Genomic DNA, 56,881 nt, shown 5'->3' on the forward strand with positions numbered 1-56,881 from the left:
GACCATGCTCACCTCTGACCTGGCCCTGCGTTTCGACCCGGCCTACGAGAAAATTTCGCGGCGTTTCCTGGCCAATCCCGATCAACTGGCCGACGCCTTCGCCCGGGCCTGGTACAAACTGATTCACCGCGACATGGGCCCGCTCTCGCGTTATCTCGGCCCGGAATTGCCCCAGGAAGAACTGCTGTGGCAAGACCCGATTCCCGAAGCCAAACATCCACTGGTGGATGACAGCGATATCAGGGCGCTGAAAGGCAAAGTACTGGCGTCGGGGCTGTCCGTTTCGGAACTGGTTTCCACTGCCTGGGCGGCCGCATCGACCTTCCGGGGCTCGGACAAACGCGGCGGCGCCAATGGCGGGCGTCTGCGTCTGGCACCGCAGAAATTCTGGCAGGCCAACCAGCCGGAGCAACTGGACAAGGTGCTGAAAGTCCTCGAGGGCATTCAAAACGAGTTCAACACTGGAGCGACAGGCAAGCAAGTCTCGCTGGCGGACCTGATCGTGCTGGCCGGTAACGCCGGTGTCGAGCAAGCGGCGCAAAACGCCGGGCATACCGTGACCGTGCCGTTCAATCCGGGGCGCACCGATGCAACTCAGGAGCAAACCGATGTCGAGTCATTCGGCTTCCTCGAGCCGCATACCGACGGCTTCCGCAACTACGCCGCCAACACCTACCGCGTGCCGGCCGAAGCGTTGCTGATCGACAAGGCACAACTGCTGACCCTTTCCGCCCCGGAAATGACCGTGCTGATCGGCGGTCTGCGCGTGCTGGACACCAACGTCGGCAAGACGAAACACGGGGTGTTCACCGACAAACCCGGCTCCCTCACAAACGACTTCTTCCGCAACCTGCTGGACATGGGCGTGGAATGGAAACCGACGTCGAAAACCGAGTTCGAAGGCCGCGACCGTAAAACCGGCAGCGTGAAATGGACGGCGACCCGGGTCGATCTGGTGTTCGGTTCCAACGCCGTACTGCGGGCGCTGGCCGAGGTGTATGCCAGCTCCGATGCGAAGGAAAAGTTCGTCAACGACTTCGTTGCTGCGTGGGCGAAGGTGATGGATCTGGATCGGTTTGATTTGCGCCAATAAACCTTTTTCATCCACCCACAAAAACGCCGCTCATTGAGCGGCGTTTTTTTATTGCCCTGAAACAGCTTCAGGCAAGGCTTTTGCTGACCACTTCATACACATCACTGGACAGCTGCCCCGAAGCCAGAATCCGCTCCAGCTCCCCCCTCATCAGCGCCTGACGAGCGCCGTCATACTTGCGCCAGCGTGTCAGCGGCGCCAGTTGACGCGAAGCGATCTGCGGGTTGAAGCCGTTCAGTTCGATCACCAGATCCGCGAGGAAGCGATAGCCCGAACCGTCCGCCGCATGGAAGTTGATCAGGTTCTGCCCGGCAAAAGCACCGACCAGCGCGCGCACCTTGTTCGGGTTCTTGATGTTGAACGCCGGGTGCTGCATCAGCGCTTTCACGCGCTCCAGACCGCCCGGCAAGGTGCTGCCGGCCTGCACGCTGAACCACTGATCCATGACCAGCGGATTGTCCTTGAAGTGCTCGGCGAAACTGGCCAGGGCTTTGGCTTTCTGCTCGTCGAACGGCGAGTTGACCAGTACCGCCAGCGCGGTCAGGCGTTCGGTCATGTTGTCGCAGCTGTCGAACTGTTCCAGCGTTGCCGCCAGCACTTCCGGCTTGCCGCTGAGCATCAGGTACGACAGCGCGATGTTCTGCAATGCGCGACGGGCGAAATGCTCGGCCTCTGCCACGTACGGGGTTTGCTTCGACAGGTCGCGGTTGGCCTGATAACGCAGCCACAAGGCTTCAAACAGGTTGTCCGCCAGTTGCTGACGGGCGAACTCGCGGGCGGTGTGGATCGCGTCCACGTCGGCGATTTCGCTGATTTCGGTCAGGTAGGCTTCGCTTGGCAGCGAGAGCATTTCCGCGACCATCGCCTGATCCAGCGACTCGTCCGACAGCACGGTGCGCAGCGCGGAAACCAGACGTGGGTCGAGCACCAGGCTTTCGCCCTTCTGCTGCTGGCCGATCAACTCTTGCAGCACCTGCACCGACAGTTGCTGGCCGGCATCCCAGCGGTTGAAACCGTCGCTGTCGTGTTGCATCAGGAACATCAACTGATCGCGGTTGTACGGGAAGCTCAGTTTCACCGGCGCCGAGAAGCCGCGCAGCAACGAAGGCAGCGGCTGTTCGGCAATGTCGACGAAGGTGAAGGTCTGTTCGGCTTCGGTCACCGAGATCACTCGGCTAGTGCCTTGGGCCGAGGCTTCGCCGGACAGACGCAGGGCAATCTCGTTGCCCTGACTGTCGAGCAGGCCCAGCTCCACCGGGATCACGAACGGCAGCTTTTCAACCTTGTCCGGGGTTTCCGGGCAGCTCTGGCGGAAGGTCAGTCTGTAGGTTTTCGCAGCACCGTCGTAAGACTCGCTCACCGCCAGACGCGGTGTGCCGGCCTGGCTGTACCAGCGCTTGAACTGGGTCAGGTCCACGCCATTGGCATCTTCCATGGCCTTGATGAAGTCATCGCAGGTCACGGCCTGGCCGTCATGGCGTTCGAAGTACAGGTCGCTGCCCTTGCGGAAGCCTTCGGCGCCCAGCAGGGTGTGGATCATGCCGACCACTTCCGAGCCCTTTTCGTACACGGTCAGGGTGTAGAAGTTGGAAATCTCGATGAAGCTGTCCGGGCGCACGGCGTGGGCCATCGGGCCGGCATCTTCGGCGAACTGGTGGGTACGCAGGTACGCCACGTCCTGAATGCGCTTGACCGTGGCCGAGTTCATGTCGGCGGAGAAGCCGGAATCGCGGAATACGGTGAAACCTTCCTTCAGCGACAGCTGGAACCAGTCGCGGCAGGTCACGCGGTTGCCCGACCAGTTGTGGAAGTATTCGTGGGCGACGATCGCTTCAACGCGCTGGTGCGCGGCGTCGGTGGCGGTTTCGGCACGGGCCAGCACGGCGCTGGAGTTGAAGATGTTGAGGCCCTTGTTCTCCATCGCGCCCATGTTGAAGTCGTTCACGGCGACGATCATGAAGATGTCCAGATCGTACTCGCGACCGTAGACCTCTTCGTCCCAGCGCATCGACTTCTTCAGGCTGTTCATGGCGTGCTGGCACTTGTCGATGTTTTCCGGCTCGACATAAATGCGCAGCGCCACGTTGCGGTTGGTCATGGTGGTGAAAGAGTCTTCAACGCACCACAAGTCACCGGCCACCAGCGCGAACAGGTACGCCGGTTTCATGAACGGGTCTTCCCAGGTCGCCCAGTGCCGGCCGTCTTCGCCGGGACCGCTGGCGATCGGGTTGCCGTTGGACAGCAGCACCGGATAGCTGTGCTGCTCGGCGACCACGGTGGTGGTGAACTTGCTCATCACGTCCGGGCGGTCGAGGTAATAGGTGATCTTGCGGAAACCTTCGGCCTCGCACTGGGTGCAGAACATCGTGCCGGACTTGTACAGGCCTTCCAGTGCGGTGTTGGTTTCCGGGTGGATCTTGACACTGGTGTCGACCGTGAAGGTTTCGCTGGCCGGTTGCAGGGTCAGGTGGTTCTCGGTCAGTTGGTAATCGTCGGCGCTCAGTTCCTGGTCTGCCAGGGTCACCGAGAGCAATTCCAGTTGCTGGCCATCGAGCACCAGCGGCGGCAGGCCCGGGCCTCGGGCCGGGTTGCGGCGCATCACCAGTTGCGCGTGGACCAGGCTGTGGTCCTCGAACAACTCGAAGGTCAGGTGTGTTTCATCGATCAGGTACTCGGGCGCCTGATAGTCCTTCAGGTAAATCATCTTCGGTTGTTCGGTGCGCATGCTGAAGTCCTTATTGATGCACGGCGAGCTGATAGGCCGTGTACTTGCGAATGTTGATCACGCCGGTGTCGAAGATCAGGTACTGGCCCTTGATCCCCAACAGCGTGCCTTCGGCAATCGGGTTCTTGTCCAGGTTGAAGCTGACGATCTTGGCCGGGTACTGCTCGACCGGGTAACGGATTTCCAGCGGCTCGACATCGGTGACCGGCTGAATCGCCTGCAGACCGAAACGCTCCTGCAAGCCTTGCAGGCCTTCGGCGCAGCTGGCGAACAACTGATCGCGCACCTGCGCCAGATCCACCGCCGCCGCATCACCCTTTAGCAAGGCGCGCCAGTTGGTCTTGTCCGCCACCTGGCTGCGGAACAGGTCTTCGACGAACCCCGACTGCTGCCGCGTGGAAACGCGCATGATCGGCAACGCCTGACTGGCGCCCTGATCGAGCCAACGAGTCGGCAGTTGAGTTGCGCGAGTGATGCCGACCTTGATCCCCGACGAATTGGCCAGGTAGACGACGTGGTCGGTCATGCAGAACTTCTCGCCCCACTCAGGCTCCCGGCAGGTGCCGGCCTCGAAGTGGCAGCGTTCCGGGCTCATGATGCAGATGTCGCACTGGGCCAGTTTGGTCATGCACGGGTAGCAGTAACCCTGACTGAAACTGGTCTTGGTCTTGCGCCCGCAATGGGTGCAGTGGATCGCCCCCAGGTATTCCAGACGCACCGTGCTGCCGATCAACGGGTTGACCGGCACCTCGACGTCATCCAGACGAAACGCGTATTGCACGTTCGGCCCGTCCAGGCGCGCCGACATTTTACTGATTGCACCGCGGCCGATCTCGATCAATGGATGGCGTCCGACTTGAACAGGATGTTCGGCACTTCGATCGACTTCGACGCACATTCCTGCGGGCCCATGTAACCGGTGCGCTCTTCTTCGGGCAGGTTCTGCATTTCCCAGGCGATCATCGCCTGCAACGACAGTTCACGCTGTTCGGCGGTGAGTTTGCCACCGTCCGACCACTTACCGATCTCCACGGCCAGTTTCAGGCTCTGGTAGATATCCGGGGTGATGTTCTTGATCAAATCGTTAAAAGAGGACATCAGGGTCTCCGTGCTCTTTATTCAAAAAAATTCAGGCGGCCAGTTTACGGCGGTTGTACAAACCGCCCAACAAACCGGTGAAGCATCCGATGAGTAACCCGCCGACGTGGGCGGCGTTGGCGATTTCGCCGAAACCGATCATCGAGATCAGCCCGGACATGCACACCAGCAACCACACCAGCATCATCACCAGCACGCCGCGCGGCAGGCGATAGGCCGGGTTCGGCGCCAGCAACTGGAAGATCCAGCAGTGACCGAGCAATCCGTAAAGTACGCCGGACAGGCCGCCGAACAGGCTCGGGCCGCCCCACGCGAACTGCGCATAGTTGGAAACGAGGCCGAACAGCAGCGTCAGGCCGATCAGGTTGACGCTGCCCTGGCGCGACTCGATGCGCCGCCCCAGCTCCCAGTACCACATGCCGTTCATGGCCAGGTGCAGGATGCCGAAGTGAATCAGCATCGGCGTGAACAGGCGCCACCACTGCCCCGCCGCCAGGCTGTCGGCCAGCGGTGTGAAGTGGATGTAGTCGCCGACCACGCGGAAATCGAGGAAGGTCAGCCAGCGCATCGTCTCGAGGTTGTCGCCGAGAAAGGTCAACCCGCCGACGATCAGGCTCAGCAGCAGAATGAACCCGGTGGCTTTGGCATGTTTCAGTTGCTCGGCAAAGCTCGGGCGCTTGAACGTCGGCGCCACCGGAATTTCCAGTTGCTGATCCGGGTCACCCGCCGGGAAACGCTCGTACAGCGAACGTACGTCGTCGCTGATTTCCGAGGGCACCCACAACACCTGCTCGCCCGCCTCTTCACTGACGCGATGGGGCACTTGCATGCGTTGCAGCAGTTTGACGAACCCACTCAGGTCCGCCGCCAACGGCACACGCAAGACGGCTATGGCACTCATCGCAGCACCTCCGGCCGCTCGACGTCGACCCAGACAAATTTATGCGGATCGAGGCGGGTTTCCTGATCCAGACGATAGGCCACCAGTTTGCCGTACAGCACCGCGCTGTAATCCAGGCACGCGAGGTTCGGGCGGATCGGCGCCGGTTTGCCGCTGCGCCAGTAGTGGCCGACGAACAGCAATGGCTCATCGACGCCGTAGCGCAGCAGGGAATTCTTTTCGCTGGAGGTCAGCGGCTTTTGCGCCACCGGTTCCGGCAGTGCATCTGGCTGGAACACGATGTCGCCGTAGGTCTGCGGGTCGTCTTCCCAGAACTTGGTGCGGAAGAACGAACGCACCAGGCCGTCGCCGCTGGTCATGGTCAGGCCATCCGGCAGGCGCATGTCGGTGCCGCGCAGCAGGCGATCGAACACGGTGCAGGCGAAACTGCCCGGTACGGCCGAGGCCTGGAGGAAGTGTTCATCAATGCAGCCGTCGGGGAACAGCGCGCGCAGCGGCTCGATCAGGCCGGCATCCCAGCAGGCATGCACCACGCGGAAACGCCCGGCGTCGACGAACAGCGGCAATTTGTAGAACCACTGCTGGAAGTCGTGCCAGTCGCCCGGATGGTCTTCGAACTGGGTCAGGGTTTCATGCAGCAGACGGGCATGGCGCGGGGTGTGTTCACGGACGAACTGCTTGCCGCTGCCCGGAGGCGCCGGGGTGCTCCAGCCGAGCGCGTTGAATTCGTGGTTGCCCATGATGCACAACGCCTGACCGGCCTCGACCATGTCATGAACGATGTGCAGCGCCTCGCGAATCCGCGGGCCACGGTCGATGATGTCGCCGACAAACACGGCCATGCGCGATGGATGCCGCCAGACCCCGCCCTGCTTGTGGTAACCGAGTCGGTCCAGCAGGTGTTCCAGGGTCAGGGCGCATCCGTGCACGTCACCAATCAGGTCATAACTGCGCGCGGGATCGAGCATCAGTCGCCTCCACCACCCAACTTGCTGCCCCAGCCGAGCTTGGTGCGGCAGACTTCGTAGTAGTTGTGGTCGAGCGGATGGATCAGCCGCAGCTTCTGCGCTTTCTTGCTGACGGTGATGGTGTCGCCCGGCGCGCAGGTGAAGTGGTTCTGCCCGTCGCAGGAGACCTGCGGGTAGATCTGCATATCTTTGGACACGACGATTTTCAGCTCACTGTTGCCATCGACCACGATCGGTCTGCCCGACAAGGTATGGGGGTACATCGGCACAATCACAATAGCGTCAAGCTTGGGATGCATGATCGGGCCGCCGGCGGACAGTGCGTACGCGGTGGAACCGGTCGGAGTCGACACGATCAGGCCGTCAGCCTTCTGGCTGCAGACAAACTGGCCGTCGATGTACAGCTCGAACTCGATCATCCGCGTCGATTTGCCCGGGTGCAGCACCACGTCGTTCAGCGCATCGCCCTGACCGATGGCCTCGGCGTGGCGACGGACTTCGGCCTGCAGCAGGAAACGGTTTTCAACCAGATAATGGCCGTCGAGCACTTCGGCGACCTTGATTTCCAGCTCGTCGGGGCGGATGTCGGTGAGAAAGCCGAGGCTGCCACGGTTGATCCCGAGCACCGGAATATTGTGCTTGGCCAGTGCCCGCGCAGCGCCGAGCAGGCTGCCGTCACCGCCGACCACGATGACCATGTCGCAGACTTCGCCGAGCATCTTGCGCGACGAGGTTTGCAGGCCATGGCCCGGCAGGACTTCGGCGATGGTGTCTTCGAGAATCACATGCAGGTGACGATCGAGCAGGAAGCGTTTCAGTCGGCGGACGGTATCCAGCACCTGGGAGCTGCCCAGGCGACCGATGATGCCGATATTACGAAATTGCTCCATGGGACTCCTGCGGGGGACTGAGACGGCGAAAAGCACGATTATGGGCGAAAGCGCCGGATAGACAAAATCCTTTCAGCCCCGAGGATGCACCGGTGTTTGAGGCTATGCTCGCAAGATGATCCTATTTCCCGATTTGCTGCAGTTGCCCCACCAGTTACGCCACCCCGAGGTGCGTGATCTGGCGTGGGTGATCCTCGCCCCGCCGATGCTCGCCGCTACCCCGTGGCCGCAGCGCCATCCGCTGGCGGGCAGCGACTGGGTCAGCGACCCCGAGCGTCTGGAACACTGGCTGCGCCAGCTCGACCGCGACAGTTACGGCCTGCTGCACTGGCTGTCCCAGGCCCGCACCCGGCGCCTGGGCCTGTATTACGAGCGGTTGTGGCAATTTGCGGTGGAACACGCGCCGGGCATCGAACTGATCGCCGCCAACCTGCCGATCCGCCGCGAAGGCCACACCCTCGGCGAGCTGGACATGCTGCTGCGCGACCGCGACGGCGTGCATCACCTGGAACTGGCGATCAAGCTCTACCTCGGCCCGCAGAACGGCGACGGTCATGATCCGGCGTCATGGCTGGGACCGGGCTGTCATGATCGGCTGGATCGCAAACTGGCGCATTTGAGCGAGCATCAGCTGCCGATCTCCGCGCGCCCGGAAAGCCGCGAAGTGCTGGCGGCGCTGGATGTCGGGTCGTTCAGTGCGCAATTGTGGCTTGGCGGGTACTTGCTGTATCCGTGGCCCGGCCAGTCCGTGCCGCCCAGCGGCGCCCACCCGCAGCATTTGCGCGGCAGCTGGCTGCATCAGAAAGACTGGCCAGCGTTTGTCGCCCAGCGCCCGGACGGACGCTGGCAACCCCTGCCCCGCCACGCCTGGCTCGCGCCGGCGCACTACCCGGCGGACCAGACCTGGAGCAACGGCCATTTGCAGGCCTGGCTCGATGAACTCGAACCGCTGGCCCCGGCGCAACTGATGGTGCGCCTGACCGAAAATGCCCGGGGCGAGTGGGAAGAAGCCGAGCGGCTGTTTCTGGTGTCGGATCTGTGGCCGAACGTGCCGGGGCAGAATTAAACCGACAACCGCACAGCCAGTGCGGCCAGCGTCACCAGCAACACCGGCACCGTCAGCACAATCCCGACCTTGAAGTAATAACCCCAGCCGATCCGGATGTTCTTGCGCTCCAGCACATGCAGCCAGAGCAAGGTCGCGAGACTGCCGATCGGGGTGATTTTCGGCCCCAGGTCGCTGCCGATCACGTTGGCGTAGATCATCGCTTCTTTCACCACACCCGTGGCCTGGCTGGCATCGATCGACAGTAACCCGACCAGCACCGTCGGCAGGTTGTTCATGATCGATGACAACAAGGCCGTCAGCACCCCGGTGCCCATCGCCGCGCCCCACACACCGTGACCGGCAAACACATCGAGCCACCCGGCCAGATAATCGGTGAGCCCGGCGTTGCGCAGACCGTAGACCACCAGGTACATGCCCAGCGAGAAAATCACGATCTGCCACGGCGCCTCTTTCATCACCTTGCGCGTCGAGATCTTGTGCCCGCGCGCGGCAATCGCCAGTAACAGCGCAGCGCACACCGCCGAGATCGCGCTGATCGGAATCCCCAGCGGTTCCAGCGCGAAACAGCCGATCAACAGAATCAGCAACACCGCCCAACCGGCGTAGAACGTGGCCTTGTCGTGAATGGCGGTTTCCGGGTGCTCAAGCTGTTCCGGGTCGTAACTCTTGGGAATGTCACGGCGGAAGAACCACAGCAGCATGCCCAGCGTGGCCGCGACGCTGACGAAGTTGACCGGCACCATCACCGCCGCATAGCGGTTGAATCCGATGTGGAAGAAGTCGGCCGAGACGATGTTCACCAGGTTCGACACTACCAGCGGCAGGCTCGCGGTGTCGGCAATGAAGCCCGCGCCCATGACGAACGCCAAAGTCGCCGCCGGGGAAAAGCGCAGGGCCAGCAGCATGGAAATCACGATCGGCGTGAGGATCAGCGCCGCGCCGTCATTGGCGAACAGCGCCGACACCAGCGCGCCGAGCAGCACCATGAAAGCAAACAGCTTGCGCCCGCTGCCCCGCCCCCACCGCGCTACGTGCAACGCGGCCCAAGCGAAGAACCCGGCTTCGTCGAGCAACAGGCTGATGATGATCAGCGCCACGAACGTGCCGGTGGCGTTCCAGATGATTTGCCACACCAGCGGGATGTCGCTCAGGTGCACCACACCGAAAATCAGCGCAATGATGGCGCCGAACGTTGCACTCCAGCCGACCCCGAGGCCTTTGGGTTGCCAGATCACCAGGGTAATGGTCAGCAGGAAAATCAGTGACGCAGCGAGCATTCGCGACAGCCTTAAATAAAAGGGAAAGAATCAGACCACACAAAAAAACCTGTGGAAGCCAGCTCCCACAGGTTCGTTATCGTGTCAGAAATATTGCCAGATCACTTCTTGTGCTGCGCCACCCACTCACCAAAAGCATTGATGAAACTTTGCAGGAACGGCTTCACCGACTCGTTCAGCTTGCCCGCCTCGTCGAACGCCGTGCCCGCGCCGCCCAGGTAGGCTTCCGGCTGCTGCATGCATGGCACGTTGAGGAATACAAAGGACTGACGCAGGTGCTGGTTGGCGCCGAAACCGCCGATGGCACCCGGCGAAACGCTGATCACCGCACCCGGTTTGCCGCTCCAGACAGCCTTGCCATAAGGCCGCGAACCGACGTCGATGGCGTTCTTCAAAGGCGCCGGCACCGAGCGGTTGTACTCCGGGGTGACAAACAGCAGAGCGTCGGATGAACCCACTTTTTGCCGGAAAGTGCTGTAGGCTGCCGGCGGTGAATCGCCGTCGATGTCTTCGTTGTAGAGTGGCAGATCGCCAATTTCGACAATGTTCAGCTTGAGATTGGCCGGTGCCAGTTCCGCCAGCGCCAGGGCGACCTTGCGGTTGATGGACGCCTTGCGCAGGCTGCCGACCACTACTGCGACGTTATAGACATTGCTCATTGGAAGACTCTCGACTGTCCGTGGGAGGAGCCAGTAGTTATAGATGATCCGGCGACGATTCCACCAGACGCCGAAGGTTATTTCCTGCGTCTGGAATATTTTTTTCCTGTAGGAAAACTTACCAAGCTTGATGAAGGTCTACCAAGCCGCAAATCAAGCGTTTTATCTCCAGAGGTTCTAAGCAGATGGCAGCAGTACTCGTCGGTCAGTTCCATGCAAGAGATGCGGAAGGCCGCGTTTATTCCGTGCATGAGTTCCAGGAATCCAACCCGTCGGCAGACGGTTTCACCGGCACGGAGCCCGTTACCACCTACAAACTGGCGATTGGCGACCGCGTCAACAAGATCGACGACAACGAGTTTTTGCTGGTTCAGTCGGGCATCACCCTGATCCGCGAACCCGAGCCATCGGTCGCTTCATAACCGATCGTTATGAGCAGAAGTCATCCGCGCCGAGTTGGGGTAGGATTCAGCCACTGACCCCAACGGCCGGACATGGACTTCACGCATGCGTTTACGTCATATCGAAGTGATTCAGGCGCTTTTGCAGACCGGTCACGTGGGCACCGCCGCCGAATGGCTGCAACTAGCGGCGCCCGAGGTCGAAGAGCGTTTGCGCGAAGCCGAGAGTCAGCTTGGTTTCATGCTGTTCGCCAGCGTACGCGGACGACTTCAGCCAACCCCGGAGGCCCGGGCGCTGCAAGTCGAGATCGGCCACATCTATGAAGCGCTGGAGCCGGTGCAACGGCTGGCCAGCAGCCTCAAGCAATACCTCGCCCCGCCCCTGCGGATCATCGGCACCCCGCCGCTGGCCCAGCAACTGCTGCCGCAAAGTCTCGCCGCCCTGCGCCGTCGCTTGCCAGACGTGCCCTGCACCCTGCTCAGCGAACCGACCCGCGACATCGTCCGCCACCTGCTGCTGCGCGACAGCGATCTGGGCCTGAGCCTGCACGACCCACAACACCCCGACATTGATTGCCAGCCACTGGCCCAGGGCAAGTTGCAATTGCTTGCGCCGCACGGCTGGCTGCAGCCGAAGCAGAAATACATTTCCCTGCAGGATCTGGCCGGCCAGGCGATGGTCGGCCTCGAAGGCCAGGACCCGCTGAGCCCGGCCCTGGAAAACAAGCTCCAGGCCCTGCGCCCGGCGCCGACCATCCAGACCCGGGTGCAGACCCACCAGATGATGCGCAGCATGGTCGAGGCCGGCGAAGGCCTGGCGATCGTCGACCCGTTCACCGCCCTCGGCGCACGGGCGGGCGGTCTCGACGTCTGCCCGCTGTCGCCGGCGGTGCCGATCAGCCTCTATGCCCTGACCTTCAAACACGCCACGCCGTCAGCGGCGATTCAGACGCTGCTCGGGATCGTCACGGAACAAGCCGAGGCGATGCTGGCGAACTGATCGGATTTTCCAGCGGGTTATCGAACAATCGATACCAGAACAGCGCCACTTCGGCGGTGTTTGGATCGATGCCGCGATAACGCAGGTGGTCGATGCCGCCGATCACATACCCGCAACGCTCATACAGGCGGCAGGCGCCGAGGTTGTTGTTCTGGGTTTCCAGCATGATCCCCGGCAGCTTTTTCTTGCGGCTCCAGAACTGCGCCACGTCGAGCAAGGCCTTGGCCACACCATGGCGCCGCGCCGGGGCGTGCACCGCCAGTTCATCGATATGGGCGAAGCAGTTCCAGTTGGTGCTGATCACCAGATGACCGACCGGCTCGTCCTCCAGATACGCCATGAAAATCGCGCTGTCGGCGGCGTCGCGAAAGCTGCTGAACTCCTCCGGATCGATGCCGTAGCACTTGCGATACGGCACGATGGACGTCACGGCCCATTGCGCCACGGGCTTGCCGATTTCAGCCGCGCCGTAGGCAGCCACCTCGAAGCTGAAATCGCTGCCCCAGATATATTCGGCAAAACCCTCGTCGGCGACCCGCACCGACAGCCCCGGGTATTTCGGATTCATGACCGGTTGCATACTCGGAAAAGCCCTCATTCCTTGACGCAATCGACGGTGTATTGCCGCCCATTGCCCTCATCTTCGTGTTGCAGACCGTGCACATCGACCACGAACCCCGGAAACGTTGCGTCGAACGTGCGGGCAAACCTGAGGTATTCGATGATCGAGCGCGTGGATTCGGTAAAACGTTCGCCGGGCATGATCAGCGGAATCCCCGGCGGATAAGGCACCAGCATCACCGCCGCCACTCGGCCTTCCAGCTCGTCGATCGGCACTGCCTCGACTTCGCCGCGCACCAGTTGATCGTAAGCGTGGGCCGGTTTCATGGCGATTTCCGGCAGCACGGTGTACATGCGTTTGAGATGTTTGGCGGTGGCGTTGCTGCGATAGCAGGCGTGGAGCTGATCGCACAGATCGCGCAGGCCCATGCCGCGATAGCGCACAGGATCTTCCTGCGCGACACACTTGAGGCAGGTATCGAGGCTGACGTTGGCGTCGTAGCTGCGCTTGAACTCCAGCAGTTCGGTCAGCAGCGTGCTCCACTTGCCCTTGGTGATGCCCATGGAGAACAACACCAGAAACGAATACAGGCCGGTTTTCTCGACCACCAGTCCGCGCTCCCAAAGGAAGCGGCTGACCACGGCCGCCGGGATGCCCTTGTCGCTCAAAGCGCCGCCGGCGGTCAGGCCCGGCATGACCAGAGTGACCTTGATCGGGTCGAGCAGTACGTAGTCGTCGCTGACCTCGCCGAAACCGTGCCAGTCCGCGTCGGGTTGCAGCAGCCAGTCCTCGGTCTGCACCCGGTCGATGCCCTCGACGCCCGGCGGCTGCCAGATCGAGAACCACCAATCGTCAGCGGCGATGTGCTGGCGCAGGTTGGCCAGCGCCCGGCGAAAGCTCAGGGCTTCGTCGAAGGTTTCCTGTAGCAGCGAGCGCCCGGCCGGTCCTTCCATCATCGCCGACGCCACGTCCAGCGAGGCGATGATGCTGTACTGCGGCGACGTCGAGATGTGCATCATGAACGCTTCGTTGAACCGGTCGCGATCCAGTTGCCGCGCGCCGCCATCCTGCACATGAATCATCGAAGCCTGGCTGAACGCCGCCAGCAGTTTGTGGGTGGAATGGGTGGTGAACACCAGCGGACTGTCCTCGCTGCGCGAGGTGGCCATGCCGTAACGGCCGGCAAAGAATTCGTGAAACGCCGCATAGGCGTACCAGGCCTCGTCGAAGTGCAGGACTTCGACGCTGTTGCCCAGACTCTGCTTGATCAGCTCGGCGTTGTAGCAGAGGCCGTCGTAGGTGGAGTTGGTGATCACCGCCAGTTTGACTTTCGGCTCGCGGCCCTTGGTCAGCGGGCTCGCATCGATCTTGGCCTGGATCGATTCGCGGCTGAATTCACTCAACGGGATCGGGCCGATGATCCCCAGCTCATTGCGTTCCGGACAGAGGTACAGCGGAATCGCACCGGTCATGATGATCGCGTGCAGCACCGACTTGTGACAGTTGCGATCCACCAGCACCAGATCATCGCGCCCGACCATCGAGTGCCAGACGATCTTGTTGGCGGTCGAGGTGCCATTGATCACGAAAAAGGTGTGATCGGCGCCGAAATTGCGCGCGGCTCGCGCTTCCGCCTCGGCCAGCGGCCCGGTGTGGTCGAGCAGCGAGCCCAACTCCGGCACCGAGACCGACAGATCCGAGCGCAGGGTGTTTTCCCCGAAGAACTGGTGAAACGCCTGCCCCACCGGACTCTTGTGATAAGCCACGCCACCGCCATGCCCTGGGGTGTGCCAGGAATAATTGGAATCGGCCGTGTGCTGCACCAGCGCCTTGAAGAATGGCGGCAACAGCCCGTCCAGATATTTACGCGCAGCCCGCGCCACTTGCCGGGCGAGAAACGGCACCGTGTCCTCGAACAAGTAGAGAATGCCGCGCAACTGATTTAGCTCGGCCATGGCATCGGCCGGGGCATTCTCCAGGGTGACTTGCTCGCCAAGGGCAAATATCGGCAGATCCGGCGCCCGCACCCGGGCCAGACCGATCAGTTCGGCCATGTTCTGCAACAGGTGGGAATTGGTGCTGGCGTCTTCGGCGGCGATCAGCATGCACGCCAGACCATGGTGGGTCGACGCCACCAGCCGGCCTTCGGTGTAGTCCGTGGCCGAAACGATACTGAAACCTTCCAGCTCCAGCTCTCGGGCGATTCCGCGGATGCGGTCACCGGCAACCGTGTCGGCCTTGATGTCGCGGTGGACGATCAATACCGGGAACTTCAGATCTTTGTACATGGGGCTCAGTGTCCTGAGGCGGCGGAGAGTGATCTGCCAATGTCCTCAGGGTAGAGGGTCGGAGCGGATGTGGCGAGGGTGGCCAGTTGTCAGTACTGCCAAAAACAAAGGATCGTCCAGACACGGCTTGAGTGTCCGGACGATCCTTTTTTGCCTTACGCCTGAGCTTCGGCTTCCAGCAGCTGAGTCCACAGCGCCGGGGCGCCGGCCGACTTGGCGATGATTTCCAGACGTACCTGATGTTCGGCCAGCTCGGCTTCGGTGGCGCGAATGACTCGCCCCGGCTGACGATCTGCCGGCAGACGACGGATTTCGGTGGCGGAGTTGTCCGCGCCATTGCCCGTGCCATTGCCGTCGGAGGCGTTGCCGGCCAGCGACAGGCTGGTCTGGCCGCCGGTCATGGTCAGGTAGACGTCGGCGAGAATCTCCGAGTCGAGCAATGCGCCGTGCAGCTCACGGCCGGAGTTGTCGACGCCGTAGCGTTTGCACAAGGCATCGAGGCTGTTGCGCTGACCCGGGTGACGCTCCCGGGCCATCATCAGGGTGTCGAGGATCGTGCAGTGCTGCGTGATGTCCGCGCGATCCTGCTGGCCCATCAGGGCGAATTCGTTGTTGATGAAGCCAACGTCGAACGCCGCGTTATGGATGATCAACTGCGCGCCGTTGATGAACTCGAAGAACTCGTCGGCCACTTCGGCGAAACGCGGCTTGCCGACCAGGAATTCGTTGGTGATGCCGTGAACGCCGATCGCGCCCTCGTCACTCTCGCGATCCGGTTGCAGATAAACGTGAAAGTGCCGGCCCGTCAGGCGTCGACCGATCAGCTCGACACAACCGATTTCGATAATCCGGTGGCCGTCGGTCACCGGCATGCCGGTGGTTTCGGTATCGAGTACAACGGATCTGGTGGCCATCAGTGTTCAGCTCTCAACGGGGGTCAATCGTGCAAAAGCGGCGATGTTAACACGCTCGCCGGAAGGGTTTCAGTGGTAAGGACTCAGCTCTGCTTGTAACCGCGAACCTCATCCACTCCACGGTTGGCCAACTGGTCGGCGCGTTCGTTGCCGTGGTGGCCGATGTGGCCGCGGACCCATTTCCAGGTGACCTTGTGGCGGCTGACCTGCTCGTCGAGCTCTTTCCACAGGTCGGCGTTTTTGACTGGCTCCTTGGCGGCGGTTTTCCAGCCGCGTTTCTTCCAGTTGGCCATCCACTCGTTGATGCCTTTCATCACGTATTGCGAGTCGGTCACCAGCAGCACTTCGCACGGACGCTTGAGGGCTTCCAGGCCGCGAATCGCGCCGAGCAGCTCCATGCGGTTGTTGGTGGTGTTGGCTTCGCCGCCCCACAGTTCCTTTTCGACGCCCTTGCACACCAGCAAGGCGCCCCAGCCGCCCGGGCCGGGGTTGCCCTTGCAGGCGCCGTCAGTGAACAGTTCTACGCTATCGACGCTTTCGCTCATGCCAGTCTATCCAGAAAAATACGTGGCCTCGCCGATCACGGATCGACAATGGCCGAGGCCGGGGATTGACCCGGCCATCAATAAAAGAAGGTTTACGGTTCGATGCGCCGGCGGTTGACCTTGGCCATCGGCAGCGGAATCAGCTTGCCCATCGGCTCGCGGCGTTCCTGGCGCACCGGACGCAGGCCGACCACGATCTTGCGCGCGACCAGCAGATAGAAGCCGCCGCCCGACAGTTGCCAGTCGCCGGCCTTGCGTTCCCAGCCGGCCAGACGGGCCTGCCACTTGGGTGACGCGAGCGGCGGACGATAGCACCCGAAGCGGCGTTTCTCCAGCGCGAAGCCCAGCAGGTTGAGCCAGTCCGCCACCCGTGACGGCGAGATGCAGCGCGCCTGACGCAACGCATCATGGGCGAACACATGGCGCAGCCCCCAGGTGCTCCAGGGGTTGATGCCGACGATCAGCAGATGCCCGCCGGGGCGCACGCTGCTGGCCGCTTCGCGCAAAAGACCGTGGGGCGACAGGCAGAAATCCAGGCCATGCTGCAACACCACCACGTCGGCGGCGTGCTCGCTCAATGGCCAGGCCTGTTCTTCGCAGACGATCTCCACGCCCGGCAACGGCGCGCCCAACCGCACATTGCGCTGTACCTGCGGCGCCGACGGCGGTGTTTCGGCGGACGGGCCGTAATGCACCAGATAACCACCGAAGAACCGCCCCAGCTCGTCTTCGAGCATGCGCCGTTCTTCGTCCAGCAGAAATTGCCCGAGGGGGCCGGACAGCCATTCACGGGCTGCACCGATCAGCGCGAGCCAGTCAGGATCGGCCTGAGCGAACGCTTTATCGATCATTGCATTCTCCAACACGCCAGGAACCTCTAAGATGCGCCAATGTTACCCGCTTGGCGAATTCGACGATGATACAGATCAGTGCCCTGCCCGCCTTCACCGACAACTACATCTGGTTGTTACAGGATCATGCCACCCAGCGTTGCGCAGTGGTCGATCCGGGGGATGCCGCCCCCGTGCAGGCGTGGCTCGACGCGCATCCGGGCTGGGTGCTCGGCGACATTCTCATCACTCACCATCACCACGACCATGTCGGCGGCGTCGAGACACTGAAAAAGGCCACCGGCGCCACGGTCTACGGACCGGCCAGCGAAAGCATTCCGGGGCGCGACGTGGCCCTCAAGGACAACGACACGGTGCGCGTGCTCGGCTGGGACTTCGAAGTCTATGCCGTGCCCGGCCACACCCTGGGACACATCGCCTACTACCATCACGGCCTGCTGTTCTGTGGCGACACCCTGTTTGCCGCCGGCTGCGGCCGCCTGTTCGAAGGCACGCCGCAACAGATGCACCATTCGTTGAGCCGTCTTGCGGCGCTGCCGGAAGACACGCTGGTCTACTGCACCCACGAATACACCCTGAGCAACCTGAAATTTGCCGCTGCCGTGGAGCCGGGCAACCGGGACATCGCCGCCCGTCTGGAAAAAGTCAGCCAGCAACGTGCCAGCGGCGTCATGACCCTGCCCTCGACCCTCGCACTGGAAAAGCTCACAAACCCGTTTTTGCGCACCAGTGAAATATTAGTTACACAAAAAGTGGACGAACGGAACGGCCCTCAAAACCGGGCGCCGAGTGAGGTTTTTGCGGCTCTGCGGGCATGGAAAGATACGTTCTAAGTGGCTCACCGCTTGGTACAAAAATTCTGAATGGTTGACCGCAGGGGGTGCGCTTTCTAGAATCGCCCGACATTTTTGCCCGGAACTTACTTCCAGCCAATGTCGTCATCCATACGTAAGTCCGTCAATTCAGATGCTTTGACCCGCCTGGCGCAAGCCATCGCGGTGGCTGTGTCCGCCACACTGGCGGGCTGTTCCAGCCATGCTCCGCAGACTGAAGCGACACATACGCCGAACATTGCTGCGCGAGCCAAGCAGAAGCCTATCTGGTTGTCGGAAAAGCCCAGCCCGCAGGTTCCTCAGGACATCTGGGAACGTATGCGCGGCGGTTTTCAGCTACAGGATGGTCTGGGTGTAAACCCGCGCATCGAGCAACAGCGCCTGTGGTTCGCCAGTAACCCTTCCTTCCTCGAGAACGCCGGCGAACGCGGCAGCCTCTACATTCATTACATCGTCGAGCGCCTCGAAGAACGCAACATGCCGCTGGAACTGGCCCTGCTGCCGGTCATCGAAAGCGCCTACAACCCGATGGCCTATTCCCGGGCCGACGCGGTGGGCCTCTGGCAGTTCATCCCTTCCACCGGGCGTTACTTCAACCTGCGTCAGACCCGTTTCTACGATGGCCGTCGCGACATCACCGCGTCGACCACGGCAGCAATGGACTACCTGACCCGCCTGCACGACATGTTCAACGGTGACTGGCTGCTGGCCCTGGCCGCGTACAACGCCGGTGAAGGCACGGTCAGCCGCGCCATCGAGCGCAACGAAAAGCTCGGCTTGCCGACCGACTACTGGAACCTGCCGCTGCCGGCGGAAACCCAGGCTTACGTGCCAAAACTGCTGGCGCTCTCGCAAGTGGTTCTGACGCCTGAAGCCTATGGCGTGAACCTCAACCCGATCGCCAACGAACCTTACTTCCAGGTCGTCGAAATCAACCAGCGCATGGACCTGTCCAAGGTCGCGGCGGTGGCCAACATCGACGAAGACGAGCTGTTCCAGCTCAACCCGGCGTTCAAGCAGCGCACCACCATCGACGGCCCGCAGCACCTGCTGGTGCCGACCTCGAAGGCGCAACTGCTGACCGCCAGCCTGCAGACCATGCGTCCTGAAGAGCTGATCAGCCCGCGTTCGCTGAAACCGGTGTTCGAAGGCGCCGATCCGAGCGAGGTCGCCCAGGCCAAGCGCGCCTATCGCGTCAAGCGTGGCGACAACCTCGGTTCCATCGCCAAGGCCAACAAGGTCGAGGTCAAGGACCTGCAACGCTGGAACAAGCTGACCGGCAAGAACCTCAAGGTCGGCCAGACCCTGGTCATGCGCGACACCACCCAGCGCACGCCTACCCGCAAGAGTGGCGGACGCATCAATACGGTTGTCGCTGCCAACAGCAAGACCAGCAGCAAGGCCAAAGACAAGGACGACACCAAGCAGCAGACCCAGTACAAGGTCAAACGTGGCGACACGCTGTACGTGGTGGCCAAGCGCTTCAACGTCGAGATGCAACACCTCAAGCGCTGGAATCCGGGCGCCGGCAAGGCACTCAAGCCTGGGCAGATGCTCACGGTCTACCAGCCGCACTGACAAAGAGCCCCTGAATTTCAGGGGCTTTTTTTGGTTCGAATTTTGCGGTGCCATTAAGATCCACCCCTCACCCCAGCCCTCTCCCCAAGGGGGCGAGGGGGAAAGGGAGCCGATTGGGGGCTTTTCCAATCCTGAGCTCGGCTCGATATTTCAGGTCGGCGTACATCTCATAAACACCTCGGTCAGTCCCCTCTCCCTCCGGGAGAGGGCTAGGGTGAGGGGCTCTTGGCCTTGTCGATTAACCCCACATTAACCTCTGTCTTTTTCCTGTCCATACAAGCTGTTACTGTACGGCCCACAAAGCCCAAGCCGCCTGGATCGGATCTGACTTGAAGCGTCCCCTCCTCCTGCTCCTGATCAGCCTGGCCTTGAGCTCCCCCGTCAGCGCGACGATCACCGAAAGCCACGGTTATGCGCAGTTCGGCACGCTCAAGTACCCGGCCAGATTTACCCACTTCGACTGGGTCAACCCGCAAGCGCCCAAGGGCGGCACCTTGCGGGTGATGGCGTTTGGCACCTTCGATACGCTCAACCCCTACACCTTCAAGGGCACCAGCCCGGTCACCACGGCGAATTTCCTGCAATACGGCATCAATGAGCTGAACGAGCCATTGATGGTCGGCACCGGGCAATACGCACCGTCCGGGGACGAGCCGGCCTCCAGTTACGGCTTGATCGCCCAGTCGGTGGAGTACAGCGAAGATCGCAGCTGGGTGGTGTTCAATCTGCGCCCGCAAGCGCGCTTCCACGATGGCACGCCGATCACCGCGTACGACGTGGCGTTCTCATACCGTTTGCTGCTCAAGGAAGGTCATCCGCTGTATCGCACCGCCCTTCAGGAAGTGCTCCGCGTCGATATCCTCAACCCGCAGCGCATCCGCTTTGTGCTCAAGCGCAGCGGCAATCCGTTGCTGATCCTGCGCCTCGGCGAATTGCCGGTACTGCCCCAGCATTACTGGAAGGGTCGCGACTTCAAGGCCACTACCTTCGAGCCGCCGCTGGGCAGCGGGCCGTACCGCATCACCTCGGTCACGCCGGGGCGGCAGTTGATTTTCGAGCGGGTCAAGGATTACTGGGGCAAGGACCTGCCGGTCAATCGCGGCAAGTACAACGTCGACCGCATGGAAGTCGAGTTCTACCGCGACAGCGATGTGGCCTTCGAAGCATTCAAGGCCGGCGAGTTCGACATCTATATCGAGCATCAGGCCAAGAACTGGGCCAACGGCTACAACTTCCCGGCGATCCGTCGCGGCGACGTGATCAAGGCGCAGATCCCCCACCAGATCCCGACCCAGAGTCAGGGTCTGTTCATGAACACCCGGCGCCCGGCCTTTGCCGATATCAAGGTGCGCGAAGCCCTGGGCCTGATGTTCGATTTCGAGTGGACCAATCGCGCCCTGTTCAGCGACGCCTACAAACGCACCACCAGCTACTACCCCAACAGCGAATTCAGCGCCGTCGGCCTGCCGGTCGGCCATGAATGGCTGATGCTCAAGCCGTACAAGGATCAACTGCCGGCGCGCCTCTTCACCGAACCGTTCACGCTGCCGCAGACCGATGGGCGCGGCATTCCCCGGGAAACCATGCGCAAAGCCCTGGCGTTGCTGGCCGAGGCCGGCTGGAAGCTCAACGGCCAGCGTCTGCAGAACACCGCCGGCCAGCCGCTGCGTTTCGAGCTGTTGCTGGTCAATCCGAATCTTGAGCGGATCCTCCAGCCGTACATCGAGAACCTCAACAGCATCGGCATCGACGCGCGCCTGCGCACGGTGGATCGCGCCCAGTACAAACAGCGTCTGGATCAGTTCGATTTCGACATGATCCTGATGACCCTCAACCAGACGCTCAGCCCGGGGCTGGAACAGTGGCAGTACTTCCACTCCAGCCAGGTCGGGGTCAAGGGCAGCAAGAATTACGCGGGCATCGCCAACCCGGTGGTCGATCATCTGCTCGAGCAACTGCTCGCCGCCCGCACCCGCGATGAACAGGTCGCCGCCGGCAAGGCACTGGACCGCGTGCTGCTCTGGCAGCACTACAGCATTCCCAACTGGTACCTCAATTATCACCGTCTGGCGTACCGCAACCGGTTCGCCTTCGTCACCACGCCGCCCTACACCCTGGGCCTGAGCGCGTGGTGGCTGAAATCTTCGGAGAAAGATCGATGAAGCCTATCCGCGCCCTGCTCGTGCAGGCCAGCGGTCTGCTGTTCGCCGGGCTGGCCTTTGCCGCTCCGCAACACGCCGTGACCCTGTACAACGAGCCGCCGAAATACCCCGCCGACTTCAAGCACTTCGATTACGTGAACCCCGACGCGCCCAAGGGCGGGATCTTCCGCCAGGCCGGTTTCGGCGGCTTCGACAGCCTCAACCCGTTCATCAGCAAAGGCGTGCCGGCGGACGATATCGGCCTGATCTACGACACCCTGGCCAAACAGGGTCTGGACGAGCCGTTCACCGAATACGGCCTGATCGCCAGCAAGATTGAAAAAGCCCCGGACAACAGCTGGGTGCGCTTCTACCTGCGTCCCGAAGCGAAGTTTCATGACGGCCATCCGATCCGCGCCGAAGACGTAGTGTTCAGCTTCCAGACGCTGACCAAGGAAGGTGCACCGATGTATCGCGGCTACTACGCCGACGTTGAGCAAGTGATCGCCGAAGATCCGCTCAAGGTGCTGTTCAAGTTCAAGCACACCAACAACCGCGAATTGCCGCTGATCCTCGGTCAGTTGCCGGTGCTGCCGAAACACTGGTGGGCCGAGCGTGATTTCAACAAGGGCAACCTGGAAATTCCTCTCGGCAGCGGCCCGTACAAGGTCACCCAAGTGAAGGCCGGGCGTTCGGTGCGTTACGAGCGGGTCAAGGATTACTGGGGCAAGGATTTGCCGGTGAATCGCGGCTTCTACAACTTCGACGTGATGACCACCGACTATTACCGCGACAACACCGTCGCACTGGAAGCCTTGAAAGCCGGGCAGTTCGATTACTGGCTGGAAATGGCGGCGAAAAACTGGGCCAACGCCTACAACGTGCCAGCAGTGACCGAAGGGCGGCTGATCAAGGAACAGATTGCCAACAGCAACCCGACCGGCATGCAGGGCTTCGTCTTCAATCTGCGCCGCCCGGTGTTTCAGGACGTGCGGGTACGCCAGGCCCTCGGTCTGCTGTTCGACTTCGAATGGACCAACAAGCAATTGTTCAACGGCGCTTATGCACGCACCCGCAGTTACTTCGAAAACTCGGAAATGGCCGCCACCGGCCTGCCTGATGCAGAGCAGGTGGCGATCCTCGATCCGTTCCGCAGCCAGTTGCCGGCGCAGGTGTTCAGCGAAGCCTTCGAAAATCCGAAAACCGACGCCAGCGGCATGATCCGCACGCAACAGCGCGAGGCGTATCAGTTGCTGCAAGAGGCTGGCTGGAAAATCGTCGACGACAAAATGGTCGACGCGACCGGCAAACCGGTGATCATCGAATTCCTCCTGGCGCAGACCGAATTCGAACGCGTGTTGTTGCCGTTCAAGCGCAACCTCAGCGACCTCGGTATCGATCTGGTGATTCGCCGTGTCGACGTGTCGCAATACGTCAATCGCGTGCGCTCGCGCGACTTCGACATGATGGTCGGCAGCTTCCCGCAGTCCAACTCGCCGGGCAACGAGCAGCGCGAGTTCTGGATGAGCGCTGCGGCCGACAAGGCCAGCAGCCGCAACTCGATGGGCCTCAAGGACCCGGTAGTCGATCATCTGGTGGAGAACCTGATCAACGCCGATTCGCGCAAAAGCCTGGTGGCCCACGCCCGCGCCCTCGACCGTGTGCTGCAATGGGGTTACTACGTGATCCCGAACTGGCACATCAAAACCTGGCGCGTGGCGTACTGGAACCACATTGGCCACCCTAAAGTCTCCCCCAAGTACGACATCGGCATTAACACCTGGTGGGTCAAACCCGATGCGAAACCTGCGGTAGAAGTCGAAACCCAACTGCAAGCCGACCCTGTGGGCACGGAGTAATCAGATGCTGGCGTACATTTTTCGGCGACTGCTGCTGATCATCCCGACCCTGTTCGGCATTTTGCTGATCAACTTCGTGATCATCCAGGCCGCGCCCGGCGGGCCGGTGGAGCAGATGATCGCCAAGCTCGAAGGCTTCGAAGGCGCCACCAGCCGCATTGCCGGCGGCGGTGCCGAAGTGTCGGTGGCCGGCTCTTCCTATCGCGGTGCACAGGGTCTGGACCCGGCGCTGATCAAGGAAATCGAGAAGATGTACGGGTTCGACAAGTCGGCCCCGGAACGTCTGTGGATCATGGTCAAGAACTACGCCCGGCTGGATTTCGGCGACAGCTTCTTTCGCGACGCCAAGGTCATCGACCTGATCAAGGAAAAGATGCCGGTATCGATCTCGCTGGGGCTGTGGAGCACGCTGATCATGTACCTGGTGTCGATCCCGCTGGGGATCGCCAAGGCCACGCGGCACGGCAGTCATTTCGACGTCTGGACCAGTTCGGCAATCATTGTCGGCTATGCGATTCCGGCGTTCCTGTTTGCAATTCTGCTGATCGTGGTGTTTGCCGGCGGCAGTTATCTGGACTGGTTTCCTTTACGCGGACTGACCTCGAACAACTTCGATGAACTGGGCCTGGGCGGCAAGGTTCTCGATTACTTCTGGCACCTGGCGCTGCCGGTGACGGCGCTGGTGATCGGCAACTTCGCGACCATGACCCTGCTGACCAAAAACAGCTTCCTTGACGAGATCAACAAGCAATACGTGGTCACCGCCAAGGCCAAGGGCCTGACCCGCCACCGCGTGCTCTACGGCCATGTGTTCCGCAACGCGATGCTGCTGGTGATTGCCGGTTTCCCGTCGGCGTTCATCGGCATCTTCTTCACCGGCTCGTTGCTGGTGGAAGTGATCTTCTCCCTCGACGGCCTTGGTCTGATGAGTTTCGAAGCGGCGATCAACCGCGATTACCCGGTGGTGTTCGGCACCCTGTTCATCTTCACCCTGCTGGGGCTGGTGGTGAAACTGATCGGCGACCTCACCTACACCCTTGTCGATCCGCGCATCGACTTTGCCAGCCGGGAGCATTGAGATGAACCTGTCCCCTCTCAACCGCCGGCGCTTCGAACTGTTCAAGGCCAACAAGCGTGGCTGGTGGTCGCTGTGGCTGTTCCTGATCCTGTTCGGCCTGAGCCTCGGTGCCGAGCTGATCGCCAACGACAAACCGCTGGTGGTGCACTACGACAACAACTGGTACTTCCCGGCGATCAAGCGTTACCCGGAAACCACCTTCGGCGGCGAATTTCCGCTGGAAGCCAACTACAAGAGCCCGTACATCCGCGAACTGCTCAAGGCCAAGGACGCGTGGGTGCTGTGGGCGCCGATTCCGTTCAGCTATCAGAGCATCAACTACGACCTGAAAGTCCCAGCCCCCGCCCCGCCGTCGGCGGACAACCTGCTGGGCACCGACGATCAGGGCCGCGATGTACTGGCGCGGGTCATCTATGGCTTCCGCGTGTCGGTGCTGTTCGCCCTGACCCTGACCGTGCTCAGCTCGATCATCGGCGTGATCGCCGGCGCCTTGCAGGGTTTCTATGGCGGCTGGGTCGATCTGGCCGGCCAGCGCTTTCTCGAGATCTGGTCGGGTTTGCCGGTGTTGTACTTGCTGATCATCCTCGCCAGTTTCGTCCAGCCGAATTTCTGGTGGCTGCTGGGAATCATGCTGCTGTTCTCGTGGATGAGCCTGGTGGACGTGGTGCGCGCCGAGTTCCTGCGCGGGCGCAACCTCGAATACGTGCGTGCGGCCAGAGCGCTGGGCATGCAGAACGGCGCGATCATGTTCCGCCACATCCTGCCCAACGCCATGGTTTCGACCATGACCTTCATGCCGTTCATCCTGACCGGCGCCATCGGCACCCTCACCGCCCTGGACTTCCTCGGTTTCGGCTTGCCGGCCGGCAGTCCGTCGCTGGGTGAACTGGTGGCCCAGGGCAAATCCAACCTGCAGGCGCCGTGGCTGGGCATGAGCGCGTTTGCGGTGCTGGCGCTGATGTTGAGTTTGCTGGTGTTCATCGGCGAGTCCGCTCGCGATGCCTTCGACCCGAGGAAGTGACATGAATCAGGACAATCTGATCGAAATCCGCGACCTGGCCGTCGAATTCGGCATCGGTGATCGCGTGCAACGGGTGGTCGAAGGCGTGAGTTTCGATATCAAGCGCGGCGAAACCCTGGCGTTGGTGGGCGAGTCAGGCTCGGGCAAGTCGGTGACGGCGCATTCGATCCTGCGCCTGCTGCCCTACCCGCTGGCGCGGCATCCGGCCGGCAGCATCAACTATTCAGGGCAAAACCTGCTGGAGCTGGGCGAAAAGACCATCCGTCACATTCGTGGCAACCGGATCGCGATGATCTTTCAGGAGCCGATGACCTCGCTCAACCCGCTGCACTCGATCGAGAAGCAGATCAACGAAGTGCTGGGCATCCACAAGGGCCTGACCGGCAAGGTCGCGACCAAGCGCACGCTGGAGCTGCTGGAGATGGTCGGCATCCCCGAGCCGCACAAGCGCCTCAAGGCCCTGCCCCACGAACTGTCCGGCGGCCAGCGCCAGCGTGTGATGATCGCCATGGCCCTGGCCAACGAGCCGGAACTGCTGATTGCCGACGAACCGACCACTGCGCTGGACGTGACCGTTCAGCTGAAAATCCTCGACCTGCTCAAGGAATTGCAGGCCCGATTGGGCATGGCGCTGTTACTGATCAGTCACGATTTGAACCTCGTGCGAAGAATTGCGCATCGAGTATGTGTCATGCAGCGCGGTTGCATCGTCGAACAGGCATCGTGCGAAGAGCTGTTCCGTTCGCCGCAGCATCCGTACACTCGGGAACTGCTTGGCGCGGAGCCCAGCGGAGGCCCGGCGAGCAATAAAATCGGGGCGCCGCTGCTTGAAGTCGAGGATCTGAAAGTCTGGTTCCCGATCAAGAAAGGCCTGCTCAAGCGCACGGTGGATCACGTCAAGGCAGTGGACGGCATCAATTTCAGCCTGCCTCAGGGTCAGACTCTGGGGATTGTGGGGGAAAGCGGTTCCGGTAAATCCACCCTCGGTCTGGCGATCCTGCGGTTGATCGGCAGCAAAGGTGCGATCCGTTTTGAAGGCAAGCAGCTAGACTGCCTGACGCAAAGCGAAGTCCGGCCGTTGCGTCGGGAGATGCAGGTGGTGTTTCAGGATCCGTTTGGCAGCCTGAGCCCGCGGATGTGCGTGAATGACATCGTTGGCGAAGGCCTGCGGATCCACAAGATGGGCACCGCCGCCGAGCAGGAAGCGGCGATTATTGCGGCATTGAAGGAGGTAGGTCTGGATCCGGAAACCCGGCACCGCTACCCCCACGAATTTTCCGGTGGGCAACGGCAGCGGATTGCCATAGCCCGGGCTTTGGTGCTCAAACCGGCGCTGATCCTGCTGGACGAGCCGACTTCGGCCCTCGACCGGACGGTGCAGCGGCAAGTGGTGGAGCTGTTGCGTTCACTGCAAGCCAAGTACAACCTGACGTATTTGTTCATCAGCCATGACCTGGCTGTTGTGAAAGCGCTGAGCCACCAGCTGATGGTGGTCAAGCATGGCCAAGTGGTCGAACAGGGAGACGCGCAAAGTATCTTTGCCGCCCCCCAACATCCGTATACACAGCAGTTGCTGGAGGCCGCTTTCCTGGCACCAGCCACTGCGCAATAACCTGAAAGAGGAGCAACACATGGGTTTTCTCGCCGGTAAGCGCGTACTGATCGTCGGTGTCGCCAGCAAGCTGTCCATCGCATCCGGCATCGCTGCCGCCATGCATCGCGAGGGCGCTGAGCTTGCCTTCACTTATCAGAACGACAAACTGAAAGGTCGCGTAGAAGAGTTCGCACAGGGCTGGGGTTCGAGCCCTGAGCTGTGCTTCCCGTGCGACGTGGCCAGCGATGAAGAAATCGCCAAGGTCTTCGAAGAACTGAGCAAGAAGTGGGACGGCCTGGACTGCATCGTGCACTCCGTCGGCTTCGCCCCGGGCGACCAACTGGATGGCGACTTCACCGAAGCCACCACCCGTGACGGTTTCCGCATCGCTCACGACATCAGCGCCTACAGCTTCGTGGCTCTGGCCAAAGCTGGTCGCGAAATGATGAAAGGCCGCAACGGCAGCCTGCTGACCCTGTCGTACCTGGGCGCCGAGCGCACCATGCCTAACTACAACGTGATGGGCATGGCCAAGGCTTCGCTGGAAGCCGGCGTACGTTACCTGGCCGGTTCCCTGGGCCCGGACGGCACCCGCGTCAACTGCGTATCGGCCGGCCCGATCCGCACCCTGGCCGCTTCCGGCATCAAGAACTTCCGCAAGATGCTGGCCGCCAACGAAGCGCAAACCCCGCTGCGCCGCAACGTCACCATCGAAGAAGTCGGCAACGCCGGCGCCTTCCTGTGCTCCGACCTGGCGTCGGGCATCAGCGGTGAAATCATGTACGTGGACGGCGGCTTCAACACCACCGCCATGGGCAACATCGAAGAGTAATCTTCGCGTTGCCGATAAAAAGCCCGCCTGTTCAGGCGGGCTTTTTCATGCCTGCGATTCCAGGCAACGGGCGAACAACTGTTGAATCGGTTGAGAACGCTGGCTGTAACGCTGCAACACCACCATCTCCCGATAAAACGTCAGTTCTCCCAGTTCGATCACCCTCACCTTCAGCGGATGCTCCAGCCATAGCCCGGCCCTGGGCAACAACGAAACCCCGAGCCCGCACTCGACCATCTTCACGATCGCTTCGAGCTCATCCAGCTCAAGCGCTACCTGGACATCAATCCGCTGCTCGCGCAGAAACTGTGTCACCAACCGTCCACCAAACGAGTTGCGGTCATAACGCACGTGAGAATGCTCCGCCAGCAGTTGCAGCGGATCATCGCCCTCAACCTCCAGCGGCACGATCAACACGAACGGCTCGCGACGGATCACCTGCGCCGACAGCTCCTTGGGCAATTCGAACGGTGGCCTGATCATGATCGCCAGATCGACTTCCCCGGCATCCACCTGGCTCAACAGGTTCAGCGACACGCCGGGCACCAGTTTCGGTTCCACGCCCGGCGCCTGTTGCCGCAAGCGCAACAAGGCCTGAGGCAACAGCCCGGTCTGTGCGGTCGCCACGGCACCGATTTTCAGCTCACCGCGAAACTCGCCGACATCTTCGCTGATCGCCATGCGGCTGAAGGTGGCGAGCATTTCCTGCGCCATCGGCACTGCGCGCTGCCCGGCCGGATTAAGGATCGCCTGTCGCCCGGTGCGATCGAACAGACGCACGCCCAAGGCCTGCTCCAGATTGCGGATCTGCGCGCTGACCGCCGATTGCGTCAGGCCGATATGCAGACCGGCGGCGGCAAACGTGCCATGTCGCGCCACTGCCAGAAAGGTTTTCAGTTCACGTAGCATGGGCGCCTCGACTGATCGAAATAATTTGAGCTCGGCGCAAAAACTATCGTCTTTCAATCGAAAAGCACAGCGTTAGACTCAGTTCACCCCAACCGTTGATAGAGACCGCGCCTATGTCACTCAGCCCTTTCCACTTGGCCATTCCGGTGTACGACCTCGCCGCTGCCCGGCATTTTTACCGTGAAGTGTTCGGACTCGAGGAAGGTCGCTCCAGCGATCACTGGGTCGACTTCAATTTCTTCGGGCATCAACTGGTGATTCATCTGGCGCCGAAGAACGCGTCGCAGGAGGCGGCGCACACCAACACTGTGGACGGGCATGACGTGCCGGTGCCGCATTTTGGCGTGGTGCTGGGGATGGAGGAATGGCATGCACTGGCCGAGCGTTTGAAGTCACTGGACACGCGGTTTGTGATCGAGCCGGGAATCCGGTTTCAGGGACTGGTGGGCGAACAGGCGACGATGTTCTTGTTTGACCCGTGTGGCAATGCGCTGGAGTTCAAGGCGTTCAAGGATATCGGGCAGTTGTTTGCCAAGTGACTTGTGGTGCCTTCACTGGCGCCATCGCCAGCAGGCTGGCTCCCACAGGGAATGCATTTCAAATTGTGGGAGCCAGCCTGCTGGCGATAAGGCCAGAATTAACAGCGCTTCAAAGCCTGCTTGTGCGCATACATCGCCCCGTCCGCATCCGCCAGCAACTTGTCCACGGTGTCATGGCGCTGCGGGTTGTATTCGATCTGGCCGACGCTGAAGCGAATCGCGTAGCCCCGGTGCAACGTGGCATTGCGCTCTTCGAGGATTTCCTTGAGTCGCGCCATGATCGCCGTGGTTTCGACGTGGCTTGAGCCAGTCAGCAGCGCCACGAACTCATCGCCGCCCAGACGCCCGACCACATCGCTCTCGCGAAAGGCGATGCGCAGCACATCGGCGAAGTTCTTCAGCGCGCTGTCGCCCTCGGCATGACCGTAAAGATCGTTGATCTGCTTGAAGTCATTGAGGTCGAAAAACAGCAGCGTCGCCGGTTTTTCCAGGCGTGCGCAGGCATCCAGCGCGTGCTGGGCCAGCATCTTGAAGCCGCGACGGTTGGACAGCAGCGTCAGCTCGTCCATGCTCGCCATCTGCACGGCCATCAGTTCCTGCTCGGCCATGCCAGCCAGATCACGCAGCAAGGCGCGCTCTTCGTCGTCGAGTTCGCGGGGTTTGGTGTCGATCAGGCACAAGGTGCCCATCTTGTTGCCGTTGGGCACGGTCAGCGGATAACCGGCGTAGAAGCGGATGTTCGGGTCGCCGATCACCAGCGGATTATCGTGAAAGCGCTCGTCATCGCGGGCATCGCGCACCAGCAGCAGTTCGTCCTGGAGGATCGCATGGCCACAGAACGACGTATCCCGTGGGGTTTCGGTGGCGTCCAGGCCCACGCGAGATTTGAACCATTGGCGATCCTTGTCCACCAGCGTGACCAGTGCGATCGGCACGTTGAACAGACGCTTGGCCAGGCGCGTCAGCCGGTCGAAACGCTCCTCCGGTGCGGTGTCGAGCAGCTTCAGATCCTGCAGCGCTTGAATACGCACAGCTTCATTGGCGGGTTTGCCGGGTACCAGCATCACACACTCCTTTGTCGTCGATGCAGTTGAGCGTAGACCGAATCAGCAATGCCTCAACTTCTCATCCGCCGGCCACCGGACATGGCCCGCCTGCATCGGCCCACAGTTTGAACTGGGTCACGAAGATATCGTGCGGCACCGGCACCGGCGCGCGCCCGGCCCCGGGATTCCAGCCCCAGAGCACCAGTTTGTCTTCGTTGACGTGTTTGATCAGTGCGGCGAAGTCCCGGTCGCCGTTGCTGGCGCGGTCCTTGATCATCGCGCACAAACGATCTGGCGGCAGACCGATCCAGGCCATTTTGTGCGCGGCCGGCGGCAGGCTCCAGTGCGGCGCCCCAGGTGGCGCATGAGGGCCGTAACTGGCCGGCGGGTTGCTTTCGGCGTGGCAGGTGGCGCACGGCAAACCGGCCGCGCCCTTGCCGTCCATGCCGCGCACCACGCTCATGGCGTGGGGAATGCCGGCGTCGAACTGTAACGGTGAATCCCCGGGGATGTGACAGTTCTGGCAACGCGGGCTCTGGAAGACTTTCTGCACCGTGCCGAAGGCTTTCAAGGCTTCCTGATCGTCAGCGAACAGATCCGACGCATAACCGCCCAGCCCAAGCAGAATCACCGTGCCCAACAACAGATGTCGTTTCATCTCACACCCCCGACAATAGCAGCGGCAGTTCCCGCAGGCGCTGCCCCGTCAGGGCGAACACCGCGTTGGCCACCGCCGGCGCCGTGGGCGGCACGCCGGCCTCGCCGATGCCGCCGGGTTTGTCGGTGCTCGGCACGATATGCACCTCGACCACCGGCATTTCATTGAGGCGCAGCACTTGATAGTCGTGATAGTTGGACTGCACGACATGGCCGTCCTTGAGGGTCAGTTTGCTGTGCAGCGCCATGCCCAGGCCGAAGGTGATGCACGACTCCATCTGCGCCGCGATGCTTTGCGGGTTGACCGCAATCCCGCAGTCCACCGCGCAGACCACGCGATGCACGCGGATCGCCAGATTGTCCTGGGACACCTCCGCCACCTGCGCCACGTAACTGCCGAACGATTCGTGCACCGCCACGCCCAGCGCATGGCCGTCCGGCAGCGGGGCTTTCCAGTTGGCCTTCTCCACCGCCAGGTTCAACACGCCGAGATGCCGGGCGTGATCCTTGAGCAGCGTTCGTCGGTACTCCACCGGGTCCTTGCCCGCCGCCGTGGCCATTTCATCGATCAGCGACTCCATGACAAACGCGGTGTGGCTATGGCCCACCGAACGCAGCCAAAGCACGTTGATCCCGGTGGTCGGCGAGTGCAGATCGACCTGATGATGGGCCAGGCCCTTGATGTACGGGCTGTCCGAAACGCCTTCGACCGACGTCTGATCGACCCCGTTCTTGACCATGGTTTTCTCGAGCATGGTGCCGGCCATGATCGATTGCCCGACCAGCACATGCTGCCAGGCCAGCGGCATGCCGTCGGCGCCGAGGCCGATCTTCGCCTGATGCAGGAACATCGAGCGGTAGTAGCCACCGCGAATATCGTCTTCACGCGACCACACGGTTTTCACCGGCATCGCGGCAGCCTTGGCCACTTGCACCGCTTCGGCGACAAAGTCCGAAGTCGGGTTGGCCCGCCGGCCGAAACCGCCGCCGAGGAATTCGGTGTGGATCTCCACCTGCTCCGGCTTGAGCCCGGTGATCTTGCCGGCGACCATCTGATCCAGCGTCTGGAACTGGGTGCCGGTCCAGATCTCGCACTTGTCGGCGCTGATCTTCACCGTACAGTTGAGCGGTTCCATGGGCGCATGGGCCAGATACGGCACGCTGTATTCGACGTCGATTTTCTTCGCTGCCTTGCCGAAATTGCCCTTGGCATCCCCAGCCTGCGCCGCCGAAGTGCCCGGCGTGGCTGCCAGTTTGCGGAAACTCGCCAACAGCTTTTCACTGCTCAGATCAGCGTTCGGCCCCAGGTCCCAATCGACCTTCAGCGCATCGCGACCGAGCTTCGCCGCCCAGTAATGCTCGGCGACCACGGCTACACCGGTCGGCACCTGCACCACTTTGTGCACGCCGGGGATCGCCAGCGCTTCTGCGCCTTCGAAGGATTTCACCGTGGCGCCGAACGCCGGCGCCCTAGCGACCATCGCCGTCATCAGCCCGTCGAACTGCACGTCCATGCCGAATTTGGCGCGGCCGGTGATTTTCTCCGGGGTGTCGAGGCGTTTGGTGGGTTTGCCGATGACTTTCCAGTCCTTGGCTTCCTTGAAGGTGATCGACTTCGGATCCGGCACCGGCAGTTGCCCGGCGGCGTCCGCCAGTTCGCCGTAGGTGGCGCGGTTGTCGCCGGCAATCACCACGCCGGATTCGGTGCGAATTGTCGACGGCGCCACGTTGAAACGCTTGGCCGCCGCTTCGATCAGCATCTGCCGCGCCGTGGCACCGGCGAGGCGGTAACGATCGAACTCCATCCAGGTCGAGGTCGATCCGCCGGTAATCTGCATCCCGCCAAAACCGGGCATGCCGTAATCGGCTGCCGAGGCCGGCGAGTGTTCGACGCGGATCTTCGACCAGTCGGCGTCCAGCTCTTCGGCGATCAACATGGTCAGGCCGGTCCAGATGCCCTGGCCCATTTCCGAATGGCCGAGCAGCACGGTGACGCTGTTATCTGCCGCGATGCGCAGGAACGCGTTCGGCGCAAACACCTTGCCTTCGTTCTCGGCTGCCATGGCAAAGCGGTTGCCGCCGGGCACCACGAACGCCACCACCAGACCACCGCCAAGCACGGCGCTGCCCTTGAGAAATCCGCGACGGGATACAGGACTGTTCATCACTCACCTCCCCTCGCTCAGCCGATGTCGGCGGCACGCTTGACCGCCGCGCGGATTCTTGGGTACGTGCCGCAGCGGCAGATGTTGCCGGAGAGCGCCTGATCGATATCGCTGTCGGTGGGTTTGGGGATTTTCGCCAGCAACGCGGCGGCGGACATGATCTGCCCGGACTGGCAGTAACCGCATTGCACCACGTCCAGCTCGGCCCAGGCCTGCTGCACCGGGTGCGAACCATCGCTCGACAGACCTTCGATGGTGAGGATTTTCTGGCCATGGGCGACAGCCGTGGCCGGGGTGATACACGAACGCAGCGGTGCGCCATCGACGTGCACGGTGCAGGCACCGCACTGGGCCATGCCGCAACCGAATTTGGTACCGGTCAGGTGCGCGACATCGCGCAGGACCCAGAGCAACGGCATGTCCGCGGGGACATCGAGCTCCTGATCCTTGCCATTGATGTTCAAGGTCAGCATCGGGGACTTCCTCAGACTCACGGTGTTCTGAAGGGCGCTGCTACGGCTCTCGATGGCCGCGCGCGCCTCGGCTTATCCCTTTCAGCTAAGCGCATTTTGACCCGACGACCAGCCGCTGCGACCACCGGTCATGGATCTACAGCATCGCGGCAACACGTTGCGCCGTGGCCTTGGCCGATTGTGGGTTCTGCCCGGTCACCAGTTTGCCGTCGGTCACCACATTCGACGTGAACGGCAGAAACGCCTTTTCGTAGCGTGCCCCGCGATCCTTCATCTGTTGCTCCGAGTCGTACGGTACTTTTTTCGCGACACCGGCCAGCACTTCTTCCATCCACGAATAACCGGTGACCTTGCGCCCCGCCACCAGCAGGCTGCCGTCCGATAGCCGCGTGTTGAGCAACCCGCAATAACCATGGCAGACCGACGAAACGATCCCGCCGCGCTCGAAGATCTCCCGGGTCAGCCGTTGCAGGCCGGGGTCATCGGGAAAGTCCCACATCACCGCGTGCCCGCCGGTGAAGTAGATGGCGTCGAAATCCGCGCTGTCGATCTGCTCCGGGCTGGCGGTGTTCGCCAGCAGCGCCATGCTCGCCGGATCGTTCAGCCAGTCCTTCGCCGAGCGGTCGAGCATCGGCCACTTCAGCGCCCGTGGCTCCAACGGACTTTGCCCGCCCTTTGGGCTGACAAGTTGCTGCTCAAAGCCTTTTCCCGCGAACACCTGCCAGGCATGGGTCAACTCCCCCAGCCACAGCCCGGTGGGTTCGGTCGGATCGGCATAGTGGGCGACATTGGTCACGATATGCAGGATACGACGGGTCATTTGGCAGCCTCTCTCTGGGTAACACCGGCCTGACCGAACGCCGTCAGCGGCACCGGCAGGTTCAGCACGATCTGCGCGTCCTTGATCACGTCCAGCCGCAGGATCCGCGTAGCCCCGAGGCCATCGAGCAACTGGCTCAGCGGGCCGCCGTTGCGATCCAGCTGCACATCGCGCGGAAACAGGCGTTGGGCAAAGGATAGTGTGTTGCTCTGCACCACGCTCTGGTGCCACAGGCCATCGACCTGATGAATCATGGTGGCGGTGCTCATGCGCGATTGCGGCGTGACGTTCTTCAGGGTCGGCAGCGGCGCTTTCAGCACCAGGTCCGGCAAGCCCTTGGGCCCGTCGATGCGGGCGCTGACGCTGGTGCCGATGTTCACGTTGATGTCGGCGCGCCACTTGGGCAATTGATAGCCGTGCACGCCGCGCACCCGGGCGATTTCGGTGTTCACCGGCAGCGCCAGCACATGGGCGGTGAAACTGCGTCGGCGCATGGCGTCCATCAGTTCTCGCGCGTGGGAGCCACGGGCGCCGGGGCGACGCACGACAATCGCCACGGAGACTTCGTCGTACGGGTCGTTGTCGCAAACCGAATAGGAGAAAAACGTCAGCGCCACCAGGCCGTAGCCGGGAAACGCCCGCAGCGGTTCAAGCGGCGCAGGCAAGGTGGCGCGCAGTCGGTCCAGCGGCGCCAGGAACAGCAACTGCACGCTGCCGGAACGGTAATAGAAGTTCGGCGCCCAGGTCGGCCCGACTCTCGACGCGACCTGCTGCTTGGGAATGCGCCGGAAGAAGTCGATGTTGCCGGCTGCCTTGTCCCGGGCCACTTCGTCGAGGTTGGGGTTCATCCGGAATCGGTCGTAGTAGCCGCCCTCCAGCACTTCGACCTTGTGCGTTCCGAATTCCACCTTCGTAAAGCGCTTGTTCATGTTCGCTGACCTTCTCGCTGATTGACCCGGCGGATGGCCGGTGAGCAAGACTCTAAGGTTCAACCAAACTTTAAGGTCAAGCGTACAACGGCTATGGCCCATCATTCACGCCAGCGATGACCGTTCGGAACTTGCTTGACCTTGAAGTGCACTTCAATCCTAGAGTTGATAACGCTTGTCATCACTCCCTTCGGGGTCACGTTCCGCATTTTCCAGGAGTCGCGAACATGGGATATGTCACAACGAAAGACGGCGTCGAAATCTTCTATAAGGACTGGGGCCCGAAAGACGCCCCGGTGATTCACTTCCACCACGGCTGGCCGCTCAGCGCGGACGACTGGGATGCACAGATGCTGTTCTTCCTCGCCCAGGGCTTCCGGGTCGTGGCCCATGATCGACGGGGGCACGGGCGTTCGAGCCAGGTCTGGGACGGCCACGACATGGATCATTACGCCGACGATGTGGCGGCGGTGGTCAACCATCTGGGGACGCAGAAAGCCGTGCATGTCGGTCACTCCACCGGTGGCGGCGAGGTGATTCACTACATCGCCCGGCATGGCGAGGATCGGGTCTCCAAAGCCGCGATCATCAGCGCCGTGCCACCGTTGATGGTGAAAACCGACAGCAGCCCCGGCGGTTTGCCGAAATCGGTGTTCGACGATCTTCAGGCGCAACTGGCGGCCAATCGCTCGCAGTTCTATCACGATGTGCCGGCCGGCCCGTTCTACGGCTACAACCGGCCCGGGGCCAAGCCTTCGGAAGCGGTGGTTCTGAACTGGTGGCGCCAGGGCATGATGGGCGGCGCCAAGGCCCACTACGACGGCATCGTCGCCTTCTCGCAGACCGACTTCACCGCCGACCTGAAAAGCATCTCGATCCCGGTGCTGGTGATGCACGGCGATGATGACCAGATCGTGCCCTATGAAAACGCCGGCGTGCTGTCGGCGAAGCTGCTGAAAAACAGCACGCTGAAGATTTATCCGGGCTTCCCCCACGGGATGCCGACCACCGAGGCGCCGACGATCAACGCAGATCTGCTGGCGTTCATTCGCGGCTGATATTAGTCGGGGTCAGGTGTCCTGCCTGACCCCGGCTATTCTTCGGTTCTCCCCGTTCCCTCGCGATCACGTACGTAGTGCCGGACCAAAGGAAAGGCCGGCAGCCACGACTCCCGACGCACCGTCCACAGCTCATAGGTGGGCTGAAATTGATCCGGTGTATCCAGCGCCCCTAGGTTGACCTCGACTTCATCGCCACTGCGGCCAAACACCGACGAGCCACAGCGCGGACAGAAATGTCGCCCCGCATAGTCATGGGTCTTGCCGGTAATCGTCACCACGTCCTCGGGAAAGATCGCCGACGCGGCAAACAGCGCGCCATGGTGTTTGCGGCAATCCAGACAGTGGCAAACGCCAACCCTGTAGGGTCGCCCTGACGCCTCGATCCGCACCTCGCCGCACAGACAACCGCCGGTCAATCGGTCCATGGGACACCTCGTCTGAAAATGGAATATCCGGTGAGTGAAAATAGCAGCCCACTGGGGGAACGCTTACAATCGTGGCCCATTAATACTATTCAGGCAGAACCGTTCTTTCATGGCGCTCGATCCTCTCACGATGCTCACCATTTCCACCGCCCTGGCCGCGGCGGCCGCCCTGTATCTGGCGGTCGAATGGCGCAGCATCCGCGAACCTTCCCTGCTGTTCTGGAGCGCCGGTTTCGCCACCATCACCGTCGGCTCGAGCCTGGCCCTGTTGCGCGCCAATGGCTATCCGCTGATCGGCATCTGGTTCGCCAACGGCTTGCTGGTAGTTGCGCACTGGCTGTTTCTGCTGGGGGTCGCGCGATTTACCCAGCAGCGGTTGTCGCGGGCCTGGTACTTGATGTTCCTGCTCTGGCTGGCGTTGCTGCTGCTACCGGAAGATCCGTCGTGGTCGAAGATCATGCTGATGGCCAACTCGCTGCTGGTGGCCGCGTTGATGCTGCGGGCCAGCCTGTTGCTGCGCCCTCACGGCAAATCGTTGAGCGTCGGCGCGGTGCAGTTGCGTTACGTGCTGCTGATCCACGGCGCGTTCTATTTCACCAAGGCGATCATCGCGGTGATTCCCGGCACGCTGATCGATCTGGCGTCGCTGCGCGGCGAAATCATTCAGGTTTCCCTGGTCGAAGGCGCGATGGCGATCATGCTGATCGCGCTGTCAATGACCGGCACCGAGCGCTATCGCCGGGAAAAACAGATCGCCGAACTCGCCGCCCGGGACCCGCTGACCGCGCTGTACAACCGTCGCGCCCTGGAAGTCCGCGCACCGCGCCTGCTCGATGAAGTCTCCAGCGCCCGGCCCGGCGCCCTGCTGCTGATCGACATCGACAACTTCAAACTGATCAACGACCTGTACGGCCACACCGCCGGCGACCGGTTGCTCATCGCCCTCAGCGAAATTATCCGCGCGGTGCTGCCCAACGGCGCGCTGGCGGCACGGCTGGGCGGTGACGAATTCGTGATGCTGCTGGGCGATGCGTCCCACGCTCAGATCATGGTGCTGGGCAGTGCGCTGCGTGAGCAGTTTCAGCAGATGACTTCCCAGACCTATACCACTCCGCAAGCGGTCACCCTGAGCATCGGCGCCAAGGTGTTCGATCAGCCGCCGGCCAGCCTCGCGGCGTTGATCGAACAGGGCGACAGCGCGCTCTACGAATCCAAGCGCGGCGGTCGCAACCGGATTCAACTGGCCGACTACACCTGACCTATCCTTGCCTGCAACCCGCGATCCCGGAGTCCGTCATGTCCTCGCCTGAATCCACCCTCCTCCAGAGCTGGCACCACAACGCCCGGGCCTGGACCGAAGCCGTGCGCAGCGGCGCCATCGAGAGCCGCCGGCAGGTCACCGATCAGGCCATTCTGCTGGCGGTGATGGGGCGTCAGCCGGAGCGCGTGCTCGATCTGGGATGCGGCGAAGGCTGGCTGTTGCGGGCACTGGCCGAGCGAGGATTCGAGATAGTCGGCGTGGACGGCGATGCGACGCTGGTCGGGGCCGCGCGGGTGGCCGGTTCATCGCCCGTGCATGTCGCCAGTTACGAAGATTTGGTTGAGGCGCAGGTCGACATTGGCCGCGACTACGATCTGATCTGCGCCAATTTTTCCCTGCTGCATCAGGACATCATTCCGCTGCTCGCGGCGATGAATGCCCTGCTCGTACCGGGCGGTGCGCTGGTGATCCAGACGCTGCATCCGTGGTCCGTAGCCGCCGGTGATTATCAGGATGGCTGGCGGGAAGAAACCTTCGACGGATTCCAGGGCGAGTGGTCGCCGATGCCATGGTATTTCCGCACCCTGTCCAGCTGGCTGAATGCGCTGGACATGGCCGGCCTGCAGTTGACCGGCCTGCGCGAACCGCAGCATCCGCAAAGCCCGGTGCCGCAGTCGTTGTTGATGATTGCCGAGCGTCGCGCTTAAAACGCTTAGAGCCTCGGCTGAAGCAGAATCCCGGTGTAATGCCGCAAAAACAGCGCGAACCCCGCGCACCAGAGCACCACCGACAGCCCCAGCCCCAGACTGGAAAACGGCACCAGCAACACCCGGCAACCCGCCGCAATCAGCACCAGCGCAAAGCCCAGCACCATGCCTTTCGAGGGCTGCAACAACCGGCCGGTGTGACCGAGACTGACCCGCGCAATCATCGCCAGAATCAACCCGCCCACCCCGCCGACCGCCAGTGCATGGGTCGCCAGGCTTTGCTGGCCGATCAAGCCCAGATGCCACAGCGACATGGCCCAGGTTGCCAGCGCCATCCAGCCGTAAGCCAGGTACAGCGACCACAGCAGCGGCACCCGCCACATCCCGCGATCATGCCAGCGGATAAGCCGCATCAACTGCAAACTGCCGGTCAGCACAAACAGGCCCGCCAGCCATAGCCGGGGTGAATCATTGAGGCCTGCCGCAAAAGTGACAGCGGTCAGCAGGCTTCCGATCAACAGCAAACGGGTTGGCCGTGGATTGGCGGCCGGCGCCGGTGGACGGTTCAAGCCGCGCTGAATAAAGAACGGAATCACCCGCCCGCCAATCACGGTCATCAGCGCCGCCATCAGCCACAACGCGCCCAACACACCCTGGCGTTGCAGGCCAACGTCGTCGTTGTACAGGCCAATCAAAGTCAGCGCCTGACAACCCGCCATCAACCCAAGTACCAGCACAATCGGGTAGTTATCGCGTTTGCGCGCTGCGACCAGATCCCGTCCCAGCATCACTGCCAGCAGCGGTAGAAACCCCCATTGCAGCGCCAGAATCAGTCCGGTCGGCAACGGCAGCCACCAGGCCCCACGCCCGAGCAGCCAGACCGACACCAACGCGATCAGCGCCCCGCCGCGCACGCCGGGAATGCCGGTCCAGTTGGGCACCGCCGTCAGCAGAAACCCGGCAACGATCGCCGCCGCGAAACCGAAGGGCATTTCATGCCGATGCCAGGCGAGCATGCCGCCCGCCGGTTGCAGATCGAACCAATGGCCGTAAAGCCACAGGCCCCAGATCAAAATCGCCAGCGCGGCGAATCCGGCCCCGGCCAGAAACAACGGCCGGAAGCCCAGGCTGAACAGCGGTGCATCGGCGAGTCTGCGCATGGTCAAGCCACCACGGCGGCGTGATGCTGGCCCAGCCGATATTGAGACAGAAGCCGCATCACGTAGCCGATTTTCAGCAGGGTCGGGCCGATGATGGTCATCGCATGCATCGCTACCAACAGCGCAATCGGCATGTGGCCCTGATACAGATAAGCGCCGTAGATCCCGGCCAGCAGCATCATCAGACCGGCGACGAGGATCTTGCTCGACAGGTGCAGAACGTTCAGCGGACTTTCGAAGAAAGCGAACATGGTGGCGTACTCCTGATCGGTTCAGTGGGTACGCTGGATGTATCAACTCTCGTGCCAGATTTTTAACCCAACAGAATCAGCAGTTTGAGAATGACGTAGTCAATCAGACCTCACACCGAATTAGTCATAACGACTAACCAAGAAGTCAAACAGACTACAAATCAGCTTCCACACCCGGCAACCCTCCCAAAAGCAAACCAATATCATTTGCGCAGCTTCGACCCATTTGCTTTAATCGCGACCCATTCTTATTTGGACCGCTGACAACGGTCGCCCTGGACGCTTGCTCAGAATGACGGTCGCCGACACCTCTCTCGTGCAAAACCTCTACGTCAGCCATCACCGCTGGCTGCACGAGCTATTGCGTCGACGGCTGAGCAACGCGATAGATGCTGCCGATCTGGCCCATGACACGTTTATCCGCGTGCTCAAGCGTCCGCAGGCGTTCAACGGCGAAGTCCACGAGCGCTCGCACCTGGCAACCATCGCCCGCGGTCTGTGCGTCGATCACTGGCGCCGCCGTCAACTGGAACAGACCTGGCTGGAAACCCTGGCCAACCGCCCGCCGGCCCTGCAACCGTCGCCGGAACAACAGGCGATCATCGTCGAGACCCTGCACGAAGTGGACGCCATGCTCGCGCGCCTGCCGCAACGGGTCAGCGAGGCGTTCATCCTCGCGCAACTGCACGACATGCCTTACCGGCTGATCGCCGAACAGATCGGCGTCAGCGAGCGAATGATCAAGAAATACCTGGCCCAGGCGATGATGCATTGCGCGATCCTCGAGGCCGAACTCGACGGTCTGTTGATTGAGTAAGGTCATGAACCGACTCAGTCACGCCAGCCTCGAACAGGCCGCGCAGTGGTACGTGCAACTGCACGACGAACACGTCGCCGACCACGAACGCCAGCGCTGGCAAGCCTGGCTGGCGCAAAGTGCCGAGCATCAGGAAGCGTGGCGCTACGTGGAACGGGTCGGCCAGCGTTTCGCGCCGTTGCAGGGCGAGAACGAGGCCCATGCCGTCAGCCACACTTTGCGCAGCAGCCCGCGCGCCTCGATCAGCCGTCGTCAGTCGCTCAAGGGTTTGCTGATACTTGCGGCCACCGGCCTCAGCGGCTGGGCCGCATGGCGCGGCACGCCGTTGCCGGGCACCTTCGAACGCCTGAGCGCCGACCTGTCCACCGGCACCGGGGAGACCCGCGAAACCACGCTCGCCGACGGCAGCCGGATCTGGCTCAACGCCCTCAGTGCCCTCAACGTTCGTTTCGATGCCACGCAACGGCGGCTGCAATTGCGCGCCGGTGAAGTGCTGATCGACACCGCGAAAGATCCGGGCCGCGCGTTTCTGGTGGACACCGTGCATGGCCGGATGCGCGCCCTCGGCACGCGATTCAGCGTGCGTCACGACTATCAGCAAACCGTGCTCAACGTGTTCGAAGGTGCGGTGGAAGTGCGCAATCACAACGATCAGATCGAAGTGGTGCAGGCCGGTCGGCAACTGGCGTTCAACGCTGAGCAACTGCACGCCACAACCCCGGCCAGTCCATCCCGCGAAGCCTGGCGTCAGGGCTTGCTGCTGGCGGACAACCTGCCGCTGGGCGACCTGATCGAAGAACTCAGCCGCTATCGACCGGGGCATCTGCATTGCGATCCGGGCGTTGCGCGGTTGCCGGTGATGGGGTCGTTCCCGCTCAAGGACACCGATCAGGCGCTGCGATTGCTCGAGGCGGCGTTGCCGATCCGTGTCGACAAGGCATTGAGCTGGTGGGTCAACGTCGGGCCCAGAGGCTGATTATTTTTCATTTCACGGTTCCCTTTTGGCCGTCTCGTCCGGTTGATCCTCAGTAGCCCCTCTTCTGTCTCCGGGAACTCCATGCTGCGATCCACGCTTGCCCGCACCCGTTTCACCCTGGCCCTGGCGTGCGCCACGCCGGGGCTGTGCGCGCCGAATGCCGTGGCCGACGCCCTGCGCGCAGCAACCCATCGCTACAACATCGCGCCCGGTCCATTGGTCAGCGTCCTCAACCGTTTTGCCGAGCAAAGTGGTGTGTTTCTCGCCGGCCACAACGACCTCGCCGCCGACAAGCGCAGCCCCGGCCTGACTGGCGACTTCACCGAACAACAAGCCCTGCAACGCCTGTTGCAAGGCAGCGGGCTGCAAGCCCAAGCGCAGAGCGCAGGTGGGTACGTGCTGCGGTCCGGGCAAGATCCATTGGAACTCGACACCACCACGGTCTCCGGCCGACAGCTCGGCGCCATCACCGAAGACACCGGCGCCTACACCACCGGCTCGACCGCATCGGCCACCGGCCTGCCGCTATCTCTGCGCGAAACCCCGCAGTCGGTCACCGTCATCACCCGCCAACAACTCGACGATCAGGGCGCTACCGGCATCGCCGACATCCTGCGCCGCGCCCCCGGCATCAGCGTGCAGAACTACGACAGCGAGCGCTGGGAGTTCTCCGCCCGGGGCGCGCCGATCACCAACTTCCAATACGACGGGGTCAACACCGACTACGACGGCGTCTACGATTACGGCACCACCAGCACCGACATGGCGCCCTACGACCGGGTCGAAATCATCAAGGGCGCCACCGGGTTGATGACCGGATCCGGCGACCCTTCGGCTACGGTCAACCTGATCCGCAAACGTCCGACCCCGGCATTCAAGGCCTCGCTCAGCGGCACCGTCGGCTCATGGGACAACTACCGCAGCGAAGCCGATATCGCCGGGCCGCTGACCGACAGCGGCAACCTGCGCGGGCGCTTCGTCGGCGTCCATCAACAGCGCAGCGCCCACGCCGACCATTATCAAAACACCCGGGACATCGCCTACGGCATCCTCGAAGCCGACCTCACTCCGGACACCCTGCTGACCGTCGGTTTCGATCAGCAGAACACCCGCTCGCGCGGCGCCAGCTGGACCGGTTTCCCGATGTTCTACAGCGACGGTTCACGGACCAATTTCTCGCGCTCGTTCAACCCGGCCACCGACTGGAGCCGCCGCGATTTCACCAACCAGACGCTGTTCGCTTCCCTCAACCGGCAACTGGCCAACGACTGGACGCTGAAGTTCAGCTACGACCGCAAACACCGCCAGCACGACACCCTGCTCGGCTCCGCCAGCGGCGGCAATCCCGACCCGGTCAGCGGCGACGGCATGTTCCTGTACATGGGCAAATTCAAGGGCGACGAAGTTCAGGACAACATCGACCTCAACCTCAGCGGCCCCTTCAGCCTGCTCGGCCGCGAGCACCAGTTGATCGCCGGTTTCATGTCGATGAACACCCGCCAGGACATCCCGGTCTACGGCTCGGTCTACCCGGCACTGAACGGCAGCATCTTCGACTGGCGCGGCGAGTATCCCAAACCGGACATCCCGCAAGTCGGCCGTGATCACATCGAACAACGACAGACCGGCGCCTACCTCGCCACCCGCCTCAAACCCACCGACGATCTGGCGCTGATTCTCGGCGGCCGGGTCAGCGATTTCACCGCCAGCGACCATCTCGATTACAGCGACCCGAACACCCCGGATGTGCGCGACGGCTACCGCCAGACAGGCGTCGTCACACCCTACGCCGGCGTGGTCTACGACCTCGACGAAACCTGGTCTTTGTACTCCAGCTACACCCGCATCTATCAGCCGCAAACCAGCAAGGACGCCTCGCGCCACGTGCTCGACCCGGTGCAGGGCAACAGCCTGGAAGCGGGAGTGAAAGCCGGGTTCTTCGACGGTCGACTCAACGCCAGTTTCGCGGTGTTCCGCATCGAGCAGGACAACATCGCCGAATACGTCAGCGGCTTCGACAGCCAGTCCGTCTACCGCGCCGTGCAGGGCGCAACCACCCAAGGCTTCGAGTTCGAACTGGCCGGCGAACTGCGCGAAGGCTGGAACCTCTCCGCCGGTTACGCCTTCAACCACACCCGCGACGCCAATGGCGATCCGGTCTACGGCGCAATCCTGCAAACCACCGCGCCCGAACAGATCGTGCGGGTATTCAGCAGCTATCGCCTGCCGGGCATCCTGCAAAACCTCACCGTGGGCGGCGGCGTGAGCTGGCAAAGCGAATTCTTCGGCAACGTGTTCCAGCCCGACCCGACAGGCAGCGGCCGTAACGTGCGTATCACCCAGGGCAGCTACTACCTGATGGACGCCATGGCCCGCTACCGTTTCAACCAACACCTGAGCACCACGCTCAATATCAAGAACCTGCTCGACAAGACCTACTACACCGGCCTCGGCAACTTCGGCACAGGGTTCTATGGCGAACCGCGCAGCATGCAACTGACCACCCGCTGGGATTTCTGAGATTCGCCAACTTGTCGATCTACGGCAGCACCGCTCGACTACAGACTGACTACGCTGTTATCCAGCGTGTCTAACCTGCCGAGGATGACTGCCATGCAACGCTTTCAAAAGCTGACACCGTGCCTGTGGTTCGACGATCAGGCCGAAGCTGCAGCGAAGTTCTACTGCTCGATCTTCGATCACTCGAAAATCACCGCCCTCACCCACTACAGCAAGGTCGGTCAGGAATTCCACGGGCGCCCGGAAGGCTCGGTGATGACCGTCAGCTTCGAACTCGACGGCCACACCTTCACCGGACTCAATGGCGGGCCGGTGTTCAATTTCAATGAGGCGATTTCGTTTCAGGTCAATTGCCAGAACCAGGAAGAAGTCGACCATTTCTGGGGCAACCTCAGCTCGGGCGGGCCAGTGGAAGCGCAGCAATGCGGCTGGCTCAAGGACAAGTTCGGCGTGTCGTGGCAGATCGTGCCGGTGGCCTTCATGCACATGATGACCGACCCCGACCAGACCAAGGTCCAACGGGCGATGCAGGCCATGTTCGGGATGAAAAAACTCGACATCGCCGAACTCGAGCGAGCCTTCGCCGGCCAGAGCTAATACACTCGGGCACTGGCCTGCCGAGAACCACAATGATGAAACACGCTGCCGCCAAGAACCCCGAACAAGCCCCGCGCTTCTGGCGCGACGACGCCCTGCCCTTCATCGAGGCGCGGGCCATCGCCGATGGCCGCGAGGTCTGCTATTCACGGCACTCCCACGCGCATTTCTCCATCGGCGCGATCACCGCCGGGCGCAGCACTTACGTGCATGAGCAATCCTCGTTCGAAGTGGCGGCCGGCACCGTGGTGCTGATGAACCCGGGGGACGTACACGCGTGCAACCCGATCGATGATCAGCCGTGGTCGTATTTGATGTTGTATGTGGAAACGCCGTGGCTGACAGATTTGCAGCATCAGCTGGGGTTCAGTGCGGAGCTTGAGTTTCGGCGGTTTTCCGATACCCATTTGAATGACGCCCGCCTGTTTCACGACTTGAATGCGTTGTACGCAGTGTTGGTCGACGAGCAGCAAGACGTCCTTTGCAAACAGAGCGCTGCGGTGGAGTTTTTCAGCGACCTGCAACTGCGCCTGAACCCTATCGAACAATCTGTACGAGAGCCGAACTTCAAACTCGAACGCGCCGCCGACTTCATTCGCCAGCATTGCACCGACCTGCTCAGCCTCGACGACATTTGCGCCGCCGCCGAGTTGTCACCGTCCTATTTGATCCGCGCCTTCAAACAACACTTCGGCATGACGCCCCATGCGTTTTTGGTCAACCAGCGCATTCAGTTTGCCCGAGAGTGTCTGCGGCGCGGGCAGTTGATTGCGGATGTGGCACTGGAAGCCGGCTTTGCCGATCAGGCGCATTTTCAGCGGGCGTTCAAGCAGCATCTGGCGGCTACGCCGGGGCAGTATCGGGGGTAAAAGCAAAAACGGCCTGCAATGGGCCGTTTCGGTTTAATTCTACATACCCGGAAAGATATACATATTTATCGCCAACAGTGCTTCAGGCCTTTAAAAACAGCCACCCCTCTCATTCACGCCACCACAAAGAAACACTTCGAACATTAATCCACGCCAACTTTTCGCCTTGGCGCCTTACTCTAAAAACCTGTCTACCGCACAAACACGACAATCAATAAACAACCACCACATTTCATTTATTTCGCTATCAGAGAATGGATTCTGAATCATGAAGCCAATAGACAACTATGCTTACGACTCCAAAAACACACTTCAGAAGAAGACAGTAAGCCAGACCATTACAAACTTTATTGGTGATAAATACGCCATTGAACGTCTTGGCTGGAAATGTAAAGAAATCCTTGTTCCGTGCGTGGAGGACAGCGCGTTCGACCAAATCCACCGCAGCGGCAAAATCTCGCTTTCCATACTTCTGCGCCACGACGATTTTCACTTTGTCCGAGCTCGCCGCAAGATTCCGGAAAACGCGATTTTTCTGCTGAATGAGAATGGCCAGCTCTACTTCAGCCATCGAAACATGGTCTCCAGCAACGACCGGCCCGCTACCCCGTTTGTATCTCCGCAGGAGATCACCGCCGATGTCGCGGGTCTGGCGGATTTCGACGACAACCTTCCGCTATTGGCCAAGGTCGCCGCCTCCAGTGGCGGCTGGATCATTACGGGAGACGAAGTTACGGTCGGCCAGTGGCTGCGTTTCAACGGGCTGCAAGTTCCGGACAACGAACAAGACACCCGCAACCTGCTCGACCTGTTGAACTTCTCGACATTGCCCGAGCCACCGAAGTACGGAAACTATTGGCAACTTCTGGACGCACCCGACGAGTCACCGTTCAACCTTGATGGAAACAACCGGGCAATCATTCTTGATCTGATACAAAGTTGCACGCTGGATTTTGAGGCCATCATCAATGGCCTCGGCAGACGAGTGCAGATTGAAGGCACGCCGGGCGATGTCGCTATAACCAGCACGGACTATCGCCTGCAGCAATTGATCGAAAGTGCGGCGTCCCGGCACGGACAGTACTATCTTGCCAAACTTGGATGGCTCACTGAAGCAGCCGCAAAAAAACAATCGACTGAACTCATGGAGCAACTGGCGGTTGCCGTGATACTGCTTGACCTGGACCCGGCGCTCGATATTGCCAACACCCACTTCGCCGGTTTCGACCTGTATTCCAAAGATTACTTCAAACAGCGTCCGGCCCAGGTTGGAACAGACCTGGAAGTGCATCTGATCAAGAACCTTCACGTCGAACCCTCGCTTGCCCCACTGGTGACGCAGATGATTCTGGCAGGCATGGCGCCGGAGTATCTCTTCACCGACTGGCCGTCCAGCCTGCAGATGGGGACGCCGGCCTGGGTAATCGCTACGCAGGCTGTGCATCTGGTTGAAGCGCTGGTTCCCGGCGCCAGCCGCAAAATGACCTATCAGCATCTGATGGGGTTCAGCCAGTCGACGAAATCACTCGCACCACTGGCGGCTTTGCAGGCCGAGGGCTCGGTGGATCCGGTGGTGACCTGGGCCTGGATGAACGGCCTCATCACGCGAGATGCACAAGGCAATCTCGACGCAAAAGAGATCGAGCGCGCCACGCTCGAATACGATCAATACATCGCCATGATGCTGGAAGCCGCCGAACGGTTTTCCAGGCCGTTGCCCGATCGCATACAGCTCGCATTGCAAGAATTGAAGTCCCAGGAACGGGATTGTGACCCCGATGAACTGCTGGTCAAACATCGCGGCAGTGGCGGTGGCGCGGGCCGTAAAGTGTCGGTGCTGGACCTGTACATGGGTGACGAGCTTCACACCAAGGACTGGGATCGCCTCAAAGGCACCAGCATCTATAAATCCTTTCCTGAACTGCCTTTTCTGTTTCCCGTTGCCGACCTCTACGAAACCGCGACCTCCAGTCACTTCGACGCCGTTCTCGGTGGGCTGGCGCGCAACATCCAGATCGCCATTTCACAGGTGCTCCCGGAGGATGCAGCGTCCATTGAATACGGGGCGATCGGTGTCTATTGCGTTCAGAAGATGAACTACAAGCCGGCACGAACCAACGGTCGCGGCGCCGTCAGCCCTGCCAGATATATTCCGGGAGAAACCGGGCGTTATGGTGTCATTCTCTGCGTACAACTCGGTTACGCCATCAAATGCTTCGAGCTGTTTGCGCTCCGGATGGAGTGTCGGTACAACCCGGAGCTTGAAGCATTCTTCGAGCCACTGGTTTCCGGAAGCTTCTTCAAGCTCGACACTCGATTCAGCGATCAGGAAGAGCTTGAAAAAGCCCCCGTTGATCTGCAGGCCTACCTGCAAAACGTCGCCCCCAGGGCCAGCATCAAATCCAGAATTCAGGTGCGCAAGATCGGTGTGCTGGAAGCGCCCCGCGAGCGCAGCGATGGCACACCTCTTTATCGCTCTCCTCGCATGGAAATCCTGAGCCGGATGATCGCCGAAAAAAATCCGTACATCACCGAGCAGGAAATCCACCAACTGGGCCTGCAGCAAACCGTACGGGAGAAGGCGATTGAAAAGACCGATGCCATCTTCAATATGATTCTCAACCTGATCATTCCCTTCAAGAGCTGCGTGGAAGGGCTGACTTCCGGGGATCCGAAGAAACACGGTGGCGCAATCTTCGACTGCATTGTCGATGCCGCCGTACTGGCGATGACCATTTTCGCCGCACCTGTGGCAATTGCTGCCGCCGCCAGCAAAGCCGCGAGCATCGCCGGCAAACTGCTGTCGGCCTCGCGGATTCTGGCAAGCGCAGCCCTCAGCCTGTTCAACCCTTTGTCGGGCTTGCCGCAACTGCTCAAGGCCGGAGGCAAATTACTCGGCCGAGGCGTCGCGAAGCTGAGTGGACATGCCCTATCGCTGGCACATCAGGCCAAGCAGCAACTCAGGTTCCTGACCGGCGCAAACAGTTACGACCTGCTCAAAGTGATTGATCACACCGGCTCGGCAACCCACGCGCGGATGTCGCTGGACACGATTTCACATGCTCGGGCGCTGCTGAAAAGCGATGCCATCGAAACCGCTCAACACATCGTCACGCGCTTGAGCGACAAGCACTTCAAGTTGCCCAAAGGGGCTACCGAAACGGAATTGCGCCATCTTGCGAACAACGCTGTGAAGGAAACGGCGTACCAGTCGAAACAGGCAGTTGATCTGGAGTCGCTGATCGGTCGCAAGGCTTTGGAAGAACTGACGGAAGCGTTCATCAAGGGTCACCCCGTTCAGCTCAACGATGCGCGCAGCACGGCACAGGGTTACACCGAAACGCTGGCAGTCCTGTACGAACTCGAGAGCAAAAAAGCCCGATTCATGACGGGCTATCAGCAAGACATTCTGAAACTGGATCTGGGCAAACCACCCTACAACGACGTCATGCCCGATTCGCTGTTCAACCCGCAGGGGTTCACCGATCCTTCACAACGCGCGACCGCCTGGATGTTGAAAGGCTCGACCTCCAACGGCAACGACTTCGAAAACATCCTTGGCGTATTGCGCGAATACACCGCGAACAAGGCCTCCCTGACCGATCCGAACGTGATCAGGGAGATTCATCGCAAACTTGTGCCGGAAGCTGTAGGGCGGGTGCGCGACGCCGGCGCACCGACCAAGTACGGCAGCAGCCCGACCGGATTCGCCTTGCTCGAGCAGCACCTGAAAAACCTGGACCCGAAACATCCGCACTTCGATAAACAAGTGCTGGGGGCTGTGGTCGGTTTTCAGGGATTCGGCGATGGCAACGGCCGTACGGCCAGCGCTTTGTATTCGATCAGCCAACTGCGCGAAAACCGCTTCACGGCCATGCCACCCCATGTGTTCAGGGAGCTCAACGGCATTTTCTAAGGGATTTCGCATGAATTGAACTCAGGTCCGTACTTCGTTTGCCGGAGTACGGATCAGGGCAGCAGCAAATACCCCGCACTCACCGCCAACAGCAGCGCCATCACCCGGTTGAACAAGCGCATCCCGGACGGATTTTGCAGATAACCACGCAAAAACGTCCCGGCATACACCCAGCACCCCACCGACAGATAACAGATCACCAGATACACCGCCGCAAACTGCCACACCAGCCGCGCCTCGCCATCGGCGACAAACGCGCCCATCCCCGCCACGCAGGCCAACCAGGCCTTGGGGTTGAGCCATTGCATCACCGCGCCATACAGCATCGATGGCGCACGTCCCGATTCGCCTGCATTCAACCGGCCGTCATCGGTAGCCAGTTTCCACGCCATGAACAGCAGAAACGCCACCCCGGCCAGTTGCACCACACGGGTCAGCGACGGCCACAGTTTCAGCACTTCATGCAGCCCCAACCCCATTAACACCAATAACAGCACAAACCCCAGCGTCGCTCCGGCTACATGCCGTTGACTGGCGCGAAAGCCGAACTGCGCCCCCGAGCTCAACGCCACGATATTCACCGGCCCCGGGGTAATGGACGCGGCCAGGGCAAACGCCGCCATCGACACAATCAGACTCATCGCACACCTGCTTCAAATCGAGGAACAAGGCGCTCACAGTAACCAGCGCACACCGGGCGGTATTGAAGGAAATTACCCCCGCTCGCGCAGACCCACTACGCTCTGGCTATGCAAACACTTTTGACCAGGAAGTCTGCCCTCGATGATCTTGATTCTGCTGCCCTCTGCCGATTACGACCCCACCGAAAGCAGCGTGCCCTGGCAGGCACTGCGCAACGCGGGCATTGAAGTACGTTTTGCCACACCGCAAGGTTTGCCCGCCCACGCCGATCCACGGCTGGTGGATATCGGCTTCGGCCTGTTGAGTTCGATGCTGATGACACGCAAGGCCGATCTGGACAGTTACAAGCAGATGATCGAGTCCGATGCGTTCAGGCAGCCGCTGGCGTATGCCGATGTCGACACGAACCAATTTGAAGGTCTGTTGATTCCCGGCGGACATGCCAAAGGGATGTGCACGCTGCTGGAGTCCACACAGGCTCAGCAGATCGCCCTGCAATTTTTCAAAGCAGAGAAACCCGTGGCGGCGGTGTGTCATGGCGTGTTGTTGCTGGCGCGCACGCTCGATCCCGACACCGGGCGTTCGGTGTTGTTCGGGCGCAAGGTCACGGCACTGCTCTCTGCAACCATGGAGTTGCCGGCGTGGCTGATGACAGCTGCATGGCTGGGGCGCTACTACCGCACCTACAAGCAGACCGTCGAAGCGGAAGTGAAAACCGCGCTGGCCAGCAAAGCCGACTTCAAACGCGGACCGCTGATCGCCAAACGTGATGGCGCGAATAAACTTCAAACGGGATTTGTGGTGCGCGACGGCCAGCTGCTGACAGCGCGCTGGCCCGGCGATTGCCATCGATTCGCCGCAGAATGGGTGGCCATGTTGCAGGCCACCCAATGCTGATCGGCTTTTTCAGTCCTGACGCGGCACGGTGAAGCGGAACTCACTGCCCTGCCCCGGCTCACTCTCGGCAACGATCCGCCCGCCATGGGCCTCGACGATGCCTTGCGTGATGTACAGGCCCAGCCCGGTGCCGTTCGGATTGCCTTCCTTCACCGTCCAGTAACGGTCGAACACATGCGGCAAGTGATCCTTGGGAATGCCTTCGCCGCTGTCGCGGACCGTGAAGACGATGTCGTCACCAACCGATTTGGCATACACATCGACCGTACCCAGACGCGGAGTGAACTTGATCGCGTTGCCGACCAGATTCGACAGCACCTGAAACAGCCGCTCGGGGTCGGCATGGATGCTCAGATCGGGATCGGCCTCGAAAGAGATGCTGATGTCCTTGTCCAGCGCCAGCGGTGCGAGCAGTGATTGCGCCTCTTCGAACATCTGCGCGACATCGAGTTTCTGCGGCGCGATGGTGTAGCGGCCGGCGTCGATTTTCGAGGTGTCGAGCAAGTCTTCCAGCAGCGTGTTCATGCGCCCGGCGGCTTGCTGCATGGTGTCGATCGCAGTCGAGATGCGCCGCGAAGTGTGCGGCCCGTCCGAGCTGAAAGCCTTTTGCATCATGCCGCACAGCATGGAAATCACGGTCATCGGGTTCCGCAGGTCGTGGGACACCACCGCCACCAACTCATCGCGAGCACGCACCGCTTCCTGTTCACGGCGCACCTGGCGGGCCAAGTCATTTTCCAGCGCCGAGCGACGCAGGTCATTGGCGGCAAACAGATCGCCGTGGCTCCACTTGGTGGAAATCCCGGCCATCTCGACCTTCCAGATTTCGAACGAAGTACGCGGCCGCAGGCGCAGGCCGGCGTCGGAGTTTTCCAGGTCCAGCGGCTTGCGCGGGTCGCCGCTCCAGTTGATGTTCTCTTTGACTTCGGGGCGGAACCACAGCACGCCGTTGTCCACCGGTTTTGGCAGGCTCATGGCGAGCACACCGCTGGCGACCTGCTGATACTGCGCAGCCGGCGGATAGACGCTGGCCAGGTGATGACTGGCAAACACCGGCTCGCCACGCTCCTGCAGCCATTTGTGCAGGGCTCGAATATCTTCCGGCTCCGGGCAGTTGCCGTAACGGTGCAATTGCTTGTCTTCGATGATCGCGATGCCGCCGGCATTGGCCAGCGCCATCAACACTTGCGGCTGGTTGGCCAGGCCATCGAAGACGTTCTGTGGCGAATCGATCATCGCCTGATTGAGCAGCGCCAGCGCCTCGACCTTTTCCTCGCGTTGACGGCTGACTTCCAGCGCTTCCATCGCGCTGATCTGCAACGACAGCACCTGGCCGATGGTCTGGCACGCCGTGCGCAACTCGTGCGGAACATGAAGCGGCTGGCGGTTGCCGCAACTGATCAGGCCCCAGAGCCGGTCGCCCTTGAGCAGCGAAATGCTCATCGAGGACAGTACGCCCATGTTCTTCATGTACTGGCAGTGGATCGGCGACACGCTGCGCAGCGTCGCGAAGCTCAGGTCCAGCGGGGTCTGGGTGTCCGGGCGCAACTTGGGCACCAGCGGCACCGGTTGGTAGTCGGCATTCGGAATGATCCGCAGCCAGTTGGTGCGGTACAGCTCGCGGGCCTGCTCGGGGATGTCGGAGGCCGGGAAAAACAGGCCGTTGAAGACCTCCATCGACGGGTCGGACGCTTCGGCGATGACCTGACCGTGGCCCTCCTCTTCGAAGCGATAGATCAGCACCCGGTCGTAACCGGTCATGGCCTGGATTTCCTTGACGCTGATGTCGTACAGCGCTTGCAGGCTCTGGGCCTTTTGCAGGCGCGCGAGCATCCGCCCCAGGTGGGTTTCAGTGCCGGCGACGTTGCGCGGCTGGAAGTTCTCGACGTGGATTTCCAGTTCCAGGATCAGCACATCCTGATGCCGGTGCAGCAAACCTTCGAACGCTGTGCCGTTGAGGCGAAAGTGCAGCGGCGGCGCATCGGACAAGGCCGGTTGCTGCAAGGCCTCGCGAACCTGCGCGGCATGAGCATCGCCGATCAGGCTTTGCAGTGGCTGGCCGATCAGCTCTTGCGCCGGTCGCGCGAGCAAGGTCTCGACGTTGGCGCTGATCTGGATGATCGAAAGGTCCGGCTCGCTCAGGGTCAGCAGCAAACCGTGCGGCTGGATCGCGCCGGGAAAGCGGATCGGCTCGTCGGCGCAGTTGGCCAGCAACTCTTCAAAGGCTTCTTTGTCTTGCGGGGTCATACCAGAACCTCCTGGCTTTCGAGCCAGCGCTCGAAACAGCTGAATGTAGTGTGGGCGGCCGCCACGACGGCTTCACGCTCGTCGGCGTCCATCGGGCGACTGCCCAGGTATTCGATGAAATCGCGCCAGCGCCGGCCGGTGGCAGCGCCGTAGATGTCCAGAAACGCTGCACCGTTGTCCGCGTCCAGGCTCAGTCGTGCGGCGATTTCCCGGCGCAGGATCTGTCCGCCGAGGGTTGCGCCTTCCAGCACGTACAGCACGCCCAGGCAGGCGGCGGCGGAGTCGATGGCGGGCAACTGGCGGCAGAGCGAAAACGCTCCACCATTCGCGCCCAACGCTTGCAGATCGCGTTGCAGGGTCGGCGCCTTGAGGCGCGAAACCAGATCGAAATCGGCGGGGATCTCGCCGCTGCCCTGCAACGCAGCCTCCAGTGGCTGATAGAAGCCGTAATAGGCGCGCATCAATCGCTCGAAAGCCTGCAGATCAAGGGTGTCGGAGAAGAAAGGAAGGCGTTTTTCCAGAGCAATGTGCAGTTCGGCCGTGCCGGCGCGCAGGTCCTGCAACACCGGTGGTACATGAACCTCGCGGGCCTTTGCTTGCATGTAGTCGCTCGTACAGTGGGCCGCCTGGGGCCATGGGGGAATGGAAAAGCATTGCGCGAAAGCTTACACGGCAATTGTCCTTTCTGACCCGCCAGATGATTTTTTTCTGGCGGATTCATCACCCTGTGACGAATTCAGAGTTGACGGGACGGCAGAAAGTTCGAACGGATTTACGCCCGACCGTCGCTGTACCGCGACTCTGCCGCCTGACTGTACGGTTCAGGCCCGCACGCCCGCGTGATAAAAATACCGCTCCCGTCACCGGAGCCCGCACCATGGATCTCGCCACCCTCTCCCTGTTTCTGCCCGCCTGCTTTGCCTTGAACATGGCGCCGGGGCCGAACAACCTGCTGTCGGTCAGCAACGCCACCCGCTACGGCTATCGTCGCGCCTGCGTGGCCGGGATCGGTCGGTTGCTGGCGTTCGCCGGAATGATCGCCCTCGCGGCGGCGGGGCTGGCGGTGGTGCTGCAAACGTCGGAACTGTTGTTCTACGGGATCAAGATTGTCGGCGCGGGGTATCTGCTGTATCTGGCGTGGCAGCTGTGGCGGGCCAATCCTGCCGCCGAAGACGCGGTGACTGCGCCGGCGAGCGGGCTTCTGGCCCTGGCGCGTCAGGAGTTTTTAGTGGCGGCGGGCAATCCCAAGGCAATTCTTATATTCACCGCTTTTCTGCCGCAATTCGTCGACCCGACCCGCGCCATCACCCCGCAGTTCATGCTGCTGGGCGTGCTGTTCCTGCTGCTGGAATGGATCGCCATCAGCGCCTACGCCTACATGGGCCTGCACATGCGCCGCTGGTTCGCCGAGCCGCGCGGCAAACGGATTTTCAACCGTTGCTGCGCGGGGTTACTGTCGGCGGCGGCTTCGGTGTTGCTGATGGCCAAACGCGCCTAAGCTTCGGACGGGCCTTTGAGTTCGACCTGATTGCCGTCCGGGTCGAAGCAGTACAGCGACAGGCCGTAGCCCTCGGCGCCAAAACGGGTGGCGGCTTTTTCGACGGTCAGGCCGCAGGCTTGCAAATGACTGACCAGTGCCGCTTCATCGAACGGCTCGATGCGCAGGCAGAAGTGATCGACATTGCGCCGCTCGCTGCCGGCAGCGGCGCCACCCTTGCGGCCGATTTCGCCGTCGAGGTCGACCAGATCGATCATCGACGTGCCAGCACGCAGGTGCACCAGGCCGAACTTTTCGTTGCGCTTGACCACTTCGGCACCGAAGACCCGGTCGTAGAAATCAATGCTGCGTTGCAGATCGGCGACGCGCAGCACGATGTGATCGATGTGTTGAATCGTGAACGGTGGCATACCTTCATTTCCCGAGTTGTAGCGACCCGATCACTGTAGTGCAGCGGCCCGAAAATTCACTGTCGATTTTTCGGTGGAGCCATCGAATAACTGGTTTTATCCTCGGCCCATGAACATACAGACCGCTGTCCTGCCCCCTCACGCCGAAATGGTCCGCGCCATGCTCGCAAGCGACACTGCCTATGAAGGCGTGTTCTTCACGGCCGTGAAAACCACCGGGATCTTTTGCCGCCCTACCTGCACGGCGCGCAAGCCGAAACCGGAAAACGTCGAGTTCTTCGCCCACGCTGATGACTGCCTGTCCGCAGGCTATCGCGCCTGTTTGCGCTGTAAACCGCTGGACGCTGCGGCCATCGCCCCGGATTGGGTGCAACGACTGTTGAAAGCCGTCGACGCCGATCCTGAGCTGCGCTGGAGCGATGCGCAGTTGCTCGCCGAGGGCATCGAACCGCTGAAACTGCGGCGCTGGTTCAAACAGCATTTCGGCATGACTTTCCATGCGTGGCTGCGCACCCGGCGGCTCGGTGTGGCATTGGGCGGGATCAAGCAAGGCACGTCCATCGATCACGCGGCGTTCGATTCCGGCTATGAATCCCTCAGCGGTTTTCGCGATGCGTTTCAGAAGTCGTTCCACATCACGCCGGGACGCGCGGCATCCAGCGAGCCGTTGCTGTTCACCCGCCTGACCACGCCGTTGGGGCCGATGATCGCCATGGCAGAACGACGCGGGCTGGTATTGCTGGAGTTTCTCGACCGTCCGGCGCTGACCCGAGAAGTTGAAGAATTGCAGAACCGCTACGGCTACGTGGTCGCACCGGGGCACAACGCGCATTTGCAGCAGATCGAAAACGAGCTGGCGCTGTACTTCGCCGGCAAGCTGAGCGAATTCAGCGTGCCGCTGCACCTGCCCGG

The 56,881-nt window shown here is 61.5% G+C and carries 52 protein-coding genes (2 of these 52 only partly in view); 25 read left to right on the plus strand and 27 right to left on the minus strand.

Annotated elements, in window-relative coordinates:
* Nucleotides 1-1,093, plus strand: the 3' portion of a protein-coding gene (gene katG / locus CAF90_RS26070) for a catalase/peroxidase HPI (protein WP_085608951.1). The gene continues 1,175 nt to the left of window position 1, outside the view; the window shows 1,093 of its 2,268 coding nt (coding positions 1,176-2,268); its start codon lies beyond the left edge, outside the window; it ends in the stop codon at nt 1,091-1,093.
* A gap of 67 nt (nt 1,094-1,160) precedes the next feature.
* Here the strand turns inward: katG and pepN are convergent, their stop codons facing one another.
* From pepN to CAF90_RS26100, 6 genes are read right to left on the minus strand one after another with little or no spacing between them, the layout of a single operon-like run.
* On the minus strand, nt 1,161-3,818 hold the full coding sequence (gene pepN, locus CAF90_RS26075) for an aminopeptidase N (protein ID WP_085608952.1): 2,658 nt from the start codon (nt 3,816-3,818) through the stop codon (nt 1,161-1,163).
* A gap of 10 nt (nt 3,819-3,828) precedes the next feature.
* Nucleotides 3,829-4,659, minus strand: coding sequence for a DUF2797 domain-containing protein (locus CAF90_RS26080; protein ID WP_085608953.1), 831 nt, complete (start codon nt 4,657-4,659; stop codon nt 3,829-3,831).
* A complete protein-coding gene (locus CAF90_RS26085; RefSeq protein ID WP_007956913.1) occupies nt 4,656-4,916 on the minus strand; it encodes a YeaC family protein in 261 nt (86 codons plus the stop codon). Before CAF90_RS26085 ends, CAF90_RS26080 begins: the two co-directional genes overlap by 4 nt.
* Nucleotides 4,917-4,947: 31 nt before the next feature.
* Nucleotides 4,948-5,817 carry a rhomboid family intramembrane serine protease gene (locus tag CAF90_RS26090; protein WP_007956915.1) on the minus strand — a complete coding sequence of 290 codons (870 nt, stop codon included), beginning with the start codon at nt 5,815-5,817 and terminating at the stop codon, nt 4,948-4,950.
* Entirely contained in the window at nt 5,814-6,788 is a 975-nt protein-coding gene (locus CAF90_RS26095; protein ID WP_371855265.1) for a metallophosphoesterase, read from the minus strand. Before CAF90_RS26095 ends, CAF90_RS26090 begins: the two co-directional genes overlap by 4 nt.
* Nucleotides 6,785-7,675 (minus strand): NAD(+) kinase, encoded by an 891-nt coding sequence (locus CAF90_RS26100; RefSeq protein WP_007956919.1) that lies wholly within the window; start codon nt 7,673-7,675, stop codon nt 6,785-6,787. Before CAF90_RS26100 ends, CAF90_RS26095 begins: the two co-directional genes overlap by 4 nt.
* A gap of 115 nt (nt 7,676-7,790) precedes the next feature.
* On the opposite strand from CAF90_RS26100, the gene CAF90_RS26105 reads away from it, so the two are divergent.
* The gene (locus tag CAF90_RS26105; RefSeq protein ID WP_085608954.1) at nt 7,791-8,741 is read left to right on the plus strand and encodes a DUF1853 family protein; all 951 of its coding nucleotides are present in this window, start codon (nt 7,791-7,793) and stop codon (nt 8,739-8,741) included.
* On the opposite strand, the gene CAF90_RS26110 is transcribed toward CAF90_RS26105, so the two are convergent.
* Both CAF90_RS26110 and CAF90_RS26115 read right to left on the minus strand, forming a co-directional pair.
* Nucleotides 8,738-10,021: an arsenic transporter gene (locus CAF90_RS26110; protein WP_007956922.1), complete on the minus strand. Its 1,284-nt coding sequence runs from the start codon at nt 10,019-10,021 to the stop codon at nt 8,738-8,740. The two genes, CAF90_RS26105 and CAF90_RS26110, sit on opposite strands and share 4 nt — an antisense overlap.
* 101 nt (nt 10,022-10,122) lie before the next feature.
* Nucleotides 10,123-10,680 carry an NADPH-dependent FMN reductase gene (locus CAF90_RS26115; RefSeq protein WP_085608955.1) on the minus strand — a complete coding sequence of 186 codons (558 nt, stop codon included), beginning with the start codon at nt 10,678-10,680 and terminating at the stop codon, nt 10,123-10,125.
* Between the two features lie 185 nt (nt 10,681-10,865).
* Between CAF90_RS26115 and CAF90_RS26120 the strand changes: the two genes are divergently transcribed.
* Both CAF90_RS26120 and CAF90_RS26125 read left to right on the plus strand, forming a co-directional pair.
* Nucleotides 10,866-11,102, plus strand: coding sequence for a hypothetical protein (locus CAF90_RS26120; protein WP_007956926.1), 237 nt, complete (start codon nt 10,866-10,868; stop codon nt 11,100-11,102).
* A gap of 85 nt (nt 11,103-11,187) precedes the next feature.
* Nucleotides 11,188-12,081 carry a LysR family transcriptional regulator gene (locus CAF90_RS26125; RefSeq protein WP_085608956.1) on the plus strand — a complete coding sequence of 298 codons (894 nt, stop codon included), beginning with the start codon at nt 11,188-11,190 and terminating at the stop codon, nt 12,079-12,081.
* Here CAF90_RS26125 and CAF90_RS26130 read toward each other — a convergent pair.
* The 5 genes from CAF90_RS26130 to CAF90_RS26150 all read right to left on the minus strand — a co-directional run bounded on the left by CAF90_RS26130 (nt 12,047) and on the right by CAF90_RS26150 (nt 17,241).
* Nucleotides 12,047-12,661 carry a GNAT family N-acetyltransferase gene (locus tag CAF90_RS26130; protein ID WP_085608957.1) on the minus strand — a complete coding sequence of 205 codons (615 nt, stop codon included), beginning with the start codon at nt 12,659-12,661 and terminating at the stop codon, nt 12,047-12,049. The genes CAF90_RS26125 and CAF90_RS26130 overlap by 35 nt on opposite strands.
* Before the next feature lie 14 nt (nt 12,662-12,675).
* Entirely contained in the window at nt 12,676-14,931 is a 2,256-nt protein-coding gene (locus CAF90_RS26135; RefSeq protein WP_085608958.1) for an Orn/Lys/Arg decarboxylase N-terminal domain-containing protein, read from the minus strand.
* A gap of 155 nt (nt 14,932-15,086) precedes the next feature.
* Nucleotides 15,087-15,845, minus strand: a complete 759-nt coding sequence (gene dnaQ / locus CAF90_RS26140; RefSeq protein WP_085608959.1) for a DNA polymerase III subunit epsilon — start codon at nt 15,843-15,845, stop codon at nt 15,087-15,089.
* An 83-nt stretch (nt 15,846-15,928) separates the two neighbouring features.
* The gene (gene rnhA, locus CAF90_RS26145) at nt 15,929-16,390 is read right to left on the minus strand and encodes a ribonuclease HI (RefSeq protein WP_085608960.1); all 462 of its coding nucleotides are present in this window, start codon (nt 16,388-16,390) and stop codon (nt 15,929-15,931) included.
* A 92-nt stretch (nt 16,391-16,482) separates the two neighbouring features.
* A complete protein-coding gene (locus CAF90_RS26150; RefSeq protein WP_007956935.1) occupies nt 16,483-17,241 on the minus strand; it encodes a methyltransferase domain-containing protein in 759 nt (252 codons plus the stop codon).
* A 65-nt stretch (nt 17,242-17,306) separates the two neighbouring features.
* Between CAF90_RS26150 and gloB the strand changes: the two genes are divergently transcribed.
* From gloB to fabI, 8 genes are all read left to right on the plus strand, one after another.
* Nucleotides 17,307-18,074, plus strand: a complete 768-nt coding sequence (gloB, locus tag CAF90_RS26155; RefSeq protein ID WP_085609002.1) for a hydroxyacylglutathione hydrolase — start codon at nt 17,307-17,309, stop codon at nt 18,072-18,074.
* Nucleotides 18,075-18,173: 99 nt separating this feature from the next.
* A complete protein-coding gene (locus CAF90_RS26160) occupies nt 18,174-19,652 on the plus strand; it encodes a transglycosylase SLT domain-containing protein (RefSeq protein ID WP_085608961.1) in 1,479 nt (492 codons plus the stop codon).
* Between the two features lie 329 nt (nt 19,653-19,981).
* The gene (locus CAF90_RS26165) at nt 19,982-21,814 is read left to right on the plus strand and encodes an extracellular solute-binding protein (protein ID WP_085608962.1); all 1,833 of its coding nucleotides are present in this window, start codon (nt 19,982-19,984) and stop codon (nt 21,812-21,814) included.
* Nucleotides 21,811-23,652, plus strand: a complete 1,842-nt coding sequence (locus tag CAF90_RS26170; RefSeq protein WP_085608963.1) for an extracellular solute-binding protein — start codon at nt 21,811-21,813, stop codon at nt 23,650-23,652. The genes CAF90_RS26165 and CAF90_RS26170 overlap by 4 nt, the downstream gene beginning before the upstream one ends.
* 4 nt (nt 23,653-23,656) lie before the next feature.
* Complete coding sequence (locus CAF90_RS26175; RefSeq protein WP_085608964.1) at nt 23,657-24,730, plus strand: microcin C ABC transporter permease YejB; 1,074 nt, start codon at nt 23,657-23,659, stop codon at nt 24,728-24,730.
* Nucleotide 24,731: 1 nt separating this feature from the next.
* Nucleotides 24,732-25,751: an ABC transporter permease gene (locus CAF90_RS26180; RefSeq protein ID WP_007956945.1), complete on the plus strand. Its 1,020-nt coding sequence runs from the start codon at nt 24,732-24,734 to the stop codon at nt 25,749-25,751.
* A 1-nt stretch (nt 25,752) separates the two neighbouring features.
* Complete coding sequence (locus tag CAF90_RS26185) at nt 25,753-27,363, plus strand: ABC transporter ATP-binding protein (RefSeq protein ID WP_007956946.1); 1,611 nt, start codon at nt 25,753-25,755, stop codon at nt 27,361-27,363.
* Between the two features lie 19 nt (nt 27,364-27,382).
* The gene (gene fabI, locus CAF90_RS26190) at nt 27,383-28,177 is read left to right on the plus strand and encodes an enoyl-ACP reductase FabI (RefSeq protein ID WP_007956947.1); all 795 of its coding nucleotides are present in this window, start codon (nt 27,383-27,385) and stop codon (nt 28,175-28,177) included.
* A gap of 45 nt (nt 28,178-28,222) precedes the next feature.
* Here fabI and CAF90_RS26195 read toward each other — a convergent pair whose 3' ends face one another.
* Nucleotides 28,223-29,086 (minus strand): LysR family transcriptional regulator, encoded by an 864-nt coding sequence (locus CAF90_RS26195; protein ID WP_085608965.1) that lies wholly within the window; start codon nt 29,084-29,086, stop codon nt 28,223-28,225.
* 113 nt (nt 29,087-29,199) lie between these two features.
* Between CAF90_RS26195 and CAF90_RS26200 the strand changes: the two genes are divergently transcribed.
* Entirely contained in the window at nt 29,200-29,625 is a 426-nt protein-coding gene (locus CAF90_RS26200) for a VOC family protein (RefSeq protein WP_085608966.1), read from the plus strand.
* A gap of 98 nt (nt 29,626-29,723) precedes the next feature.
* Here CAF90_RS26200 and CAF90_RS26205 read toward each other — a convergent pair whose 3' ends face one another.
* From CAF90_RS26205 to CAF90_RS26230, 6 genes are all read right to left on the minus strand, one after another.
* The gene (locus tag CAF90_RS26205; RefSeq protein ID WP_085608967.1) at nt 29,724-30,689 is read right to left on the minus strand and encodes a diguanylate cyclase; all 966 of its coding nucleotides are present in this window, start codon (nt 30,687-30,689) and stop codon (nt 29,724-29,726) included.
* Nucleotides 30,690-30,750: 61 nt separating this feature from the next.
* On the minus strand, nt 30,751-31,329 hold the full coding sequence (locus CAF90_RS26210; RefSeq protein ID WP_085608968.1) for a hypothetical protein: 579 nt from the start codon (nt 31,327-31,329) through the stop codon (nt 30,751-30,753).
* A 1-nt stretch (nt 31,330) separates the two neighbouring features.
* Nucleotides 31,331-33,493: a xanthine dehydrogenase family protein molybdopterin-binding subunit gene (locus tag CAF90_RS26215; protein ID WP_085608969.1), complete on the minus strand. Its 2,163-nt coding sequence runs from the start codon at nt 33,491-33,493 to the stop codon at nt 31,331-31,333.
* 17 nt (nt 33,494-33,510) lie between these two features.
* Nucleotides 33,511-33,966 (minus strand): (2Fe-2S)-binding protein, encoded by a 456-nt coding sequence (locus CAF90_RS26220; RefSeq protein ID WP_007956954.1) that lies wholly within the window; start codon nt 33,964-33,966, stop codon nt 33,511-33,513.
* 136 nt (nt 33,967-34,102) lie between these two features.
* A complete protein-coding gene (locus CAF90_RS26225; protein WP_085608970.1) occupies nt 34,103-34,786 on the minus strand; it encodes a type 1 glutamine amidotransferase domain-containing protein in 684 nt (227 codons plus the stop codon).
* Nucleotides 34,783-35,715 (minus strand): acetoacetate decarboxylase, encoded by a 933-nt coding sequence (locus CAF90_RS26230; protein WP_085608971.1) that lies wholly within the window; start codon nt 35,713-35,715, stop codon nt 34,783-34,785. Before CAF90_RS26230 ends, CAF90_RS26225 begins: the two co-directional genes overlap by 4 nt.
* A 227-nt stretch (nt 35,716-35,942) precedes the next feature.
* Between CAF90_RS26230 and CAF90_RS26235 the strand changes: the two genes are divergently transcribed.
* Nucleotides 35,943-36,773: an alpha/beta fold hydrolase gene (locus CAF90_RS26235; protein WP_085608972.1), complete on the plus strand. Its 831-nt coding sequence runs from the start codon at nt 35,943-35,945 to the stop codon at nt 36,771-36,773.
* Between the two features lie 35 nt (nt 36,774-36,808).
* On the opposite strand, the gene CAF90_RS26240 is transcribed toward CAF90_RS26235, so the two are convergent.
* Complete coding sequence (locus CAF90_RS26240) at nt 36,809-37,201, minus strand: GFA family protein (protein WP_085608973.1); 393 nt, start codon at nt 37,199-37,201, stop codon at nt 36,809-36,811.
* Between the two features lie 109 nt (nt 37,202-37,310).
* Between CAF90_RS26240 and CAF90_RS26245 the strand changes: the two genes are divergently transcribed.
* Together CAF90_RS26245 and CAF90_RS26250 are read left to right on the plus strand one after the other, a co-directional pair.
* Complete coding sequence (locus CAF90_RS26245) at nt 37,311-38,459, plus strand: GGDEF domain-containing protein (protein WP_085608974.1); 1,149 nt, start codon at nt 37,311-37,313, stop codon at nt 38,457-38,459.
* 38 nt (nt 38,460-38,497) lie between these two features.
* A complete protein-coding gene (locus CAF90_RS26250; RefSeq protein WP_085608975.1) occupies nt 38,498-39,169 on the plus strand; it encodes a bifunctional 2-polyprenyl-6-hydroxyphenol methylase/3-demethylubiquinol 3-O-methyltransferase UbiG in 672 nt (223 codons plus the stop codon).
* Between the two features lie 5 nt (nt 39,170-39,174).
* Here CAF90_RS26250 and CAF90_RS26255 read toward each other — a convergent pair whose 3' ends face one another.
* Nucleotides 39,175-40,329, minus strand: a complete 1,155-nt coding sequence (locus CAF90_RS26255; RefSeq protein ID WP_085608976.1) for an NnrS family protein — start codon at nt 40,327-40,329, stop codon at nt 39,175-39,177.
* A gap of 2 nt (nt 40,330-40,331) precedes the next feature.
* On the minus strand, nt 40,332-40,580 hold the full coding sequence (locus CAF90_RS26260) for a transmembrane sensor/regulator PpyR (protein ID WP_085608977.1): 249 nt from the start codon (nt 40,578-40,580) through the stop codon (nt 40,332-40,334).
* A gap of 292 nt (nt 40,581-40,872) precedes the next feature.
* On the opposite strand from CAF90_RS26260, the gene CAF90_RS26265 reads away from it, so the two are divergent.
* The 6 genes from CAF90_RS26265 (at nt 40,873) to CAF90_RS26290 (ending at nt 50,275) form a co-directional block, all read left to right on the plus strand.
* A complete protein-coding gene (locus CAF90_RS26265) occupies nt 40,873-41,397 on the plus strand; it encodes a sigma-70 family RNA polymerase sigma factor (protein ID WP_085608978.1) in 525 nt (174 codons plus the stop codon).
* A gap of 4 nt (nt 41,398-41,401) precedes the next feature.
* Entirely contained in the window at nt 41,402-42,373 is a 972-nt protein-coding gene (locus CAF90_RS26270; protein ID WP_085608979.1) for a FecR domain-containing protein, read from the plus strand.
* A gap of 81 nt (nt 42,374-42,454) precedes the next feature.
* Nucleotides 42,455-44,893, plus strand: a complete 2,439-nt coding sequence (locus CAF90_RS26275) for a TonB-dependent siderophore receptor (protein WP_085608980.1) — start codon at nt 42,455-42,457, stop codon at nt 44,891-44,893.
* 93 nt (nt 44,894-44,986) lie between these two features.
* Entirely contained in the window at nt 44,987-45,490 is a 504-nt protein-coding gene (locus tag CAF90_RS26280) for a VOC family protein (protein ID WP_085608981.1), read from the plus strand.
* Nucleotides 45,491-45,525: 35 nt separating this feature from the next.
* The gene (locus CAF90_RS26285; RefSeq protein ID WP_085609003.1) at nt 45,526-46,359 is read left to right on the plus strand and encodes an AraC family transcriptional regulator; all 834 of its coding nucleotides are present in this window, start codon (nt 45,526-45,528) and stop codon (nt 46,357-46,359) included.
* A gap of 268 nt (nt 46,360-46,627) precedes the next feature.
* Nucleotides 46,628-50,275: a hypothetical protein gene (locus tag CAF90_RS26290; RefSeq protein WP_085608982.1), complete on the plus strand. Its 3,648-nt coding sequence runs from the start codon at nt 46,628-46,630 to the stop codon at nt 50,273-50,275.
* A 53-nt stretch (nt 50,276-50,328) separates the two neighbouring features.
* Here CAF90_RS26290 and CAF90_RS26295 read toward each other — a convergent pair whose 3' ends face one another.
* Nucleotides 50,329-50,916, minus strand: a complete 588-nt coding sequence (locus tag CAF90_RS26295) for a LysE family translocator (RefSeq protein WP_085608983.1) — start codon at nt 50,914-50,916, stop codon at nt 50,329-50,331.
* Nucleotides 50,917-51,058: 142 nt separating this feature from the next.
* On the opposite strand from CAF90_RS26295, the gene CAF90_RS26300 reads away from it, so the two are divergent.
* Nucleotides 51,059-51,814 (plus strand): type 1 glutamine amidotransferase domain-containing protein, encoded by a 756-nt coding sequence (locus tag CAF90_RS26300; protein WP_085608984.1) that lies wholly within the window; start codon nt 51,059-51,061, stop codon nt 51,812-51,814.
* 9 nt (nt 51,815-51,823) lie between these two features.
* Here the strand turns inward: CAF90_RS26300 and CAF90_RS26305 are convergent, their stop codons facing one another.
* Both CAF90_RS26305 and CAF90_RS26310 read right to left on the minus strand, forming a co-directional pair.
* Nucleotides 51,824-54,061 (minus strand): ATP-binding protein, encoded by a 2,238-nt coding sequence (locus CAF90_RS26305; protein WP_085608985.1) that lies wholly within the window; start codon nt 54,059-54,061, stop codon nt 51,824-51,826.
* Complete coding sequence (locus CAF90_RS26310) at nt 54,058-54,663, minus strand: biliverdin-producing heme oxygenase (protein ID WP_085608986.1); 606 nt, start codon at nt 54,661-54,663, stop codon at nt 54,058-54,060. The genes CAF90_RS26305 and CAF90_RS26310 overlap by 4 nt, the downstream gene beginning before the upstream one ends.
* A gap of 275 nt (nt 54,664-54,938) precedes the next feature.
* Here CAF90_RS26310 and CAF90_RS26315 point away from each other — a divergent pair, with 275 nt between their 5' ends.
* Complete coding sequence (locus CAF90_RS26315) at nt 54,939-55,559, plus strand: LysE family translocator (protein WP_085608987.1); 621 nt, start codon at nt 54,939-54,941, stop codon at nt 55,557-55,559.
* Here the strand turns inward: CAF90_RS26315 and CAF90_RS26320 are convergent.
* Entirely contained in the window at nt 55,556-55,969 is a 414-nt protein-coding gene (locus CAF90_RS26320; protein ID WP_039770856.1) for a VOC family protein, read from the minus strand. The genes CAF90_RS26315 and CAF90_RS26320 overlap by 4 nt on opposite strands.
* Nucleotides 55,970-56,078: 109 nt before the next feature.
* On the opposite strand from CAF90_RS26320, the gene CAF90_RS26325 reads away from it, so the two are divergent.
* Nucleotides 56,079-56,881, plus strand: partial view of a bifunctional transcriptional activator/DNA repair enzyme AdaA gene (locus CAF90_RS26325; protein WP_085608988.1) — the 5' portion only. It continues 280 nt past the right edge of the window; 803 of the gene's 1,083 nt are visible here — the first part of the coding sequence; it begins with the start codon at nt 56,079-56,081; its stop codon lies off the right edge, out of view.

This window comes from Pseudomonas sp. B37(2017) (assembly GCF_002112885.1).
Classification (GTDB): domain Bacteria; phylum Pseudomonadota; class Gammaproteobacteria; order Pseudomonadales; family Pseudomonadaceae; genus Aquipseudomonas; species Aquipseudomonas paraglycinae.

Excerpts from the sequence above, each read along its gene's own strand:
- pepN (WP_085608952.1), bottom strand. The coding sequence starts at position 3,818 with ATGCGCACCGAACAACCGAAGATGATTTACCTGAAGGACTATCAGGCG.
- CAF90_RS26085 (WP_007956913.1), bottom strand. The coding sequence starts at position 4,916 with ATGTCCTCTTTTAACGATTTGATCAAGAACATCACCCCGGATATCTAC.
- CAF90_RS26090 (WP_007956915.1), bottom strand. The coding sequence starts at position 5,817 with ATGAGTGCCATAGCCGTCTTGCGTGTGCCGTTGGCGGCGGACCTGAGT.
- CAF90_RS26100 (WP_007956919.1), bottom strand. The coding sequence starts at position 7,675 with ATGGAGCAATTTCGTAATATCGGCATCATCGGTCGCCTGGGCAGCTCC.
- CAF90_RS26105 (WP_085608954.1), top strand. The coding sequence starts at position 7,791 with ATGATCCTATTTCCCGATTTGCTGCAGTTGCCCCACCAGTTACGCCAC.
- CAF90_RS26110 (WP_007956922.1), bottom strand. The coding sequence starts at position 10,021 with ATGCTCGCTGCGTCACTGATTTTCCTGCTGACCATTACCCTGGTGATC.
- CAF90_RS26115 (WP_085608955.1), bottom strand. The coding sequence starts at position 10,680 with ATGAGCAATGTCTATAACGTCGCAGTAGTGGTCGGCAGCCTGCGCAAG.
- CAF90_RS26120 (WP_007956926.1), top strand. The coding sequence starts at position 10,866 with ATGGCAGCAGTACTCGTCGGTCAGTTCCATGCAAGAGATGCGGAAGGC.
- CAF90_RS26125 (WP_085608956.1), top strand. The coding sequence starts at position 11,188 with ATGCGTTTACGTCATATCGAAGTGATTCAGGCGCTTTTGCAGACCGGT.
- CAF90_RS26130 (WP_085608957.1), bottom strand. The coding sequence starts at position 12,661 with ATGCAACCGGTCATGAATCCGAAATACCCGGGGCTGTCGGTGCGGGTC.
- CAF90_RS26135 (WP_085608958.1), bottom strand. The coding sequence starts at position 14,931 with ATGTACAAAGATCTGAAGTTCCCGGTATTGATCGTCCACCGCGACATC.
- dnaQ (WP_085608959.1), bottom strand. The coding sequence starts at position 15,845 with ATGGCCACCAGATCCGTTGTACTCGATACCGAAACCACCGGCATGCCG.
- rnhA (WP_085608960.1), bottom strand. The coding sequence starts at position 16,390 with ATGAGCGAAAGCGTCGATAGCGTAGAACTGTTCACTGACGGCGCCTGC.
- CAF90_RS26150 (WP_007956935.1), bottom strand. The coding sequence starts at position 17,241 with ATGATCGATAAAGCGTTCGCTCAGGCCGATCCTGACTGGCTCGCGCTG.
- gloB (WP_085609002.1), top strand. The coding sequence starts at position 17,307 with ATGATACAGATCAGTGCCCTGCCCGCCTTCACCGACAACTACATCTGG.
- CAF90_RS26160 (WP_085608961.1), top strand. The coding sequence starts at position 18,174 with ATGTCGTCATCCATACGTAAGTCCGTCAATTCAGATGCTTTGACCCGC.
- CAF90_RS26170 (WP_085608963.1), top strand. The coding sequence starts at position 21,811 with ATGAAGCCTATCCGCGCCCTGCTCGTGCAGGCCAGCGGTCTGCTGTTC.
- CAF90_RS26175 (WP_085608964.1), top strand. The coding sequence starts at position 23,657 with ATGCTGGCGTACATTTTTCGGCGACTGCTGCTGATCATCCCGACCCTG.
- CAF90_RS26180 (WP_007956945.1), top strand. The coding sequence starts at position 24,732 with ATGAACCTGTCCCCTCTCAACCGCCGGCGCTTCGAACTGTTCAAGGCC.
- CAF90_RS26185 (WP_007956946.1), top strand. The coding sequence starts at position 25,753 with ATGAATCAGGACAATCTGATCGAAATCCGCGACCTGGCCGTCGAATTC.
- fabI (WP_007956947.1), top strand. The coding sequence starts at position 27,383 with ATGGGTTTTCTCGCCGGTAAGCGCGTACTGATCGTCGGTGTCGCCAGC.
- CAF90_RS26195 (WP_085608965.1), bottom strand. The coding sequence starts at position 29,086 with ATGCTACGTGAACTGAAAACCTTTCTGGCAGTGGCGCGACATGGCACG.
- CAF90_RS26200 (WP_085608966.1), top strand. The coding sequence starts at position 29,200 with ATGTCACTCAGCCCTTTCCACTTGGCCATTCCGGTGTACGACCTCGCC.
- CAF90_RS26205 (WP_085608967.1), bottom strand. The coding sequence starts at position 30,689 with ATGCTGGTACCCGGCAAACCCGCCAATGAAGCTGTGCGTATTCAAGCG.
- CAF90_RS26210 (WP_085608968.1), bottom strand. The coding sequence starts at position 31,329 with ATGAAACGACATCTGTTGTTGGGCACGGTGATTCTGCTTGGGCTGGGC.
- CAF90_RS26215 (WP_085608969.1), bottom strand. The coding sequence starts at position 33,493 with ATGAACAGTCCTGTATCCCGTCGCGGATTTCTCAAGGGCAGCGCCGTG.
- CAF90_RS26220 (WP_007956954.1), bottom strand. The coding sequence starts at position 33,966 with ATGCTGACCTTGAACATCAATGGCAAGGATCAGGAGCTCGATGTCCCC.
- CAF90_RS26225 (WP_085608970.1), bottom strand. The coding sequence starts at position 34,786 with ATGACCCGTCGTATCCTGCATATCGTGACCAATGTCGCCCACTATGCC.
- CAF90_RS26230 (WP_085608971.1), bottom strand. The coding sequence starts at position 35,715 with ATGAACAAGCGCTTTACGAAGGTGGAATTCGGAACGCACAAGGTCGAA.
- CAF90_RS26235 (WP_085608972.1), top strand. The coding sequence starts at position 35,943 with ATGGGATATGTCACAACGAAAGACGGCGTCGAAATCTTCTATAAGGAC.
- CAF90_RS26240 (WP_085608973.1), bottom strand. The coding sequence starts at position 37,201 with ATGGACCGATTGACCGGCGGTTGTCTGTGCGGCGAGGTGCGGATCGAG.
- CAF90_RS26245 (WP_085608974.1), top strand. The coding sequence starts at position 37,311 with ATGGCGCTCGATCCTCTCACGATGCTCACCATTTCCACCGCCCTGGCC.
- CAF90_RS26250 (WP_085608975.1), top strand. The coding sequence starts at position 38,498 with ATGTCCTCGCCTGAATCCACCCTCCTCCAGAGCTGGCACCACAACGCC.
- CAF90_RS26255 (WP_085608976.1), bottom strand. The coding sequence starts at position 40,329 with ATGCGCAGACTCGCCGATGCACCGCTGTTCAGCCTGGGCTTCCGGCCG.
- CAF90_RS26260 (WP_085608977.1), bottom strand. The coding sequence starts at position 40,580 with ATGTTCGCTTTCTTCGAAAGTCCGCTGAACGTTCTGCACCTGTCGAGC.
- CAF90_RS26265 (WP_085608978.1), top strand. The coding sequence starts at position 40,873 with ATGACGGTCGCCGACACCTCTCTCGTGCAAAACCTCTACGTCAGCCAT.
- CAF90_RS26270 (WP_085608979.1), top strand. The coding sequence starts at position 41,402 with ATGAACCGACTCAGTCACGCCAGCCTCGAACAGGCCGCGCAGTGGTAC.
- CAF90_RS26275 (WP_085608980.1), top strand. The coding sequence starts at position 42,455 with ATGCTGCGATCCACGCTTGCCCGCACCCGTTTCACCCTGGCCCTGGCG.
- CAF90_RS26280 (WP_085608981.1), top strand. The coding sequence starts at position 44,987 with ATGCAACGCTTTCAAAAGCTGACACCGTGCCTGTGGTTCGACGATCAG.
- CAF90_RS26285 (WP_085609003.1), top strand. The coding sequence starts at position 45,526 with ATGAAACACGCTGCCGCCAAGAACCCCGAACAAGCCCCGCGCTTCTGG.
- CAF90_RS26290 (WP_085608982.1), top strand. The coding sequence starts at position 46,628 with ATGAAGCCAATAGACAACTATGCTTACGACTCCAAAAACACACTTCAG.
- CAF90_RS26295 (WP_085608983.1), bottom strand. The coding sequence starts at position 50,916 with ATGAGTCTGATTGTGTCGATGGCGGCGTTTGCCCTGGCCGCGTCCATT.
- CAF90_RS26300 (WP_085608984.1), top strand. The coding sequence starts at position 51,059 with ATGATCTTGATTCTGCTGCCCTCTGCCGATTACGACCCCACCGAAAGC.
- CAF90_RS26305 (WP_085608985.1), bottom strand. The coding sequence starts at position 54,061 with ATGACCCCGCAAGACAAAGAAGCCTTTGAAGAGTTGCTGGCCAACTGC.
- CAF90_RS26310 (WP_085608986.1), bottom strand. The coding sequence starts at position 54,663 with ATGCAAGCAAAGGCCCGCGAGGTTCATGTACCACCGGTGTTGCAGGAC.
- CAF90_RS26315 (WP_085608987.1), top strand. The coding sequence starts at position 54,939 with ATGGATCTCGCCACCCTCTCCCTGTTTCTGCCCGCCTGCTTTGCCTTG.
- CAF90_RS26320 (WP_039770856.1), bottom strand. The coding sequence starts at position 55,969 with ATGCCACCGTTCACGATTCAACACATCGATCACATCGTGCTGCGCGTC.